This is a genomic window from Rhizobium leguminosarum, assembly GCF_019798305.1.
GTDB classification, from domain to species: Bacteria; Pseudomonadota; Alphaproteobacteria; order Rhizobiales; family Rhizobiaceae; genus Rhizobium; species Rhizobium leguminosarum_U.
In genome coordinates, this window is record NZ_JAAXDD010000014.1 from 1 (window position 1) to 57,671 (window position 57,671).

Here is a 57,671-nt window from a genome sequence, read left to right on the forward strand (position 1 = left end):
ACGGTCTTGTTCAGCGATAGCTCGGCGACAGTCCGCCTCAGCTTGACGTTCGCCCTTCCAAAATGGCGTAGACGCTTCACTTGCGAGAGCATCAGACCGGTATATTTTGTTCTAATTTAGAAAGTGGCGTTTAGAAGCTTCTGCTTTGCGTCAGACATCGGCGATCGGACCCCCCTCCACCAAAATTGAGGACAGTGCGATCTCCGTAATTTCATCCTGCATGGGTCGCAAGTCGACAAATGCAGTCCAGATGACCCGACTGACCGAAATTCTCCACATCCAATTTACGACATCGTCGTCACCTTTGTCAGCTTCGCGACATGCATTCCTCTTCGCCCGATCCCGTATTTTCCGCCCACATCCCTGAAATAGCAGCGAAATAATTTTTCGTCAGCTCAATCGGCCGGCTTGGCACGAATCTTGAGAGCTATTGCGAGGCAGCGGAACGGCCGCCGCATCCGCGTTGCGGGATAGCCGCATTGGGCCGAACACGTGAAGGAGTACAAACTATGGCGGGAAAGTGCGGAAGTGGCAAATCGCCGAGAATGTCGGCAAGTGCCACAAGGGGACGGACGTGCTCGCCGGGATCCGCGGTGAGGATGTCGATGTTGGAGAGACGCCGAAGACGTATCATGCGTCACGCACGGCCAAGGCTTTCTGAGCTCGAGGCGATCTGGAGATTAAAGATCTCCAAAACTGAACTTAAGGGTTCCGTTGGCGATCTGGGGAAAGACGTCACCCTACAGGAATACGTGAAGGAGATTAAAGATGTCCAAAGCTGAGCTTGAGCGTTCGTTGGCGATCTGGAGAAAGACGGTAGCCTGCTGGAATACGTGAAAACGAATGCTACCGGTCTCGCATCACTGGTGGCAAGCGGAAAGACGCACGGCTACTGATTTCACGATCGATGAGGCCAAAAGTTTCACAAAAGCCAGAAGCCCCGGTGGCATGACCGACAAGCAGACCGATCGAGCTGCCGGCAAGCGCCATTCGGACGTTGTGACCTCTATCAAGGCAGTCCAAACATTGTGGCCGCCACCAGCGCTGTTGAGGCGGCGCAAGCGGCAACGACAGTCTTTGAAGCTGCCGAAGCGATTGTCGTGGTCGCTGCGGTCCTCATTTAACAAACGGTCACGGGGCGTGCGCATTCACCCCCCGTGACCAATGCGAAAGTGGAAATGGGAGGTAACCTCGTGACCCACTCTGCTAAGGAACACTATCGCCAGATCTTTGACTGGCGGACACCTGGAGATGTCCGCACGTTGGCCCATATAAAGCGCATCATGGAATGCCTCACGGCGACGCGGCATTCAAGAGCGCGCTTTCGGAGAACGTCGGCAACCCTCGTAGCGTAACTGCCCGCTACGGGATTGAAGTCGACCCGATGGAGATGCTACCACTCAGGCATTCTGGCGTAAATTCTATCGCAAGCCGGAGTGTGCGTCGTGGCCATTGGCTGTAACTTGGCGTGAGTATATGGATGAGATGGTGCGCCATCGCGACATCCTGCGCGACCAAGGCAGTATGTCGGTGACCTACCCTCGTTTCCATGCGTGGCGCGAGCGCCAAATACGCCGCTGCGACGACGTGTTGGGCACATCGGCAAAGTCGATTACACACCCCGTCATTGCCTTCGAGCTGAGCGAAGGCTGCACCGGGGGTTGCTGGTTTTGCGGCCTCTCGGCGGGGCAGTTCAAGGGTTCTTATGAATATAGCAAAGAGCATGCAGGCCTCTGGCGCGGCGTGGTCGGCGTCGCGAGGGAAATATTTGGTTCGGCAGCGAACACTGGCTTCTGTTATTGCGCCACAGACCCGATGGATAATCCCGACTACGACCGCTTTCTCTTCGACTACTATCAAATTACCGGCACATTGCCTCAAACAACGACGGCAATGCCTCTCAAGGATCTGGCACTCACCAAGCGCGTGCTCGAGCTGTTCGAATGCTACCGTTGCGTGACCAATCGCTTTTCCGTGCTGAGCACGGACCAACTCAATCAGATCCACGCGGCATTTTCGCCTGAGGACCTGATGGGCGTTGAACTCGTCCTGCAGGGCAAGGGGATGGGTCGAAAGCTTTCGCCGGCCGCGCGCGAAAGGAGAAATTCAGCGCAGTCAAAAACGGCGATCCAATCGTGGAATCTGAGAGCGATCACACGACGATCGCCTGCGTTTCCGGCTTTCTCGTAAACATGCTGCGGCGGCGTGTGCAATTGGTGACGCCGGTACCGGCGAGCGGACGTTGGCCTCTCGGTTACCGCATCGTGGATGAGCGTTTCTTCGCAACGCCAGATGAGTTCCGGGACGAAGTCCAAAACATGATTGATGAGCACATGCACGAGAGCCCACCTCCCAACCGGCCGATCCGCTTCCGCGGCGACTTGCAGTACGAGGCCAAGCGCCATCACTTCCTCCTCCGATCTTGCCACTTTGAGTATCAGGTGCCCGACAACGCCGCCTCCTCCGTTGGAAATCTGATCGCAGCTGGCCATTGTACTGCGTCGGAATTGGTTGCGCAGGTCGTAACGGATGGAGCGAGCGCCATAGCAGCTGCCGATGAGCTCGACCAGTTGCACATGAGAGGATTGCTCGAAGAGGACCTCGACGAGCGCTTTGCCTGGCGGAATGGCGAGGGCACGACATGAGCGCCGATATGCCGATCGTTCTGGTGAACATGCCTATGTCAGCAGTTGAACGACCGTCGCTGGCGCTTGGTCTGCTGCAGTCGGCGCTGACGCGGGCCGGCCTGAAATCGAGGACAGTTTATGCCAATATCTCGTTTCTGGAATACGCTGGCCTCGCCCACTATAATTTACTTGAGACTTCCCCTCCGGAGGAGGCGCTTGTTGACTGGCTGTTCGCCGGCGTCGCATTTCCCGACTTCGAAACCAACCACCCCCTGTTCCTCGACCGGTATTTCCGGCGCAATCCGTGCCCACATAAAAATGAGGCCGAGCTTCGTGCTAATTTCCTCAAGTTGCGTTCGCTCATCGGCGGCTTCATCGATTGGACATGCGGCAAGATACTCAAGGCACGCCCGGCTATCGTCGGCTGCTCCTCAACATTCAATCAGCATGTTCCCTCGCTCGCGTTGCTGCGGCGCTTGAGCGAGCTCGCGCCAGGCTTAATCACCCTTATGGGAGGTGCAAATTGTGAATCCGTGATGGGACGTACTACTCATGCGCGGTTCTCGTGGGTCGACTACGTCGTGTCGGGGGAGGCCGACACGCTGATCGGAGGGCTTTGTCGCGACATCCTCACTCATGGTCGCGACATCCCACCCGCCGACCTGCCGTTCGGCGTTTTCGGCCCAGCTCATCGCCAGGCCGGCTATCCCGCCACGCTGACAGGCGACTTGGTGCCCCGCGCGGTAGTCGAGGATATACATGCCCTGCCGCTGCCTGATTTCTCGGATTATTTTGTCGAGCTTGAGCGATCGCTCTATGCCGACCGCGTTTATCCTGGGCTGCCGATGGAGTTCTCTCGCGGCTGCTGGTGGCGGCGCAGCAGCCCCTGCACGTTCTGCGGCCTGAACGGCGCATTGATGACCTACCGCCAGAAACCGGCTGCGCAAGTCCCAGAGGAGATGATCGAGATGTCTGCGCGCTACGGCACGTCGCGCATCGAGGCGGTGGATAACATTCTGGCGACTGACTACGTTGAAAAGGCCTTGCCACGCCTCATAGCCTTACCCGAAAAGCTCGCCATCCTCTTTGAAGTCAAAGCCAATTTGAAGCGCCACGAAGTCGAGAAGTTGGCCGCAGGCGGCGTTCGCTGGATCCAACCAGGTATTGAAAGCCTGGATAGCCGTGCTTTGAAGCTTATGGGTAAGGGAACGACGGCAGCGCAAAATGTTCAGCTCCTGAAATGGTGTCGCCAGTTTGGCGTGCGGGTCATCTGGAGCGTCCTATGGGGCTCCCCCCGCGAGAGCGACGCTTGGTACTCTCAAATGGGTCGCCTGTTGCCGTTGCTGCATCATTTGCAGCCGGGACACGCTGTTAGATTGCGCTACCAGCGCTTCAGTCTCTATTATCGCGCAGCCGACCAATATGGGCTGGCGCTCAGCCCGGCGGCTTCCTATCGCTACGTCTATCCGCTCTCTGAGCGCGATCTTGCGGATCAGGTTTACTACTTCGAAGACAGTGAAGACGATGATGCCCGCCGCGATTTCCGCGCACTTGACGCAAACCGCCGCCCCGGCGTTCAAGCGGTTATTCAAGGTATGGATGCCTGGGGGGACGCATGGCGCGGCCTGACGCCACCCATGCTAGCGATGCACGATAGCGGTGACGAGATTATAGTCGAGGACACACGTAACGTCGCAGTGGAGCGTGAACAGCGAGTCAAAGGCTTGGCGCGTGAAATCCTGCTGGCTGCTGATCAAGGCATGCCAGAGGCTCGCCTGGGTGGACAGCTGAAGGGGGCGAGCCTGATGGAGATTGAGGAGGCGACTGCGGACCTTATTGCTCGCAAGCTGATTGTCCGGCTGGACGCCCGCCTGGTCGGGCTTCCGCTTTGGGACCCCTGTATGTCAATGCCCGCTCTGACCGCGTTTCCAGGAGGTTATTTAGACCGACATGTCGGTGGCTAAGGTTGCGTGCATATGCTCTTGGAACTCGAGGGCTGGGGCACAAATATCAAAGCTTAGGCGTGTAGCGCATTGCTGGATTTGGAACGAAATCAAATGGCGACGACATGATGAGGCAGCGACTGTTCAGTATTGCGGACGCGCGTTTTCGAAGAACTCGTCTACACTCTTTGGCCCATCCCGCGAGCTGCTTCGTCGCAACCGAACTTCAGACCCGATGATTGTTCCGGTCGAAAGGGGTGCATCCTCGATCGACTAAAATTCATAAAGCGCAAACATCACCCAGCATCAACTCGTCCAGCTGGCGCATCAACTCAAGTTAGCTCTCATAATGTCTGGGATTCAAGATGCTGGCCGAAGTCTTCGTCGCCCATGCGCTCGAAAATGGTTGATCAACAATTCTGACAACGTCAATGATACACTCGGGTCGCCTTTTCCATGCTCTTCTATTTTCTCACAAAATTCGCGTCCGTGACAATCGGTGCCAAGGTGGGGATATACTCGATCCGCCAAACGTGTTGGCTTTGCCCAGATAGACGGGAACTATTCGGTCTGCTTGAGTGACTCGTAACCGACCATACCAGCTAGAGCTTTTTCGATCCGCCAACCGGAATCGCCAACTCGGAAATCCGCGCAAACCTTTCACCGGGCCGGATAATGCTTCACAAATTATACGCTGCCTGAGTTCTTTGCCAACAGCAGAAAAAACAAAACGTTAAGCTAGCGCGAAAGGCCAAAATATATCAAAAAAAATATCAATGTTATGTGTTGATATATCGCGGAGCGCCGTCTAGATCTGGTCAACACGCGGCACGGGGGTCTACCCCGGTCAGCGACGGGAGGCTTAGGTGAACCGACGTGACAACATGCACCCAGACAAAATCAGATCTGACAGGCCAGAGATGAAGATCGCCCGACAGCGATCTCTTGCCCATTCCGTTGAACTCAGCGGCGAGAGAGTGCGATAGCAGCCAACTGCGGCCGCGGCTGTTATAAAGGTCCCCGAATCTCGCCTGGGTTAAAACGCGTGCCGATATGGTGAGGCCAATTATTCGGCCTTGAATCGGAACGCCGCCCGATATCAATGAATAAGCTCCTGTAGGGTCCCCGAAGGACATCGACAGAGGAAAACCATCAAATGCGGTGTTGCAAGAACGCGCCCCCACAGCGTGGGGCTGACACAAACTTTTCTACTGAACCAGAACCTGCAAAGGCCGATATTGCCTACGATGCTATTCGACGAATTCTCCACAATAACGGCCGTGTGCCGGGGCAACATCTCAGGGAACAGGATCTGGCGTCTAATCTTGATCTTGGTCGAACACCAATTCGCGAAGCACTTCAGCGACTAGCAGCTGAAGGGAAGATCCAATACATCCCTCAGAAGGGCTTTTTCACCAGGCCAATGTTGGAGGGTACTCTGTTAGATTTTTATGTTGTTGGAAGTGAGACGCTAATCTCGGCGTTAAATCGAAAGCGGCCGCAGATCCCAGAGAGCTGGGCCGTGGCAGATAAATTGTCCCCCGACGAACTCGCCCTAACGGCAGAAGCGATATTTACTAGAATCGCCGAAGAAGCATCGAATTGCGAGGCATGTAAAATCGTTCAACGATTCTGTTTTTGCACTCATCCTCTACGAATGGAAATAACCGCATCGGAACTTAGGCCCGCATTTGTCGAAAGCCTCGAGAAATTAATTGCCGCAATGTCCGAACTAGGCGCCGCAACGAACTTGGTGGAGTCCGCGTTGATGAACCACCTTGACCTAGAACGGGGTGCCGTCCCAAGGGTCGTACAAGAGGTGAACGAACGTGGGTTAACAGGGCTTCCTGGGCACGCGAAAAGCTTGTGATATCGTCGTAATCTGAAGCACTAGTGTCGCGAATGTCTTCGGCTCGAGCATTCGATGCCTATGTCGGCATAAATGCCCGCATCATTGCATCACTAATAGGATAGACACTATTGGGCTAGTCGGAATCTTCCGGCTCCCCGCACTGCGCGACAGATAATGAAATGAGTGGCACGCGCTGGATGTTTAAACCTGGCATTCGATAGAGCGAATCGAAGGTGAAGCGCTCGGTTGTGAAGCCCATGCTTTGCAAATGAACTCGTAGTGTGTGGAGGCCTTGAGAGGCTTGAGTCTGCTGCGAACAGGTACGCCGTTGAAAAGAGCTTCATGTACTTAATACGGCAGGAACAGCGCCGCGAACCTCGACAGTTGGCCCGGTGATCCAATGGTCAGCATGCCTTGCGAAGCTGGCTGACACTATCGACCAGAACGACATTGCCTCTGACTTCGACACCCGACGCCGCGAGCGTCGCAAATGCGCGCGAGAGGGCTTCGGGTGCAAGCCCAAGTTTGCCGGCCAGAATTCTCTTCCGGTAAGGCAGGCGAAACGTGACCTGCGAGGCAGAAGCCGGGCAGCGGCTCATAAGGTAGTTTGCCACCCGTTGGGCGGCTGTAAGCAATCGGTCTCCCGCAATACATTCCATCGCGCCGAGCAGGTGCCTGACCATGATTCGCATGACGTTGCGGTGTACGACCGGATGTTGGTCGGCAAACGCCTGCAAATCCGCAAGCGCAAACAGCGCGACCTTAGCCCCGTCGGCGGACCGGGCGCTATAAGCGTAGGAGCCGCCTCCCGCGAGTAGATACTCTCCAAAGGTGTCGCCCGGCTCGCACACGCAGATATCCGCCTCGCGCCCGGCGGATTCCGATTTTGAAAGTCGCACAAACCCATTCATGACGCAGTAGACGAACGATGCCTGCTGGCCCTCGGCTATGATCATCTCGTCAGGGGCGAAGCTTCGAAGCTCAGCCGTTGCGGTGAATTGCTCCACAGCCGCCTGATCCAAACCAGCAAACAGCTCAGACTGCAGAAGTACGGAATTGTTCGCAAGCATCCATCTTCCTTTCGTGTTTGGATCCAGCGTGCGGTTAGGGTTCTCGTTGATCGACTTCGTCGTCGGCGAGGATTCGCCAGGCGGCGCCTTGAAGGTCGTCATACTGGCCGCTCTTCAGCGACCATAGGAATGCCAGGAGGCCCATTCCTCCCATCAGCAGCGCGATCGGTATGAGGTAGATCAACATGTTCACGCGGATTTGACCTCCGCATTCCTGCCAATCGCCCCTCGAATTTGCATATCCCGACGCTTGCCGAACGCGTTCAGGCGCAGGGCGTTCGTAACGACGATGATCGACGATGTCGACATTGCCACCGCCGCTATGAGCGGTGTCGCCAATCCGGCGATGGCGATCGGTACCGCCAGAACGTTGTAACCGATGGCTAGAGCGAAGTTTTGTCGGATGAGGCTGGCGGATCTTCGCGCAACGGCAATTGCTTCCGGAACAGCGTCAAGGCGATCATTGAAGAAAACCAGGTCGGCCGCCTGTCTGCCGATATCGGAGGCCGTGGCCGGAGCCATCGAAACATGCGCCGCAGCAAGCGCCGGGGCGTCGTTGATACCGTCGCCAACCATGAGCACGCGACGACCTTCGCCATTCAGCCTCTGGCATTCCTCGACCTTCTGTTTCGGCGTCAGAGAGCCCAAAGCCCTCTCGATACCCAGGGCATGCGCCGTATTGTCGACGACGGTCTGCCTGTCGCCCGACACGATCAGCGTTTCAAGGCCGGCTGCGTCGAGCCGGGCAATGGCCACGCAAGCACCCGGACGAAGCGTGTCATCGAAGAAGAAGCGGGCAAGATCGACGCCATTCTTCGACAGGACCACTTCCGAGAACGGACTGTCGGCGATGCGGGGCACGACGCTGGTTCCGCAGGCAAACGCCGCGTTTCCCAATCGATAGACATCCGCTCCGTGCCTGGCTTCCAGTCCCCCGCCGGGGATTTCCGTGACCCTGTCGAAGGAGGTGGGGGCGGCTTCGGTGTCCCGCACCAGAGCCCGAGAAAGAGGATGCCGTGAATGCGCGGCCAATCCGCGGGCGATTGCAGTGGCGCTCTCGTCCATGGCGTCCACTCTGACAAGGCGCGAACTGCCCATCGTCAAGGTGCCCGTCTTGTCAAAGGCCACGGTGTCGGTCTCGGCCAGCCTTTCAAGTGCTGAGCCATCCTTCACCATGATGCCCTTCCGGAAAAGCTCCCCCGCGGCGACGATCTGGACCACGGGCACAGCAAGACCCAATGCGCATGGGCAGGTGATGATCAGCACCGCTATGGCGACCAGCATGGCCTGTTTCCAGTCTCCGGCCAGGATGCCCCAGGCAAGGAAAGAGACCAGCGCCAGCAGATGCACGACCGGGGAATAGAGTGTAGCAGCGCGATCGGCGATCCTGCGATAGCGAGCTCTTCCGCCCTCGGCGGCTTCCATCAGGCCGATGATCTCCGAGAGAAGCGAATTCTTGGCAATTCTCGTCGCCCGCAACACGAGCGAGCCGGTCAGATTCATCGCCCCGGAACTCACTTCGCTGTTGTTGGTGACGGCGACGGGGCTGCTCTCGCCGGTGACGATGGAGAGGTCGACGTCGCTTTCTCCGCTGACGACTGTGCCATCGACGGGAACCCGTTCGCCTGCGGCTATCGAGATTTCATCCCCCGCCGCGATTTCTTCTACGGCAATGTAGCGTCGCGACCCGTCCGGATTGATCAGCAATGCTCCGCGCGGGGCCAGTCTTGCGAGTCCGTTGATCGCCGCCCGAGCCTTTTCCCGCATGACATGATCGAGGGTTCTGCCGATCAGCAGGAAGAAGAGCAGCGAGACCGAAGCGTCGAACCACGCATGCTCGCCGTGATGGACGGTCTCCCACAATGAAACGGCATAGGAGAGCGTCACGGCGAGTGAGATCGGAACGTCCATGTTGGTGCGCCCATGTCGCAGCGCATTCCAGGCCGATTTGAAGAAGAAGCGCCCCGCGTAAACCAGCGCGGGCGCTGCTATCATCGCCGAGATCCAATGAAACATGTCGCGTGTCGCGGCATCCGCGCCCGACCAGACCGATACCGAGAGCAACATGATGTTGGCAGCCGCAAAACCGGAAACGCCGATCGCGAGGAGAAGCTGATTTCTGGTCTTGTCGTTCTCGGGGGTTGAGAGGGTGAAGAAATGCGCTCGATAGCCGGCCGAGTTGATCGCTGTAAGGATCTTGGACGGATCGGTAGCGCCCGTCTCGATCTCCTCCTGGTAAACGCAGCTCACCCTTCGCGCCGTGAGATTGACTCGTGCTGTCTTGACGAAGGGAAGCGCCAACAACGCCCTTTCGATGGTCGAAATGCAGCCGCCGCAGTGAACGTCGGGAACACTCAGGTCCAGCTGACGCAAGCCCTCGCCGAGCGGCTGGCTTGCAAGGCGAACCTCTTCGGCACTGGATGATGTCGTGCTGAGGGCAAGTACGCTTTCCGCGTCCATGGTACAGCAGGTCATTGGCCTAACTCCGCGGTATCGATGCGTTTTGCCTCATGCATGACGACCACGCCGCCGTTTCGCGAGATGGCCTCGACGATCCAGTCACCTTCGGCTAGGCCATGCTCCGCTTCGAACCGCCCCGCGGCTGTCTTCCTGAGCGTTAGGTGCAAGTCCTCGTGGTCTCCGACCGGCCGTTTGAAATTCAGAACGACGTCGTCGACCATCGCAGGCGATCCGCTCTTGTCGTGAATGTCGTAGCGGATCTCGTGCCCCTTTATGGAGAGGGTTCCCTCGATGCCGGAAGTGGCCATCGCCTTCATCGCCGCCGCTTTGCGGTTGAACTCCTGACTGGCGACATAGGTGTTTTCCACGACGAGACCGCTCCAGCTGGAGGAGGCATAGAAGGCCATGGTGACGTTCACCGCGATAACCACGCAAAAGAATGAGGAGGTCGAAAGCATCATGTGCAGGCCTGTAAAACCTTGAGCGGAGGTCTTCATTTGATGTCTCCCGGTGCATTGAACGCCGCGCGGTAGGTTGCCCGATCGGCATGATTAGTATCTTCGATAACGAACAGAAATTCATTGATCGCGGCTCCGGTAGGCTCGCGCGTAACGAAGACCTTGAGCGTCGTGGCCGCGTCGGGTTCGGCATGGACTGTAAAGTTGCGAGCGGCTTCTTTGCCGAACGCGGGAATGCGCATCGTCGCCCCCTCCAGCCCGACCAGGCTTATGTTCAGATCCCTCGGCGTCGGCACCATGTTCAAGACACGAAGCGTGTAGCCATTCCGCAGCGAGCCGTCGCTTTCCAGAACATATTGGGGGTTTCGGTCGTGAACGACGTTGAGTTCAAGGCGCTCCCGAAAGGTGAGATGGACGAGCATGGCCAAGCCGACCGACGCCCAGGCGACTGCGTAAAAGACGGTTCGAGGACGAAAGTTGATACGCCAGTTGAAGTGCCGGATCGCCGGCACGTAGGTCCCATCCTCGTTTCGAACCCTGGATGGCTGAACGCCCGTTCGTCCTTCGTCCGTGGCAAGCGACAGGTTGCTCGCGTATTCGCTCAGCGTAGCGTAGGCGATCAGGCCGCGAGGCTTTCCGAGCTTGTCCATGACACCGTCGCAGGCGTCGATGCAGAGCGCGCATGTGATGCACCCCATCTGCTGCCCGTCGCGGATATCGATTCCCATCGGACACACCGCCACGCAAACGTTGCAATCGACGCAATCCCCGACCGGCAGGCCCCTGGCTAGAGCTTTCTTCGGGTAACGCGACCGCTGCTCGCCCCGCCAGTCATTGTAGGTGACGACTAGAGAATTTTCGTCGAGCATCGCACCCTGGATGCGTGGCCACGGGCACATGTAAGTGCACACCTGCTCTCGCATCAGACCGCCGAGCACATAGGTCGTTGCAGTAAGGATGGCGACGGTCGTGTAGGCGGCCGCAGGAGCGCGGCCGGTGAACAGGGAAACAAACAGGCTCGGCGCGTCGGCAAAATAAAAGATCCACGCTCCGCCGGTGACGACGCCGATCAGCAGCCAGATCGAATGTTTGACCACACGCTTCCTTAGCTTGGCAAAGCTCATGGGACCAGCGTCAAGCTTCATTCGCGCGTTTCGATCGCCTTCAATCGCACGTTCGACGACGAGAAAGAGATCAACCCAGACGGTTTGCGGACAAGCGTAGCCGCACCATGCGCGGCCAACCGCGGAAGTGACGAGAAACAGGCCTAACCCCGCCATGACGAGGAGACCCGCTACATAATAAAATTCCTGAGGCCAGATTTCGATGAAGAAAAGGAAAAAGCGCCGTGAAGAAAGGTCGATGAGGATTGCCTGGTCAGGCGCGTAAGGACCCCGCTCCCAGCGAATCCATGGAGCGAGATAGTAGATGCCGACCGTAATCAGCACGATGATCCACTTGAACCGACGGAATCGTCCCTCTGCACGCTTCGGGAACACCTTCTTGCGCGTTCCGTACAAAGGCTCGTGGTTCTTCCGCTCGCTCACAGGTTCTGAGCCGATCCGGGGCACCTCTTTTGCATCAGGAGTTGTGTAGAAATCCATGACCGCTTTCCGGTTTTTCTGCCCCTCCTTTTCCCGCCTTCGGATCCGGTGCTCCTTGATTCAGGTCAAGGATCCGATCGGAAAAAGAAGGGCCACGCTGGACAGGAGACGTGGCCCCCAAAAGAAGCGTCGAGGATGAACCTTCAGCCGTTCTAAGTCTTCGGGCACCAGCCGATGAAGGCACCGCGGGAAATTAACCACTCTTTGGAGAGGACTCGCTGGGACGTCGAAGCGCAATTATCGGCGGGTCGTCGACTGATCTTTGAGCGAGATCAAGCTGAACATGCAATTGCCGATCTTCTCCGAACCGTCCTCCTCGCTCTGCGGAGCCTCATGCTGGTTCCTCGCCGAGACACGAGAGTGGATGACCGCGCGCGGAACGCCGTACAGGGCTATGAGCGGATTGTGTTCATGGTCGCTCATTCTGTTCTCCTCACGTTCCCCCGCCAAGCGAATGCACGAAAATTGTCAGTTCCTTGACTGTCGTGTCGCCGAGACGCCTTGACCAAGCTGGCATGACGCCGTGCTTGGGAGCGGCTACCTGGCGGATGATCGCATCCTCGCCGCGTGACTTCAGCCAGATCGCATCGGCGAGATCCGGCGCGCCCATTTCGGCCTTGCCTTTGGCGTCGTCGCCGTGACATGCGGCACAGTTATCGACGAAGACCTGTTTTCCGGCCTCTGCGAGACCAGGATCCGACGGTGTATTGGTCAGTCCCCAGACGTAAGCCGCGACCTGCCTTGTCTGGACGGGATCCAGAACATCGGCAAAGGGCGGCATCTCCGAAGCGTGCGTCTCGGAATCGGATTCGAAACGGACCCCATGCGCAATCGTCGCCTGGATAGCATCGAGGTCCCCACCCCACAGCCAGTCATCGTCGTTGAGGTTGGGAAAGCCGAGGCCGCCGCTCGCTCCCGAGCCATGACAGTTGGCGCAGTTTACCTTGAACGAAGACGCGCCCCCGGCGATCGCGAATTCACGAAGGGCAGGATCGGAAGCAATCTCCCGCACCGTCTTTGCTGCGATCAGGTCATGCAGCTTCATCTGCGACGCCTTAACCTGGTCCAGCTCCTGCTGCAGTTCGGCGCGCGTGGAGTAGCCGAGATATCCTTTCGTGGCGGAGCTGATCATCGGGATGGCGGGATAAGCGATCGCATAGCCCACCGCCCAGACAATGGTGGCGTAAAAGGTCCACACCCACCAGCGGGGCATGGGATTGTTGAGCTCGCGGATGCCGTCCCATTCATGTCCTGTCGTTTCGACACCGCTTACTTCATCAATGTGTTTTTCCGACATCTCAATCATCCTTCAACGGAATATCGGCGGCCTCGTCGGCCATCTGCTTGCTTCCCGAGCGAAGCGTGAACAGAACCGCGCCGGTAAAGAAGGCCGCCATACCCAGGAGGCCCCAACTGTCGGCGAAGTGTCTCATTGCAGTGTAGGTTTCCATGGATCACCTCAACGGTAGCCGGTCGCGTCGTCGTAGGTCGAAAAATCGACGAGCGTTCCGAGCATCTGCAGGTAGGACACCAAGGCGTCCATTTCGGTCAGCCGGGCGGGATCGCCGTCGAAATCGCCGACCTTGGCCTTTGGATAGCGCGCGAGCAGGGCCATCGTGTCGGCGTTCGGATCGGCCTGCGCCTTCATGTCTGCCTCGGCATTGGCCAGCATGTCGTCGTTATAGGGGACGCCGACGTTCTCATTGGCCTTGAGGTCCATTCCGACACCCTTGACCGTCACTTCCCGCTCCTCGAGGAAGGCGTAGCTCGGCATGATCGATTCCGGCACGACGGCGCGCGGATTTGCCAGATGCTGGACATGCCATTCGTTCGAATAGCGTCCCCCAACACGGGCCAGGTCCGGCCCAGTACGTTTGGATCCCCACTGGAACGGATGATCGTACATCGATTCCGCGGCTAGCGAGTAATGACCGTAACGCTCCACCTCGTCGCGGAACGGCCTGATCATCTGACTGTGGCAGACATAGCAGCCTTCGCGGATGTAGATGTTGCGCCCCGTCAGCTCGAGGGGTGTGTAAGGCCGCATGCCTTCCACTTTCTCGATCGTGTTCTGCAGATAGAACAGCGGTGTGATTTCTACGATGCCGCCGATGCTGACGACGAGCAGCGAGCCGACCAGAAGAAGCGTCGCATTCTTTTCGAGGATCTTATGTTTATCCAATATCGATGCCATGTCTCACCTCATTCGGCAGGCTGTGCCTGGGGCACGAAAGTGGTCGGGATTGCAGCTTCGTCGCGCTGGTGGCCGCGGATCGTCATGAACACGTTCCAGGCCATGACGAGGCCGCCCGCCAGATAAAGAGCTCCGCCGATCGCGCGCAGCACGTAGTAGGGGATCATCGCCGCGACCGTCTCGGCGAAGGAATAGACGAGGAAGCCCTCGGAATTGTATTCGCGCCACATCAGCCCCTGCTGTATGCCGGCAACCCAGAGCACGGCCGCGTAAACGACAATCCCAAGCGTTGCGAGCCAGAAATGCCAGTTGACCATCCGCAGGCTATAGAGACGCTCGCGCCCCCACAGCTTCGGCGTCAGGTAGTAAATCGCCCCGAAGGTGATCATCCCGACCCAGCCGAGTGCGCCGGAATGCACGTGACCGATCGTCCATTCGGTATAGTGGCTGAGCGAATTGACTGTTTTCACAGACATTATCGGGCCTTCGAAGGTCGACATGCCATAAAAGGCAATGGCGACGATCATCATACGAATGATCGGATCGGTGCGGATCTTGTCCCAGGCACCCGAAAGGGTCATGAGGCCGTTGATCATGCCGCCCCAGGAGGGCATCCAGAGCATGATCGAGAAGACCATGCCGAGCGTCTGGGCCCAGTCGGGCAGTGCCGTGTAGTGCAGATGATGCGGGCCGGCCCAGATATACAAGAAGATCAGCGCCCAGAAGTGGATGATCGAAAGCCGGTATGAATAGACCGGTCGGTTGGCCTGCTTCGGCACGAAATAATACATCATTCCCAGGAAGCCGGCGGTGAGGAAGAAGCCGACGGCGTTGTGGCCGTACCACCATTGGGTCAGCGCGTCCTGGACGCCCGAGAAGGCAGAATAGCTCTTGGAGCCAAGGAATGAGGTCGGAACCGCAAGGTTGTTGACCACGTGCAGCATCGCGATGGTGACGATGAAGGCGAGATAGAACCAGTTTGCCACGTAGATATGCGGCTCTTTGCGCTTGAGGATCGTGCCGAGATAGACGGCGAGATAGGCCACCCAAACGATGGTCAGCCAGAGGTCGACGTACCACTCAGGTTCGGCATATTCACGGCCTTGAGTGATTCCAAGAACGTATCCGGTCGCAGCCATCACGATAAAAAGCTGATAGCCCCAGAATACTAACCAAGCCAGGTTGCCGCCGAAAAGACGTGCGCGACAGGTGCGTTGCACCACGTAGAACGACGTCATGATCAGCGCGTTGCCGCCAAAGGCGAAGATGACCGCCGATGTGTGGACTGGCCGCAGCCTGCCGAAATTGAGATAGGGCGCAATGTTGAGGTCGGGAAAGGCCAGCTGCAGGGCAACAACAACGCCGACGAGGAAGCCGACCACGCCCCAGAATACCGTGGCGATCAGGCCGTAGCGGATCACCTCGTCGAAATAGCCCGATATATCGACTTTTCGTCGTTGGCCTGCCGGCGCAACGTCAACCTTCCTGAGCATCAGCACAGCGCCCATAACGAGGCAGAGGCAAAGTATGCCCATATGGACCGCAAAGAGATGATCATGCGCAAATGCGGCTACTAGCAGCGCTAGAAACGCCGCGATCGCGATCACCATCGTTTCCGTTGTGTAATTCATGATGTCGTCCCCAGTACGCCGACGACCGCGTCGCGGCCGTCTTTCTCGCCAGGACTGTCACGAAGCCGCAAATTGCTCCTTGATCCACATCAACGAGAGGACAGAAAGACGGGACGACGCTGCGATTATAAATACAAGCGAGTCTTCAGTCGTTGACACATTCCGACTGTCCTACCCTCACGCAGGGTGTTTATAGGTTCGATCTCGCGTTTGGTGGATCAGTTCTTTAGATTGGCTGAACGCGCTCTGGATCACATGTTACACACGAGTGCATGAAGACAGATGCACTCCATCATACAATATCAGAGTTTGCCGACGCGCTATAGGATCAACCAGAGGAAGGTGGCGGAAGAAAAGCACGCTCTTGGCCGACTCTCCTGCAGTCCGCAGCTCAGCTAAATGCCGAGCAACTCGAGCTAATGACCACGATCTCGAAAACTGGAATCCCGCAGGCCAAAGGCCGCGTAGAAAGGGCCAATCAGACGCTGCAGGATCGGCTGGTGAAGGAACTGCGGCTTCGCGGTATCGATACGATCGAGGCGGCCAACGCCTATGCGCCGGAGTTCATGGCGGATTTCAACACCCGTTTTGGCAAGCCTCCACGCAATCCGAAGGACATGCATCGGCCGCTGGCGGATCACGAGAACCTGGATGGTGCCATGTGCCGCAAGGAGGTTCGCAAGCTGTCGCATTCCTTGACGCTGCGCTACGACAAGGTCTTGTTCATATCCGACAGAGCGCGCAACGGCGCTGGCGGGCAAGAAGGTTGTCGTTTGCGATTATCCTGACGGATGACTTGAGATCACAGACGGGGAAGCCCCCTGCCCTACAGGACGTTCGATACGTTACGGTCAGTACACCGATCCGAGGTGGTCGAGAACAAGCGCCTGGACGGCATGCTTTCGATCGTCGCTGAGCTACAGGCTGGGCGTCAGCAGCAGCGCAGCAAAAGTGGCCCGCGTCGCACCGGACAGACGGATCACATGTTCGGCATTCCCGATGGCAGCGTGAGCAACGGTTATCAGAAACGCGGCACCAAGCCTGGACGAAAGACGGATTTTACGAAGGATCCTTCCGCCATCGCCCGACGGCGGCAAGCGTTGACGAGCCAACGTGTCGCCGAGTGATGTGAGCGATCCGGTTGCGAAAGCTAAAGTATATGATTGCGCCCGAGCCATCCGCCGCCGACCGGGCTGCGCAACCCTGACCAACTCCACCCGGACGGCGAAACGGCCCTGATATCGTCACCCCGACAACAGGCCTGAGGCATTTTGTCGAGCGTCGCCTGTCCTCTCGACTGTCATATCGAAAGGCTCGCGATTTGCCATCGCCCGGCTTGATGCACCATCAATTTGCGCGAAAGCGGTCGACCCGGGCTGGACAGCGAAATCAAAGCTGTCGCCTTCGATGGCAATCTACAGGGATCGATCCCGAAATCCCCACCACGGCATTGGTCCTGCACCGTTCAGATTTACCGTACGATTTCAAACTGCTCTTGTTCCGACTCCAATTTTCAAGAACTGTTGTGTCCCGGAATAGTCACACTGGTGCGCGGCGATAGTCTTCTTATGCAAAGTGGCTCGCTACCACGTCAAAACGTGACCTTCAGGCCGATGGAGAGCGACATCGACTGAAAGTTTGCCCCGGCCGCATCCTTCTGCCAAGCGGAGCGTGTGCCCTCCTCAGTGTCCTCTTCTTGCGTTCCGCCGCGGCTGTTAAAAACGCGCTCGAATAAACCGGACAGATAGAGCGAAGCAGCTGGCGTCATCGCGTAGTCAAGGGCAACAGTTGCGCCGATTGTCGGCGCTGGGTCAATGTCATCATGAAAACGGAGATCCCTCGCCCAATGGTCGTCGATGTCCTTGATGCCGAAGCTCAAGCCGGTCTGAAGGCCCCCGCTGATGGTGAGACCGCCAAAGTTGTATTCGCCGCTCAGGCTGACGAAGCCAATCGGAATTTGTTGCCGGTAACTAATGCCTCTTTCCCAGTCTGGCCATGCCACAGGTGTATCCCGAAACTTATCCTCCGTATAGATGCCGTACCCGCCATAGGCGCTCCACTTGACGTCGGTATACCGGACACCGGCGCCGACCGCGATACTGCCGGTCTCGTTTCCATAGATCATCCGGTCCAATTGGATCGCTCCGGCAACATAGTGATCGAGTTCGGTAAGGGGATGGATTGAGCGGTCGCTCCAGTCATCATGCCCTGCACTTTCCCAGTCGTAGTCAACCATGTGACCGTTGCCGCCCGTGCCGATTTCAACGCTGCTCTTCAAGCTCCAGTCGTTGCCAATGTGCGCGTCCACACCAACAGTGAAAAGGGTCATCCCCTTGCTTTCCCAGTTCAGCTGGCTAACCTTGTGGTCGCCGTCATAGACAAATTCCTGGGCCTTTATGTTGGCGAGGCCGAGTCCGCCGAAAACGACGAAATTGCCGTCGTCGGAGGAAAACAGAGCGTTGTCTGCGGCGGCCAATGATGGGGTGGCCACCAGTAGACAGGAAGTGACTGCGATTCCGGTAATGACGCGCTTCATCAACTGACCGCGTGTTTCGTCTGGCGCCTCCGTCTTGGTCCTGAGCTTTTTCGCCTCAGATCGCCTTTTTGTTGCGTCAGAGTTGTCCGCTGCGCAAGCCGTTGGTGTTGCTGGGTCAGTGTCGCCGTGCCGTTGCGAGGCTGGCTGCGTCGACCCCGTCAGGGAATGGAAGTATTCGCGGACCATCCGTTGTCCTTTCCTGGAGTTGATCAAATTTCGGGACAGGGGAGCGTCTGCAGCAGATATGATAAAGCCTTCTCGTTCAGACGGCCCGCCCCAGGCATTGCCCGCTCAGCGACTTCAGCGGGAGCTCGAGCAAGTCGAGTGCGCGGTCTTTGTTGCTGATAAGATCGCAGGAGTGTTCCACCTCCAGAAAGCAGGAACGCAGGACGATTGCGTTGCGCTAGATCAAGAACCAGGATGTTTTCAGATGCGGTCAACTTGCCCGAGCGGCGCTTCGTCTTCACCGGTCGCCCGGCTGTTTGGGCACTAAGGACGGCGCCACAACAATGCAATCATGCCCCAATTCGGCAATTTGCCGGTAGAGACCGTGACCAGTGGGACCGGCCTTCTAGCAAAAGTGGAGCTTGGTTCCACGCTTGGAAAGCTTGTTTACCATCGACGCCACCGACGCCGGCTCGGAAGAGATATCGCCGAAAAACCGCACCTCGCCGTTCCGCGCTCCATTTCCAACTGCAACTGAAATCCTCAGCTTGGACATATCCAAACCAATGAAAATTAAGCTATCCCGTTTCGTGGTTCGCCTCGCTTGACATAGGGCTCCGCTCTGGCCTTTGGAGAGCAACCCCCGATTTAGCCTACCGGGGGGCGGGCCCGCTCACCTACGAATGTCCCGCCCCCCGCATAGGCAACTAGTCGAGTGGAATTACCTTCACATTCGTGGGAGCTGTTGCACCGTTCGCACCAGCAGTCCCCTTGTTCGCCAGAACACGATATTCGACCACGTTCTTGTCTGAACTGATCTTTCCCTCAATCGTATAGACCTTGATCTCGCCGGACACTGAATAGTCGTTGCCGGTATTGTCGATGTAAAGGTCGAGGGACACCGTCGACATTTTTTTCACCGTATCTGAGATCATCGTAACGAGCTCTTTAATGTTATCATCCGTTAGGCCTGAGCTCTTTAGAAGGTGGCGCGTTTTATTATAATCTGCTTCAATGCCGGCGAAAAGAAATCGGAAAAAATTCAGGTTACCCGTTCCATGGAGGTTTTCGAAAGATTCGAATTTTTCACGAGCTGATCCTGAAAGAAGGGATTTGAACAACGCGTCGATATTCTGAGCTTGCTGGCTCGTGAGTGCTGCGACTGCGAGATTTGCTTTCACTGAACCCTTTGAATGCGCTGGGATTACATAGTCGAGGCCCGAAACTGTTCCTTCGCCATTAGCATCGACCGATAGTGAATCTTCCGCGTACGGAGTTTGAGCGCCACCAGAAGTTTGCGCCGCAAAAGCGAAAAGTGGGGATCTGTGGTCCTTGCACGATCTTACTCCTTGGCTGGAATCATCGCGGGTTTGGGCTCTTTATCCGGCCCTCCCTGGCAAATGCGGTTCCCCAAAAAAAATGTGGCTGCGGTGTTGGTGACATACGTCATGGTAGTGCCGATAACCACCGATCACATGGGCGTCGTCCTTCCAAGTGCCTTGGCCTTGGCTGAGCTCCTTCGCTAGAGTATGAGCCTTTGACTTGGTCGTATATACATCCGTGCCATGCTTCAGCCGCTGTATTGCTTGCGCCTTATCGATCCCATGAAGACGATCGATCTTTACGCCTTTAGCTGTTATCTGAGCTGGATAGTAGCCCATGCCCGTATACTTCCTTTCTGACGAAGTTTAATGGCTTTGGTCCTTCCGTAGTTTGTGTCCTCCAGGGGGATTTTGTACTTACGTGCAGCAGTCGATTTGCAAGAGCAATGCCAAGCGCCACATGCCGACCAGATACCCATAACGCTGGATAAAAAGCGATTTGTGAGATACTCCCGGCTGGTCGGCGTGGCATGTTTTTGTTCCTGTTGTTTTGATCTGCGACACGTTTTAGGTGCTGCGGGGTATTAAAATGCCGCACCCGATCCTCCTTGATTTATTTTCCTCCACGTGTTCGAACCGATGCGGTTGTCCCGCAACGCGGATGCGAAGACCGTTCCGCTGCCTCGCAATAGCTCTCAAGATTCGTGCCAAGCAGGCCGATTGAGCTCACGAACAATAATTCGCTGCGATTCCAGTTATGTGGGCGTAAAATACGGGTTTGAGAACAACGACGCCTATCACATAACCGTCAAAGGTGACGACAATGTCGAAAATCGTTGTCATGCGTTTGAAGCACCACAGCTGGCGCTGCTTCGCGCAGCAAGTCGCGTCAGATAAAGTGCCTTCGGCTTGTTCATTTGGTCATTTGGTAGCTCACTCAACCGAACAGACGGCGTGGGTGTAACGATTGAGGCGGAGAAAGAGCTCGACAGGCTGCAGCAGCGTTTAAGGACGGCTTTCGATTAATACTTCCAGCAAGGGTTTCTCCACGCTTCTGGCAATGATCCTGCTCACGCCCCAACATCAGCTAAACCGCTTGTCCAACCTCACTAGGCGCCCGCAGCGTTATTTTCTCGATCGCTGTGCTTCTGACCGCGCATACGGTGTCGCTAGTCAGATTGTCAACGGCAAACTGAAGCTCGATACATGCCCACCGCACCAGAACTTCAGTCCCCGTGCTATCTCCAGGCGTATTATCCGGCGTTGAAATCTTCCGGCTCGTGGCGCAGCTATCATGGACTTATCCGACCTGAAGCCTATCGAACCGCCCCTCCGTTCGCGGTGGTGATCGGGCCGGATTGCGACACGACATGTCGGCAACCCTACAAAACCCCTCCGCATAGCGACAACGAAACATGTGCAATCTCGAAGGCTTACCGGCGCAACCTGATTGGCACGAGTAGTGCTCAGAGTAAGCCGGGTCCCTAATGGGAAGACGGCGCTCTCCGCCATTGAGGAGGGCATCAACCTGAACCCCGACAGCATCTGCTTGCGGCGCAACTTTATTGGCACGAGCAGTGCTCAGAGTTAGCAGGGTCCCTAAAGCCCGAATCCGATTAGGAGCTTAAACGACTATGCACATCGTGGTCTGTATCAAACAAGTGCCGGACTCTGCGCAGATACGCGTCCACCCGGTGACAAATACGATCATGCGCCAAGGCGTACCGACCATCATTAACCCTTACGACCTGTTTGCTCTCGAAGAGGCACTACAAGTTCGTGACCGCTACGGGGGCGAGGTGACCGTTCTCACGATGGGACCGCCCATGGCTGAGCAAGCGCTACGCAAAGCCCTCACCCACGGCGCAGATCGCGCACTGCTTCTGACCGACCGCCACTTTGCTGGATCTGACACGCTGGCGACCTCGTATGCACTTTCTCAAGCAGTAGCGAAGATTGGCGAGAGCTATGGGGCGCCTGATATCGTCTTTACGGGAAAGCAGACAATTGACGGCGACACGGCCCAGGTCGGACCCGGAATTGCAAAGAGGCTCAACCTCCAGCAACTGACCTACGTAACGAAGATTGTCTCCATTGATCCCACGTCGCGCGAGCTCATGGTTGAACGGCACGCGGAGAGCGGCACGCAGATGCTGAAGAGCACGTTGCCATGTCTCATCACCGTGCTGGAAGGTGTCAATGCTATCCGCCGGGGCTCTCTCGATGACGCCTTCCGTGCCGCGCGAAGCACGGTTCTTAAATGGGGTGCCGCTGACGCCGGCATTGGGGAGTTGACCAAATGCGGCCTAAGGGGATCGCCGACGGTCGTGAAGCGAGTATTCGCCCCTGGTCCGCGCGCCGAAAAAGCTATGCAAATGGACATTAACGACAAAACGTTGGCCGAGGTCGCCGCGGACACGGTCACTGCAATTTTTGCCCGCCAGCCTTTTTTTGGAACGCAAGCTCACGTCCCATGGCAATCGGTGAGCAGCGAGGAGTAGATTTTGGTCGCTAGAAAAAATGAAACGCCGGCAAACGCGGTCGGCCGCGCCAGCTCAGGGAAAAAGCTGATAAAGTGTTTCGAAGATCACCGGCACGTCTGGGTCTTCATGGAACTTGAGCGCGGCAATGTTCATCCCGTATCGATTGAACTCCTCGGCGAAGGCCGCAGACTAGCTGACAAACTGGGCGTCCAACTGGCCGGGGTAATCCTCGGTTCGTCTCAAGGCGTGGGCACCAAGCCTGCGATCGAAGAGGCCTTCGCTTACGGAGCTGATGTCGCCTATCTAGTAGAGTCGCCACTCCTCGCCAACTATCGAAACGAACCCTTCACCAAGGCTTTGACGGATTTGGTCACTACTCACAAACCAGAAATTCTCCTTCTCGGCGCGACCACGCTCGGCCGCGACCTCGCCGGTGCTGTAGCAACTACCTTACAAACAGGGCTTACGGCTGATTGCACCGAGCTGGATGTTGATGGAGATGGTTCGCTCGCAGCGACGCGGCCAACTTTCGGCGGGTCCTTGTTGTGCACGATCTACACGCTGACTAGCCGGCCGCAAATGGCAACGGTGCGGTCCAGGGTCATGGCGACGCCGCGACGTGCGGATAAGCCAATTGGGCGCGTTATCCAACATCAACTCCTGATGGTTGAGGAGGAGATCGTCACCAAAGTCCTCGCGTTCCTTTGTAACAGCGGGTCTGAGCAATCCGATCTGGCCAACTCCGACATTGTGGTCGGGGGCGGACTCGGCCTCGGCGCTGCAGGAAACCTGCAATACTTGAGAAACCTGGCAACGACGATCGGCGGGGGAGTCGGGTGCTCGCGCCCACTGGTCCAAAAAGGCTGGATGCCTGCGGATCGACAAATTGGTCAGTCCGGCCATACCATTAGACCCAAGCTCTACATCGCGGCGGGAATATCTGGCGCGGTCCAGCATCGCGTTGGAGTCGAAGGAGCCGATCTGATTGTCGCTATCAACCTCGACCAGAACGCTCCGATCTTTGACTTCGCTCACATCGGCGTTGTCGCTTGCGCGCTGGAGTTCTTGCCGGCGTTGACAGACGCTTTCGCCAAGCGAATGGCACCGCACAACTCTATCAAGGTTATGGACCGAGGAAGCTAGATGACCAAGAGTAAGTTCGACGCGATAGTCGTTGGAGCCGGTATGTCCGGCAACGCCGCAGCGTATTCGATGGCTAGGCGCGGTCTAAAAGTGCTGCAGCTGGAGCGCGGAGAACATTCGGGCTCTAAGAATGTTCAAGGGGCTATATTGTACGCCGACATGTTGGAGGCGATTATCCCAAACTTTCGCGATGACGCTCCTCTTGAACGGCATCTGGTCGAGCAACGATTCTGGCTAATGGATGACTCGTCGCACACGGGCGTGCACTATCGCTCTGGTGACTTCAATGAACTGAAGCCAAACCGGTATACGATCATCCGCGCCCAGTTTGACAAATGGTTCTCACACAAGGTGCGCGAGGCGGGCGGCACAGTCCTTTGTGAAACGACAGCGACCAGACTCGCTTGGGACCTGAGCGGTAAAGTAATAGGCGTTCACACGGACCGAGAGGGCGGGGTGATCCTCGCGGACATAGTCGTCCTTGCTGAGGGCGTGAACGGACTGCTTGGAACACGAGCCGGCTTACGCGATATGCCGAAGCCGGAAAATGTGGCCCTCGCTGTCAAGGAAATGCATTTCATGCCGGAAGACGTCATCGCAGAGCGCTTCGGCCTCAGCGGTAGCGAAGGTTGTGTGATCGAAGCCGGCGGCACGATCTCACGCGGAATGGCCGGACTGGGCTTCCTTTATACCAACAAGGAGTCGATCTCGGTGGGGATCGGCTGCCTCGTCTCCGGTTTAGCGGAAGGCATGGAAAATCCGTACCGCCTTCTTGACGCCTTCAAGCAACATCCCTCGATCCGACCATTACTGGCCGGATCAGAGATCAAAGAATACGCCGCGCATCTTATTCCTGAGGGTGGCTTCAAGGCAATCCCACAGCTCTTTGGCAACGGGTGGGTCGTCGTGGGCGACGCGGCGCAACTAAACAATGCCGTGCATAGGGAGGGATCGAACCTTGCGATGACATCCGGCCTCATGGCGGGTGAAGCGATCTTCCAGATAAAGAGCCGTGGCGGTCTGATGACGAAACGCAATCTCTCTCTCTATAAGGGCATACTGGACAAGTCGTTCGTCATGAAAGACCTGATCAAACACAAAGATCTTCCAAGCCTCCTCCACACCGACAGCCACAATTTTTTCATGACGTATCCAACGCTTATATCTCAGGCGGCGCAAAATTTTGTGCGCGTCGACGGTGTACCTAAAATCAACAGGGAGCAGGCTACAGCTGCCTCCTTTATCAAGGCACGATCCCGTTGGGGGTTGATCAGCGACGCGGTCCGCTCCGCCGTATCTTGGCGTTAAAGGAAAATTCGATGAACGCAACCATCATTGAGCGCATTGAGGATAAGCTGTACCAAAACCGGTATCTCGTCGATACTGGACGTCCGCACATTACGGTGCGACCGCATCTGTCACCAAGCCAAAACCTCCTCGCCTTGACGCGAATCTGTCCGGCCAAATGCTATGAGCTGAACGAAATTGGTCAGGTAGCGATTGTTTCGGATGGCTGCTTGGAATGCGGCACATGCAGAGTGTTATGCGAAGCTAGTGGCGACATAAAGTGGAATTATCCCCGGGGCGGGTTCGGGGTCCTCTTCAAATTCGGATGAAGAGTTCCTACCTCCGGCGGAGCAGCGATCGGTGCAGCTGCATTAGCGGCGGCGATTGAATGTGCATCCACTCAACCTTTTTGAAAGGATAATTTACGCCGTCGATAACACGTATCGTTAACTTAGGAATATGCGGTGACATATTTCGCGCACCAGGGTAAAAAACAGTGCACCCTTCCCTGTTTGTAGGCCCGATGAAACCTGAGACGCGGCTCAGTGTACTCTACGCCGTATCCAAAGAACTTATCTCTTCTTTTCCTCTAGACAACGTGCTGAAGGCTGCCATGAATGCTCTCGCCGAGCATCTGCTATTGAGCGATGGCGGAATCGTGATTCACGGCGCCGGAGGAGAGCCCTGGATAAACGTGCGGGCTCTCATTGGGCACGACGTTCGCTCACGTCCACTTACGATTGAACAGGCGGACGCAATAGATCGTGTCCTCGCTGGCGGTGAGAAGCACTTTAGGAAAAATTCTATCGTTCTCCCCGTTAAAGCAAACCGGAAAGCAATCGGCGCATTGTGGATTGATTTCGCACAGCAAAGCGTAGCTCAGGACGAAGGCCTTCTGACAAAGATTGCCGTCCTGATCGGTTTAACCTGCCAGCGATATCGCGAATTGTGCAGCGATGGCGGCTCGGTCACCGAGGAACAACAAGCAGGACAGATTCCGAAAATCAAGCCGAGGCCTCACACCCAGCACGATAAGATCGACTGGATCGTCGGGGACAGCCCCGCGATCAAGAAGGTTCTCGAAACCACCAAAATCGCGGCCGCGACAAACTCTGCGGTGCTTTTGAGAGGTGAGACCGGTACTGGCAAGGAGGGCTTTGCCAGAGCAATACACGCGCTGTCGATACGGAAAAGCAAGCCATTTATTAAGTTGAATTGCGCCGCGCTGTCGGAAACCGTTCTTGAATCCGAACTGTTTGGCCATGAGAAAGGCGCTTTCACTGGCGCTCTTCTTCAACGAGCTGGACGTTTCGAACTGGCCAATGGCGGAACGCTGTTGCTTGATGAAATTGGCGATGTATCACCACACTTTCAGGCGAAGTTATTGCGCGTGTTACAGGAAGGCGAATTCGAACGTCTCGGCGGAACGAAGACATTAAAAGTTGACGTTCGAGTTATATGCGCCACCAACAAAAACCTTGAAGTGGCCGTCCGTCGAGGGGAATTCAGAGCCGACCTCTATTACCGGATCAATGTGGTGCCCATCATTTTGCCGCCACTTCGGCAGCGCGACGGAGACATTTCGCTTCTAGCGCAAGTGTTCCTCGAGCAATTCAACAAGGCAAATGATCGAAATTTTGAGTTCGCGCCGTCGGCACTAGACATTTTGTCGAAATGCGCATTCCCCGGCAATGTTCGCGAGCTGGACAACTGCGTACAAAAGACCGCCACTCTCGCCAGTTCAAATACCATCGGTTCATCAGATTTTGCTTGTCAGCAAAACCAATGTTTTTCGGCGCTCCTTTGGAAAACCGACGTCGCCGGTATTGGCAACGAAACGATGCACACTCTCAACCCGCGAGACATAATGTCGAGCGGACTGGGCCCCTACGCAGGCACTCCCAGCGGTGCCACAGCCACAATGGAGGCACCGGGTCTCACTGAGCGTGATCGACTGATCAATGCAATGACGAAGGCCGGTGGGGTACAGGCCAAAGCGGCTCGTATCCTAGGGAAAACGCCGCGACAGGTCGGCTATGCGTTGCGCCGGTTTGGTATCGATGTGATGAAAGAGTGAAGGTGAGCGAGATCAAGAGCGTCGTCAGTTTTGGTTGGTTGCCAGCGAAGCGACTTTGGGCGCGACCCTGTCTTGATTTCTACAAAACATCTCCGACAGCAAGCGGGGAATCGGGTGTTAAAGGCGACATAAACGCTGAAACCATAATGTCTCGTCGACGGGAATCTCGCTTGCTTATGAAGCTGTAATCTTTCCTCACCAGTGGAACAGTGCAATGTCGGAACCGGAAATAAAGGTCGGGACGAGCAGCAGTGCCTCCTTCCACCGAGCGCCGATGGCTCCCGCTATGCCCGGTGGCCGCGCATCTTCGTCCTATGGCCTTTCGGTGACGGATGACATAGATGCGCGGATCTGGGAGAGAATCAAAGACCATCCCTGCTTTTCAGAGCAAGCGCATCACTATTTCGCTCGCATGCATGTCGCGGTCGCACCTGCTTGCAACATCCAGTGCAACTACTGCAATCGCAAATATGATTGCACCAACGAAAGCCGCCCGGGCGTCGCATCGGTGACGTTGACTCCCGACCAGGCAGTACGCAAGGTGCTTGCCGTCGCCAGTAAAGTGCCGGAGCTTTCCGTAGTCGGCGTTGCCGGACCGGGCGACGCTTGTTACGACTGGAGGAAGACAGTAGCGACGTTTGAAGGAGTTGCGAGAGAAATACCTGACATCAGACTATGCATTTCTACTAATGGATTGGCGCTTCCCGACCATGTCGATGAGCTAGCTGACATGAACGTCGATCACGTGACGATCACTATCAACATGGTGGATCCGGAAGTCGGGGCGAAGATCTATCCATGGATACTCCACGGGCATCGTCGATACACCGGGATAGAAGGTGCCAGGATCCTTCACGAGCGCCAAATGCTGGGTTTGGAAATGCTGACCAAACGCGGCATTCTCACCAAGATCAATTCGGTGATGATTCCAGGCGTCAATGACACGCACCTCGTGGAAGTTAACCGATGGATCAGAGACCGCGAGGCATTCATGCACAATGTGGTGCCCCTGATTTCCAAGCCTTCGCATGGCACTTATTACGGTCTCACGGGTCAGCGTTGCCCGGAGCCGTTCGAACTGAAGGCACTTCAAGACTGTCTCGATGGCAACGTTAGGCTTATGCGCCACTGCCAACAATGCCGGGCCGACGCCATCGGTTTGCTGGGCGATGATCGCGAGCGAGAGTTTGCCCTCGACCAGATCTCTACCAAAGTTGAATTCGACACCAGCAAGCGCGAGGCCTATCGCAAGCTGGTCCAGCATGAGCGAGGGGATCAGCTGGCAGCAAAATTGGACGCGAACAAAGCAGTCAAGTCACTGGGTTCTTCGGGAATCCTCGCTGTTGCCGTGGCGACTAAAGGTGGCGGCCGGATCAACGAACATTTCGGTCAGGCAAGGGAACTCCAAGTCTATGCAGTCTCACGAAAGGGGATCAACTTGGTGGGACACCGCAAGGTCGGGCAGTATTGCCTCGGTGGTTTAGGCGAGAAGGCCACTCTCGATCACACTATCGTTGCACTCGACGGCATCGACATTCTGCTTTCCTCCAAAATCGGCGATTGCCCAAAGAAGCGGTTGGCAGAAGCTGGCGTGCGAGCCAGTGACGCATTTGCCTATGATTACATCGATACGGCGATTGGCGCGCTATACGCCGCAGAGTTTGGCGTCAAACCGGCGATGCCGACGGCTTTAGACCCCTCTAATTGAACCAGGAGCTAAGACATGGCCTTCAAGATCATTGTATCCCAATGCACCCAGTGCGGCGCTTGCGAATTTGAATGTCCCTCAGATGCGATCAGTTTCAAAGGTGAGGGATATGTCGTGGATTCAAAAAAATGTACCGAGTGCAGGGGTGAGTTTGACACGCAACAATGCGCTTCTGTGTGTCCGATGCCGAAGACCTGCGTCCCTGCCTGATCGCCACCGGACTACATCGCAAAGAATGAGACAAACGGCCAATGGTCTCCTAGGCGAACATGAGGTCAAAAATTCACCTACCACTAATATCCCATCCAGTGAGCGATGCACGCAACCTGAGTAGTCGGCGTTGGCCCCGGCACGGATGTCGTCCAAATCTCAGACAGAGCCATAAGGGAGATATCGGCCTGGGCATATGTCGTACTGAACTAACAGGCTTTGATAACGCTCGACTTCCGGAGTTCAAAAGCCGCCGTAACGAGAAGGGACATGCATGAGAGTGACAATCAGCAGAACTGACGTCGGCTTATCGGTCTATATTCACAAGAAAGACCTTGAGGAACCGATCATTTCGGTTGAGCACAAAAACCTATGGGGAGGCTTTATTTTGCTGAAAAATGGATGGCGGATAGCCCTCCCCGACCTGTCGCAGAACAGGCGCCTGCCCGTTACTGTCGACGCGAGGAGGCTATCCAGTTAGCGTGTGCGCAGGTTGGCATCGAGTTCCCGATCCCTTGAAGGCGGCCATCGGCAAGAGGCCGCCCGCAAATCAGGAGGAATCCGACATGACGCAACTCGACGAAGCAACACAAGGGCCTCGTTGGCCGCATCGGAAGGGCGAGCAATCCAGGCGGAAGCACTAAGCATCAGCTTGTAACGGCATCCATCCCATTGGATCTCCCATGACTTGCCTCGCGGCAACGTTCAGATCTCACGCAAGGAGAGAAAGACATGGCCCGTATCCAGGAACATGGACAGAGCTATTCAAACAAGGACTACGAGATCGCACGAGCTTTTTTTCACGCCAAACCGCTATCGCTGGCTCAGATCGATGCGGCCGCCCCAAGCGACGACCAGGTAGCCAACGATCAGGGCACGGTTCAGTTCCACCTCATCGGCCAGAAGAGCGATGATCCGAAATACAGCGGCATCATGAATGAAAATCAGGACAATCTGCTGGCAATCGGCGGTCTCGTCCATGATTTCATGCACACCAATTATCCTGATATTGGCTCGAAAAAGCTCGACATCAATACCTGGACGAACATCGTCGGCCACATTCCCAACCTTTCGGTCGGACCGCAGAAACAGAGGAGCTTCTCCTACAAAGTTGCCGGCACATCCGTCTCCGGCATTTTCCTCTCGCTAATCGCAAAGGCCATCGTCACCGAGGGGGCATCTCTGATGACGGACTTTCAGTCGTTCATGACCGCGATGGGCAACCTGACCTTCAGTGCCAACCGCAACACGCCACATTACAAGGCGGTGACATGCACCTATCAGAGCTACCTTCTCGACAACGGCGAAGGGGGATACTTCGACTACGGCGCCATCGTCTTGCGGGAGATCGAGTTCAAGGAACATTTCCTTGAGCTGAAATCCTGCTGCTCGTCGACGAAATTCGTCAACATTGACATGAGTTACACCGAGGTAACCAACCTCCTTCAGACCCGGCGCATCCGAGAGGGCGGTCCCGATTACAAAAACTTCCAAGGACTGGTGAACAAGAATTCTACCGAGCAGTTCAAGAAAGCCCAAAACTTCTTCAACGGCGGCTCGACGCCGCAAAACGAGATCAAGCCTCAAGTCTGAGACCGTGTCGGCGCAATGCAGCCCACCCGACAAAAGTGCTGCTCAAGACTAATGCATCAACTCCACGGAAGCGACGCGGGGATACGTGATGTCCGTGCCGCTTCGAAAGGAACTGACATGAACCCATTCGCGAAAACAGTTGCGGGTCTTTTCATCGTGGTCGGCCCTAGGAGCAATGGGCCCCTCGACGCAGAGAGGATTTGTTCAGCTTTGATCCACACAGTGTCGGAAGATGCGTCCCGCAATCTGGATGGTCGAACCTGGCAGAACGCCGTGCAGATGGTCCCTGATCAGGTAGAAAGCGCGACCACGTCGCAAACGGTGAACTGCACAACACCGCTCGCGGGTTTGCCGGGCATTCTTGCTATGTTCTGCACCGGAGCCGGCAGTGGAAGCCATCCCACACTGGCGAAATCCATTGGCTCCTACCTGGAAAAATTTGGAAAACCGACAGCGTTCAACTGCCTCATCCTGGATCAATCCGAACCGGCTGAGATCCACCTCTATCTCACGTGCCTAAATGTAACGGAGGGCCGAAATCCGGAGAAATTTAGCATCTCGTCGACCCAACTTTCGGCGACGCTGAACCTTTCGAACAAGCAAACGCAGGCCACTATCACCAAGGTCTTCGGCTCCTTCCAGGCGACGAGCGACCTGCCCTTCTACCTCCGCATGCTGAATTGATTCAGATGCCCACCAAGTCAAGCTCAATGGAGGATATCCCGTACCCGATGCTCTGGCCGCACGTAGTCATGACTATTTTGATCCGCGACCATGGACTAGCGCGTCTCCTCCGCCAAAAGCGCCCGGCTGCCGGGCATTGGTCCACTTTCACCTGGAACGACTTGCGGCCCCTGTGGTCCTTCTGGCCCAACCGGGCCTGGGATGTGGTCACCTTCACCCACGCCGATTCATCCCAGACACCACAGTCCAATGTGGCAGCTTCCATTGGAGTTCCGATCTTTGAACAGGAGCTTTCCGTTTAAGCGACGGAAAGCCTTCTGGCGACTAGCGATGTGCGAAATTTCATGGCCGGCTGTTCAATCAGCGCCCATGATAGAGCGGCTAGTGCCACGGTTCCGACAGGCTCGACGATCCAGAGCCACCAGTGGCCGACCCATCCGATGGCGATCAGCGTGTGCATGACGAGCATATGGTAGAGGTAGATCCCGTAAGAGAGATCCTGCCCGCGCAACAGGTTAGGGCGCGGAAGTGAGTGCGCTGCCGACAGGACTAAACCGGCAAGAACAGCGATTCGGAATGCATCGACAGGCGCCGCATTGTTGATCGAGATGAATGCAGCGGACGTTCCTGCTACCCACCACGTTATCGCGAGATGAGTTGCCAGCCACCACAAGAGCTTGCCTTCGAAGATCTTGCTGACGCGATGCCAGTAAAGCCGAGCAAGAACTCCCATCGAAAAGATCCAGAAAGTCGGGCCTGCTGTCACCGACAGGAACGGATTGTACTTATCAGTTATGTTGAAGTGCTGCGCCATGACCCAAGACCCGAGAGCGGCGACGGCAACGACTAGGGCCCCTGCTCGTTTCCACCGCCGCCAAATTTCCAACAGCATTGGCAGGGTTAGGTAGAACGTCAGCTCCACCGTCAGCGTCCACAGCACCCCGCTTGGGTCCGAGGCGCCGTAAAAGCCGCTCATCGTGTAGGGCTCGTAGGTGAAGTAGACCGCCCAGATTCGTGCAGCGGTCATGATGTAGACCGTGAAGTAAAACAGATACTGCAAGATGCCGGTAACATTTAATCCCCCAGTCACCAGCAGGGCAAGTTCCATCACGGCGATGTTGACGAACAGTGCAGGAAAGATCCGGAGCGACCGCTTGACGAAAAAAGAGGCCGCAGACGACGAGCGGATGTAAGAATCCGTTACTAGGAAGCCGCTGATTACAAAGAAGATCGCAACACCCGGCGCCGAAAACAACAGATCGAAGACCGATGTGCCGTTTAAAGGATCGCCCAGATGAAGCCAATTCCACGCGTGGCTAAACATCACCTGGCAGGCGGCAAAGAGCCTTAATAGGTCAAAGTTGTTCCGGTGACCGGATGAGTGTTCATTGGATGGTCCCATGAATGTCCATCAGCGCGGGCAGATGCCGCGCAACCTTTTGGCGTTTTATTGAGAACAGAAATCGGTGTAGGGTGGACTGCGTTGTTGTCTGCAGCTCTGCCGTCAGATCGGTTGGCCTCGCTCGGCAACAACATCAACAATTACATGCTGATCCGGACGGCGGTTCAAGGCACCGCTTACCGTGAAAGTGGCATTCATCATCGCATTAGCCGCCGCCGAAGCAATGCGGTCGACACGAGGAATGGTACGACTATGTAGATGCAGAGAACGCCGATATGCAGGCAGACATTGGCGATTGGTTGGCCCAGCATCGTCGGGCGGATAACATCTATCGAATGTGCCAGGGGCAAGAAGGCCGCTATCTGTTGGAATGCTACGGGCAATTGGTCTACGGGAAAGACAGCGCCTGACAAAAACAACATCGGTGTGATGACAAGGGTTTGGTAAAAGATAAAGTAATCGTAGCTGGGCGCGAGGGCCGTAACGACCATTCCAAGGCTCGCAAAGGCTAAGCCAGTGAGGGCGATGACCGGAAGCGCATAGAGAAGGCACAACCAGTGTGTGTATCCCAGCGTGGCGGCGACGATACCAATACCGGTGCCCGCCAGCGCCGCCTTAGTCGCTGCCCATGCCATTTCCCCAACGACGATATCCCCTAGCGTGAGCTGTGTGTACAACATTGCTTCCCAGGTGCGCTGGCCCTGCATCCGGCCGAAGGCCGCATAGATAGTCTCGAAGGTTGCAGCAGTCATCGCGCTTGTCGCGATCATTCCAGCCGCCAAAAATGCAGTGTACGATACGCCGTCAACGCGCCCTACCATCACTCCCAATCCAGCGCCGAGCCCGAACAGGTATATTATGGGATCGGCTAGATTTCCGAGAATGGATGCCAGCGCCGCTTTTTTCCAAGCCAGATAGTTTCTGCGCCAAACTGCGAGCCAGTTCAATCCGCCGGCGGGTAATGTTGCTACGCCCATCGTCTACTTCTCCATCTCGCGTCCGGTTAACCGCAAGAAGACATCCTCTAGATTTGGTGGACGCTCCAGCAAGCGCAGGCCCGAATAGCAACGCAGTTGCGCACGCACCTGCTCTGGGTCTGGCGTGTAGCAGAACAGGGTCTCTCCGCTGATCTCCAGTCGCCTAGCATTCGGCCTGATCAAAAGACTAAGCTCCTGCGGATCGCCACCATAAATTTCGATCACGGGACAGCCAATCTGCTCCTCGATCAGGGCATGCGGTCGGCCTTCGGCGATCTTTCGCCCAACTTCAAGCACGCACAGCCGGTCGCACAACCGCTCAGCCTCTTCCATGATATGGGTGGTCAGAAGAATTGTCTTGCCGCGTGCCAACAGCGATCGAAGTCGTTCCCAGATCAAGTGGCGCGCGTGTGGGTCGAGACCAGTGGTCGGCTCGTCCAGAATGAGTAGCTGCGGGTCATTAATGAGCGCACGCGCCAAAGTGAGGCGCCGCTTCATTCCTCCCGATAGGTCTGCCACACGTGTATTCGCCTTGCTCTCAAGTCTGGCAAATTCAAGCAGCGACGGGATGACGGTTTCGATTTCTCTGGTGCTCATGCGGAAGTAGCGGCCGTATACCAAAAGGTTTTCGCGGACCGTGAATTCCAGGTCAAGATTATCGAACTGAGACACGATCCCGATTTTCGCTCGTGCCAAGCGAACTTGACCCGGTTCCTGCGCTCCGAGTATAGTGATCGTGCCTCCACTTGGCGACGTCATCCCTAGGATCATACGGGTGATCGTACTTTTACCTGCGCCGTTCGGCCCTAAAAGACCAAAACATTCTCCGGCGGCGATAGTAAACGACAAGTCATTGACGACAACTTTACCACCATATGACTTCGAAACGCCGGCCAGATCGATTGCAACTGGGGACAATGCGCCAGAAGGCGAATCCACTGCCTTGCATTTCGAACCGCCCTGCCGCTCCGACGAGATGATATGATCCAGGTGCGGATCAGCGATCGTCGTCTTCAAATTCGCTAATTGCCCGTTCATTTCTTGTCCCAAATTTTGAGCTGCGGTGGCGCGATCATCACTCGCCACTATAGGCAATTTCAGATGTCGCCCGTCCTGGCATTTTGGCAGGGCCCTGCTGACCAACATTCGGCGCAACAGCTACTGATCCGCGCGACAGCCAGTCGCTATTGGATAGGGTACAAAGGGCATAGGCTTTCAAGGGAATTAAGAGAAAGATGTTCACGAGCGTGTGGAGAGCAAAACTCAGAAACCTAAGTTCGCGGGCGCGATAGGCAGCCACGCTACACCGTACAAGAGTCATGGATCCAATGACCAGGATCGTCCACCATGGCACTGTGGCGGTCAGTGCAAGCTGGCCAATACCGGTCACTACCGACAGCGCAAGAAGAAGAAGGCCGACATTTTGCCCGATTGCATCCAGCGTGAGATACCGATCGAGGCCAGGCAGTACGGGGAGCGCAAGTAAAGTATCCCGAAAAGTGCTGCGTGCCCACCGTAATTGCTGACGCAGATACACACCCATTGTGTCAGGAACGACTGTCGCCGCGATGGCGCTCGGAACATATTCAGTTCGAAAGCCTGCGCTCAGCATGAGAATCGTCAAATGGCGATCTTCGCCGAAGTCACTCGGCTTGCCGCGATAAAGCTGCGTCTCGTACTGATCGAGCAGCGAAAGCATAGCAGACCGACGGTACATCGCACATGGGCCGCAGCAACACATAACTGCACCGAAGCGAGCTTGTGCCGCGCGCTCCTCGTTGCAGGCAATCCAGTACTCCATGTCAATCAAACGAGTTAGCCAGCTGTCCGCCTGGTTACTGGCTTTCATTTGGCCCATCGCCGCACCGACTGCTGGATCCCGCATTTTGTGGGCAAGCTTCGAGACTACGTCGGGGGCGATCGTGGTGTCTGAGTCCACATTCAAGATAAGATCCCCAGAGGACTGGGTTATAGCGGCGATTTGCGCTTTGCGCTTTCCAACATTTTTAGGGAGAATTGTGAAGTTGAATCTCTCATCGTCTGCATAGACAGCGCGCTGAGCCACCACCGCGTCGCGATTTTTGGAACCGTCGTCGACTACATAAATACGCAATTTTCCGGCATAATCTTGTTCCGCAAGCGACGCGAGGCATTCCGAAAGAACGATTGGGTCCTCGTTGAAGCACGGCACAATCACATCGACGCTTGGCACGGGGCTGGTTTCGATGTCTTGTGCAGGTGTTGTTGAGATCGTTGTCCGCCTAGCATGAAAAACCTGCGCACTCTTGTAAACGGTGGAGAGCATTGCATAAAGCGAGACGGCGGCGATGCTGGTTGTTGCGAGCAGGGTCATGGTTTCTCGTTTGTCCAGTGTTTCAGGGAAGTGAACGAATTTGGAATCCGCGGCTATGCAGTGCCGGAATAATTCGAGAGAGTGCTAAAAGCGTCTGGTCACGCAGTCCGGCGAGCGAGCATTGCTCAACCTCATCGGGAGGACACCCGTCGTGCAAAAGTACGATTGCCCCAGGCCGAGCAGCAGCAAGCACCTCATCAACGATCACATCGGTGCCCGGGCAAGACCAATCTCTAGGGTCGGCCGACCAGTGAACGGCTCCAAGTCCAGCCCTCACCGATGCTGAGAGCACGTCTTCAGTCCACGCCCCGTAAGGCGCTCGTAAGTGCCGGACCCGGGCTTGGGGGCAGGCCGAGACAATAGCTTGATGCGCCTCGTCTATTTCACGTTTCACATCCTTGGGATCGCAGGTGGCGAGGTCGGGATGCGTCATGGTATGATTGGCGACATCATGACCTTCCGCCACAAGGCGTTGAATGAGTTCCGGGTGATCCTTCACGTAGGAACCGATAGCAAAAAATGTTGCCGGGACGCGGTGCTCAGCTAGAACATCAAGGATTTGCGGCGTGCAGAATGGATTGGGACCATCATCGAACGTCAAGTAAACGCAGCGATCTTCCGGTCCGTTTGTGTGATTGACCGGTACTTCGCTCATATAGGCAGGCCGCTTCATAGTTCCGACCCGTTTCGTTCAATCAACGAGCCCGCAGGCCACTCAGTCATCGGACGGTCGACGGGAACTACCAATACGAGGACATCTTCAGTGCGCGTGGCTGGCAGGTCGGAATGCGCGTCTGGAAGCGTGGAGCGCACACGCAGCCCCGTCATCATATTGGCGGTTCCGTCTCGGCAGTATCTTTCCATGTGATTCCGCATGGCGTGGCGAACTGTTCCAAAAGCAAATGGAACGCTCAACTCGCGCAGAACCGGAAACATAGCGCGGACCGAGTGAGCGATGCCTAATCCTTCTAGATCCGGTCGCACTCCGTACAGGCCTAGCTCGGCCACAAGCAAATCAGTCGTACCGACCCTTACGAAGCGGCGTAACAAGCCCATGTGGCTAGCGACACCGCGCGAGTCATATGCGATTGCGCGGCGTTCGGGCCTCGCACCACCCCAGCTTCGGCCAGTCTCGAACGGCTTGGCATTGAAAGCTCCCGTCGGCCCATAGGTCTTGCAAAAAAAATCAGCGAGCTCCGCGTGGTCTGAAGCTTCCAGCTCATTTTCCCAGCATATTTTCCATCGCACTTCAGAAGACATGCAAAAGCTCCACGTTGGTCCTTCACCCAGCCACGATCAAAGCCGCGCGAGATTGTTGCGCATGACTATTGGATTGCCGGTTAGACAATCGAGCGGTTAGGAGAAGTAAAGAATTGAAATCAGGCCCTTGCCCGGCATTTCGATTTTTCGTTCCCGGCCTTGATATTGATCAAGTTCCGGCTTTTCTATAAGTGATCCGAAAGATTGGTAAAATTGATTGTTTGGATGGCAATCATCTATGGAATGGATATACACTCATGCGTTTTAAAGGCCTTGATCTCAACCTTCTTGTAGCGCTCGACGCTCTAATGACCGAGCGCAAGCTCACAGCAGCGGCACGCAGCATCAACCTCAGCCAACCCGCCATGAGCGCTGCCATCTCCAGGTTGCGCGCCTATTTCAACGACGAGCTTTTTATCATGCAGAGACGGGAGCTAATTCCGACCCCGCGTGCGGAGGCACTCGCCCCCGCTGTTCGCGATGCTCTCTTGCATATTCAGCTCTCCGTCATCGCATGGGATCCAATAAACCCCGCGGAGTCCGACCGCCGATTCAGAATTATCCTTTCAGACTTCATGACACTGGTCTTCTTCGACAAGATCATCTTGCGCTTAGCTCGAGAGGCGCCGGGGGTCAGCTTCGAGTTGCTGCCGCTTGACGACGATCCGGAGGAGCTTCTCCGCCGTGGGGATGTTGATTTTCTGATCCTTCCGGATTTATTCATGTCTGGCGCCCATCCGAAAGCAAGGCTTTTCGAAGAGGAACTGGTGTGTGTCGGCTGCCCTACGAACGAGCAGCTGCCAGGGAAGCTCTCTCTGGAGCAATATATGTCCATGGGGCATGTTGCGGCTAAGTTCGGACGTGGTCTTAAGCCTTCTGTTGAGCAATGGTTATTGCTGGAGCACGGCTTCAAGAGGCGTATTGAACTCGTCGTGCCGGGGTTTAACTTGATCCCACCGTTGCTCGCAGGTACTAACCGAATAGCAACCATCCCGCTCCGGCTGGTCAAACATTACGAACAAATTATCCCCTTACGGATCATCGAGCATCCTTTGCCACTTCTTTCGTTCACTGAGGCTGTCCAATGGCCGGCTCTTCACAACACTGATCCTGGAAACATATGGTTGCGCAAGATTATGATCAAAGAGGCTTCGCGCATGGAATCTGAGATGGAAAGTTGTGCGTCGTAAGCGGCACCGCCGGGTTCATTTCACAGGCCCAGTAGTTAGATGGGCGCTGATCATTGGAACCGATGCATTCGGTCCCCAAACGAGGCATCACGCTACAGGCGGGCCCCACTGCCTCAGTTCATCTACCAATCGAAGCGATTGTGCCGAGAGATCGTTTGAACCTGAGAAGGTGCCATTTGTATGCTTTCCTTGGCCTCATGCAAAAGTGATTCAAAACTTTATTCCTGTCACTTATGTTCGGCTCATTGCTGAAAACCAGCATCACGCCGCGGCGAGCTCATCGACCTCCCGCACATGCTCCCTGCGCCGCACCTGACAACGCGCTGGCCCGGGAGAGCGGCCAAAGCTCAATACTTTCGATCCGCGTAATCACGCTTTTTCTGGAGGGTCTGCAACTTCGCCGGCGCATGAATTCAGCTGCGGCAATGGCCGAGCCGCAATCCATAGCGTGGATGCTTTTGATCCACACAATCAATTTTACCAATCGTTCCCTATGATCCATAGCAGGGCAACCGCGCGATGACGTTCCGGTAAGTTTATCGGTTTCTGTCGTCACTTCGCAGACGAGCCGGAACATCTTCCGATGTTAGCAGCATTTAGATCGAGCCTTCTCGCAAGGCCGTCGGCTTGTCGAAATTAGGCATGATGGAAAGGAATACAAATGGCTGATCAACTCACACTGGAAATTATCAGTGCGATCAATAAGCTCGTCAAAGCTGAAAACGGCGCGAGAACGACCGTAGCGCTCGGCGAAATAACGACTGACACTGAATTGACTTCGCTTGGCATCGACTCGCTGGGTTTGGCTGATGTCCTTTGGGATCTGGAGCAAATCTACGGCATTAAGATCGAGATGAATACGGCAGATGCCTGGTCGAACCTCAGCAATATCGGCGACGTGGTGGAAGCCGTCCGTGGCTTGCTCACTAGGGAGGTCTGAATGGACAGGCGCGTCGTTATCACCGGATTGGGCGGACTGTGCGGACTGGGCACCAATGCTTCCTCTATTTGGACGGAGATGCGCGAAGGCCGCTCCGCCATCGGCCCGATTTCAAATTCAGAGATTCATGAGCTGAAGGGGATGATCGGGACCGAGATCAAGGTGCTGCCTCAACACGACATTGATCGCAAGCAGCTCATCTCCATGGACCGCTTCAGCCTGCTTGCCGTGCTTGCAGCTAAAGAAGCCATGCTACAGGCCGGCCTTTCGTGCGATGAAGGAAATGCCCACCGTTTCGGCGCGACAGTGGGCGTTGGCTTTGGCGGATGGGACGCTACCGAGAAGGCCTACCGCACCCTCCTATTGGGCGGCGCGACCCGCACTGAGCTATTCACTGGGGTAAAGGCAATGCCTAGCGCGGCTGCCTGTCAGGTAAGCATGAACCTCGGGCTGCGGGGGCCAGTCTTCGGTGCCACCTCCGCCTGCGCCTCGGCCAACCACGCGATCGCTTCAGCGGTAGACCAGATCAAGCTCGGTAGGGCCGACGTTATGCTAGCTGGAGGAAGTGACGCGCCACTCGTGTGGATCGTGCTTAAGGCATGGGAAGCAATGCGCGTACTCGCTCCAGATACTTGTCGGCCATTCTCCGCAGACAGGAAAGGACTAGTTTTGGGCGAGGGTGCGGGCATGGCCGTGCTGGAAAGCTATGAGCATGCCGCCGCCCGCGGTGCAACGATGCTTGCCGAGGTCGCCGGCATCGGCCTTTCCGCCGATGCCTACCACATCGCTGCACCAGCTGTGCATGGGCCGGAGGCGGCGATGCGCGCCTGCCTTGTTGATGCGGGTTTAAATCCCGAAGACGTAGACTACCTCAACGCCCATGGCACCGGCACCAAGGCCAACGATCAGATCGAAACGACGGCGATTAAGCGCGTCTTTGATGACCATGCTCGATCGATGTCCATCTCTTCTACCAAATCCACTCACGCGCACTGCCTCGGGGCAGCAAGTGCGCTCGAAATGATAGCCTGCGTGATGGCGATCCAAGAAGATGTCGTGCCGCCCACCGCCAACTATCGCGAGCCAGACCCCGATTGTGATCTGGACGTCACGCCAAATGTGCCCCGGGAGCGCAGGGTGCGCGTGGCCATGAGCAACGCCTTCGCCATGGGCGGCATGAATGCTGTGCTTGCGTTCAAGCAGGTGCAATGAAGTGAAGATCGTCACGATTGACCCCTTGTAAGGCCAGCTTCAAATGCCTGAAGCAGGCGCCGCCGATTCCCGTCAGCGAGGTTTCGCTGCAATTCCCCAGATACTCGCGCATCTGAAAAATGTTGCGCAGCCACGCTATTCCGCTTTCACCACGTGTCGCGGGGAGCTGGAGCCTGACTATTTTCGTCGCCGGAGTTCTCACTCGGCTCGCCGGTCGACTAAAGTTGACGCCTCATCCTTTTCTGCCACGAACAAGGAGTGTTACTATCAATTCCACCTCCGCCTGCGTCCGATATCGTGCCAGGTGCCAGCTAGCTTGATCGCGAAGTAGTCGCACTCAAGTACCGTCCTCCCGCTAACAAGATCTGAGAAGTGACGATGACACGCAGCCAAAAAGAGAAGATGCTGGCAGGCGAAATGTACAACGCAGCGGACCCCGAGATCCAAGCCGAGCTGCTCCTCACCGGGGCTTGGCTGAAGCGCTATAATGACACGCTGGGCGACCCCGCCGAGCGGTGGCATGCGCTCCTTTTAGAACGATTGGGAGCAGTCGGGCTTGGAGCGGTTATTCGTCCTCCGTTCCACTGCGATTACGGGTTTAACATCCGGATCGGAGCTTGGGTCTACATCAATTACAACTGCGTCATTCTTGACGTGGCAGCGGTAACTATCGGTGACGGAACCGCAATAGGCCCTGCTGTGCAGATTTACACCGCGGACCATCCACATGATCCAGAGCAGCGCCAGGCTGGACTGCAGTTGGGACGGCCTGTCAGCATTGGTAGGCACGCCTGGATTGGCGGTGGAGCAATCATTCTCCCGGGCGTGACAATTGGCGATCACGCTGTCGTTGGCGCTGGTAGCGTGGTCACGCGAGATGTTCCTGCAGGAAGCACGGCCATGGGAAATCCAGCTCGGGTCAAGGCTGGGGGACGCTTGCCGAAATCATAAAAGCAGGCGTTGGGGCAATCCGGTGGTAAGGGGTCGTTTCTTTACTTGTGCGAACGGAACTTCTGGGCCGCCATGGCCCTTGCGGTTCCAACCGTCGGCACTTTCACTCTGACGCAAACCTCCTTGCAAATGCGGCTGGGCAGTCCTGCTGACCGATTCGTGATCGCGTTTGCATGCAAAGGAGCAATTACGACTTAGGGTCAACCCGCAGACACATACCGCTTCACCTGCAGAAAACGAATTGCCTTTCAGTCCGTGCGCACGATGAAAGACAATTGGTCGTGTCGAATGGACATGCGCGCGGCATGTCGTCGGCAAATACCAATTCCTGTTGGCTCGAACATTTTCAGAGGCAGGCGCCCAACACCCGGGAGCTTATCAGTCTGCACTTTGGAGAAGGCATCATTCGCTGCGTACAGCGTCAATCGACCCTACTGAGTACAAAGCATCCATGACGTGGATGATAGCTATCGCAACAATCAATTTTACTAATCTGTGTAGAGTTATTAGCACGCGCTGGAGGACACGCACCGAGCGGCGTCCGCCTTCCTGATTACGGTCGGGGGCTCTTGGGACATGGGTGACGAGCATGTGTGGGATTGTTGGCATAGTGGGACATAGGCCCGTGTCGGAGCGGCTGATCGAAGCCTTGGAGCGGCTGGAATATCGCGGCTATGATTCATCCGGCGTTGCTACGATCTTCGAGGGAGAATTGCACCGACGCCGTGCAGAAGGCAAGCTCGGGAACCTCAAGACGAGATTGAAGAAAGAGCCCCTGAGCGGCACCGTCGGCATCGCCCACACGCGCTGGGCGACGCATGGCGCACCGACAGAATGCAACGCTCACCCGCACTTTGCCGATGGCGTAGCCGTTGTTCATAACGGCATCATCGAAAATTTCTCCGAGCTGAAGGACGGATTGGCGGAGGTAGGGGCCAAGTTCCAGACCGACACGGACACCGAGGTGATTGCGCATCTCCTGACGAAATTCCGTCGGGATGGCATGGGATGCCTTGAGGCAATGCATGCCATGTTGAAGTGCGTCAAGGGCGCCTTCGCTCTTGCCATCCTGTTTGAGGATGATCCCGCGACCATTATGGTAGCGCGCAATGGGCCACCATTAGTGATAGGCCATGGCGATGGTGAGATGTTTCTAGGCTCCGACGCGATCGCTCTTGCTCCGTTCACCAATGACATCACTTATCTGCACGATGGCGATTGGGCTGTTGTAGGCAAAGTGAGTGTCCAAGTTTTCGATATCGAAGGCAAAGTCGTTACGCGCCCGCGGCACATATCGATTGCTACCGCCGACCTGGTCTGCAAGGGCAATCACCGGCACTTTATGGACAAGGAAATCCACGAGCAACCCGAGGTCGTCGCCCGTGCTCTTGGTCACTACATCGATGTCAACGAAAATCATGTCATAGCCATTGCAGCCGACATCGGATTTGCCAGGGTTGAGAGCCTCGCAATTTCTGCCTGCGGCACTGCATATCTAGCGGGGCTGGTTGGCAAATATTGGTTCGAGCGCTACGCACGGTTAATGGTTGAAATTGATGTCGCCTCTGAATTCCGCTATCGCGAAATCCCGTTGTCTCCGCGGTCGGCAGCGCTCTTCATCTCTCAATCTGGTGAAACGGCTGACACGCTTGCATCGCTGCGCTATTGCAAAGCACAAGGTCTGAGAATAGGCGCTGTCGTCAATACCCCAGAATCTACTATTGCCCGCGAGGCAGATGCCATCTTTCCGATCCTCGCCGGGCCAGAGATCGGCGTTGCTTCTACCAAGGCATTTACCTGCCAGCTTGCTGTTCTCGCTGCACTTGCCATCGGCGCAGGCAAGGCGCGGGGCACAATCGCGGACGACGAGGAACAAGCGCTCGTCCAAAGCCTGGCGACGTTACCAGGCGTTATGCGACGGGTGCTGAACGACATCAAGCCGAAGATCGAGCTCTTGTCACGGGAATTGTCGCATTATCGCGACGTGCTCTATCTCGGCCGCGGCACGAATTTCCCATTGGCCATGGAAGGTGCGCTGAAGCTCAAGGAGGTTTCCTATATCCATGCTGAAGGCTATGCGGCAGGAGAATTAAAACATGGTCCGATCGCCCTGATCGACGAAAATATGCCAGTCATCGTCATCGCGCCACATGATCGGTTCTTCGACAAGACTGTCTCCAATATGCAGGAAGTGGCCGCCCGCGGCGGCCGCATCATTCTGATCACAGATGAGACGGGAGCTTCGATGTCGAAACTCCCCACCATGCACACTATCGTATTACCCAATGTCGAGGAGATTATCGCGCCAATGATCTTTTCTCTGCCGCTGCAGCTTCTTGCGTATCACACGGCGGTGGTCATGGGGGCAGATGTGGACCAGCCGCGGAATCTAGCTAAGTCAGTCACAGTCGAATGATTGTGACGATTGATTAGATCGCAACTCGCCTCCGGGAAAATCCACGACTTGATCAGACATCAAATAAGTGAGGTCGAATGCACGAACTTTCGCTCGCCGACGTGCCGTCGCGAATTGGCCAGGAACTCGGCAAATCCGAATGGATCACCGTCGATCAAACTACAATCGATCTCTTTGCCGATGCGACACACGATCATCAATTCATCCACGTGCACCCGGAACGCGCTGCAGTCGAAAGCCCGTTTGGTGGCACTATCGCTCATGGCTTCTTGACACTCTCGCTTCTGTCGGCGATGAACTTCAGCGGCATGCCAAGGATCCGCGAGCAGACCCTGGGCCTTAACTACGGCTTAGACCGGGTGCGTTTCATGTCACCGGTTAGGACCGGCAGCCGTGTGCGCGGCCGCTTCGTTCTCTCTGAATGTCAATTTCGCGGCGCAAGCATGCTGGTGACCACCTATGAGGTGACGGTCGAGATCGAGAACGAAAACCGACCGGCACTCACTGCCAATTGGATCACGATCATTCAGTTTGACCCGAACGACAGGCCTAAAGGGATTTGACGCCAGCCTGCCCCAGTGGTCTACGGATACACCGCCATGGACCTACGCGCTGTTTTGCATTAAGCGTCTGTTTTCCTTTACAGTCGTGCCTTGCGAATGCCTATTGCTTTCGGCCGGTTGATTAGACTTGCGCCGCAAGCAAAGCGGCAGACTGCATGATGCGCAACATCTTGGAAAGCGTTATCAGCGAGATCACCAGGCTCGTTCAACGTAAATGATTGTTGAAGTAACGGCGGTTACTCATTTCCGGCCGAGCAGATCACCGAAGCCTGTCGCCAACACCAGTATGTTGACGACAGCACTGTCAAGCGCAATGTAAACCTTCCTCGACGGAAGACGCACCGCCAGCAAAAGGATGTGACCGCGTGGACCCCTCGCCAAGCAGCCATGAAACGGGACGTAATCCTGCTAAGGCCCTCAACGCAGACTTTCACTAAGATGGAATTGCTTCGCGGGCCTGTACAGAAAACGGATGCTACGCAGGCGCCGCTCCTGATACACCACGCGGGTCATCAGCAGCAGGGCCAACTCCGCCAGCATCTCACGATCCTCTCGACCAGGGTCACGTCTTTGCGGTTTAAAAACGCCGACACTGGACAGCACGCGACCGGCCATTGGACCTTGTTCACGTGCCGGTGCATTCGATCAAAAAAATTTCGTCGTTTCCATTTTTCCGTACTGCGCCACGTTGGAAAAGAGAAGCGCCCCAAGGGTGGAACGCTCCTCGGGTCTTCGAATTAAATGAAGCCGAAATTTTCCCCCGTAAACGAGGTAAGATCTGACATGTCGTGCAGATTGTCGACATGAGCGAAGGCATGCGCGTGGTTCGCGGAATCGACATAGGCTAGTGTCGCACCGTGAGTTTTGCCATCCTGACCGAGAGTTTTTTCATCATAGTAGACAATGATGTCACCGCGGGCTTCCCCGTGAATAGCGGTCGCGGCGGCGGAGCTAGACGTGAACCCACGATCTGTGATTACCACAACGTGCTCACCGTGCGCGTTCGCGGCCTTGCCATTGTAGAAAGTGTCCACAAATTGGCCTGGGAAACCCTTCGAGTGGTTGATGAAATTTGCGCCAAACAGATCCCCTTTACCGAAGTGATCGGCGTCCATGACAAAACGGTCTTGCTTCGGGTCGAAATCTTTCACAGTCGTATAGCAGTGCGTTGTTCCAACCATAGGATCGTGGAACCGAAACACGAAGGCGTCAGCGTCTTCGCCGCCAGCCAAAACATCTGCGCCGTCGCCAGCCACCAGAGTATCCTTCCCGTCATCGCCGTGGAGCCAGTCGTCGCTCTCGCCGCTATGTGGTATTACGCGGTGCACTTCGAAGGGGTTGAAGGCGGCGAATGAGCCGTCGCTATACAGGAGGTCGTCACCATCACCAGCATGGATAGCGTCTGAGCCATCCCCGGCCCAGATGATGTCATGGCCGGGACCGGCCTCGATCATGTCGTGTTCGCGTTCAGCCCAAATCAGATCATCGCCGCCGCCGGCTTTGATCCAGTCATTGCGATTGAGTCCATAGATTGTGTCGTCTTCATCGGATCCATTAATAATAAAGGGGCTTTTATCAGTGCCTTTGATCATCATCACATATACTCCTTATGAGGCAGCCGAAGCTGCCAGCACCCCTTATGTTTTCTAAGAGCCTATTAGTGAAATCCATTGATTTGATCTGAAGGATTTGAATGATGGATGCCGAAGTGTTTATCTCCGGACGACTGTGCGCCCTTCGTAGATGGCCGGCAGAATATGAAAAAGACTTAGGGCTATGACAATCGGCGGCCAAGCAGTGGCAACAATGTCCGCGACACCTCGTTGACGAAGGTGAAAGCTTCCCCCTCGTATACGTTGCAGACAAATCTGCAGAGCACCTGATCTCAGGGTGCTTTGCAGATCGAAAACCTCAGCTCCAGGCATGGAGCGGTGGCTTCTCGCCATTCAGGAAATACTTACCCAAAATGGCGTACTTCCAGCGGACCGGGTCATGCAGAGTATGGGTGCGGGCGTTGCGTCAGTGGCGATCAAGCCCGTGCTCTGCAAGGGTTGAACGCGTTCCTGCCAGCTCGAACAACTTGTGGCCGCAATCGCGATTTCGGTGGAGAGTATCTTCGCTTCGGCGGTAACGATCTGGGCTTCCGCAACCGTTCAGGAAGAACAAATTGGCGATGCTGATCACCCGCAGGAACAGCGCAGAGATACTGGTCGCGACGACGCCGTCAATGTTGTGAATATCCTCAAGCCGACCCGACGCGTCCCTATGACACGCTTCTCCACCAACGGTGAGCCCAACACGGCGGGGTGGGAGTCGGACGGGGGTCTCACCCATCACTCGCGAGTTGCCCAGACGGCTGAACCGGCCTCGGGATCGGGCATCGCACCGCGGGTCGGCAGCCGCTCGGCCCCACCCATCGGCTGACCGACGATCATATCACTGCGGATTACAGGCTCCTGGACCAGGAGTTGCAGGGACGCTCTGCGGATCTGGCCGCCCGGACGAGCGTCGTGAATTTCTGTCGTGGCACAAGCTCAGCTACAGTCGCGCTTTCGTTGTACGAGCCTAAGTTTGTTGGCGCGGCAAATGCTTGTGCCACCAGCTGGAAAATAAACAATAAAATATTCGGAAATATATTTCCGTATAGTTTTCCACTAAATGGTGAGCTATCAATGCACTACCGTTCTCTGGCGTAAGATAAACAAATATATTATTAAATATATCCTCTGCGTCTCTTGTCTTTAATCGGGCAATTGTAGAGAGTCGACTTATGAAAAAGGTATGACCATGCTGAAATATTCAACAGGCGAAGGGCTGTCGCAGGGAGGAACGTCGGGGGCTATGGTCCAGGAGATAGGCTCCGGCACAGCAGGGACAACCCCTCCTATGTCCCAAAGAGCGTCGGGTCGACACAAGACCCAACGGACGCGATGCGAAACTTGATCCAGTCCAGCGATCTGGCTTTTCTCATGGAAGCTCATGATGCCCTCTTCGGGGGTCAGGCGGGGTTTGCAGACCTTTGGGCGTCCAGCCCAGCACCGGATGTTAGCTTCGCTCGTTATGGAGTTATATATGTCGCCAATTAAAAGAAAAATCTTCTCCGTAGGCGTCTCGACCCTGATGGCATGCGGCGCGTCGGCGGCCGATCTAGCTGACCACAGGGTTCCGAGCGCGCCCTCTTATGGCGCACCGGGAACCTTCTCGTGGACCGGGGCTTACGCCGGTCTTCACGGAGGTGTCGCGGCCTCCAAATTCGGCCCGTTTAACAATGATCGCGCCCCAGCAGTGGGCGCTCAGGTAGGTTACAATTTCCAGGCCGGATCGGGCGTTTTCGGCGCAGAACTCGAAGGCTCTTACATGAACAACGAAGTGCGTGTGCCCGGCGGCAAGGTGGAAAGCCGCTTCCGCGGTGCCGCGAAAGCGAAGGCTGGCCTGGGCTTTGACCGCACTTTCGTCTACGGCACCGCGGGCGTCACAACGACCGAGTTCGAGGGCCGCCACGCCGCATCCGGATCGGACATGTGGAAATCCGGACCGAGTAGCTGGAAAAAGGGCTACCTCTTCGGCGGCGGCGTCGAGCACGCGTTTTCGGGTGGCGTGTCGGCAAAGATCGAGTACAACTACGTCATTAACAACGCCGTCCCGACCACGAGCGGAGGCATCAGCTCGAAGTCCGACCTCAACGATAATGTAATTGAAGCGGGCCTAAACTTTCGCTTCTGACGAACTCGTCTGAAGCATTGAGCAAACCCAGATACAAGGCAACCGCCAGCGCGATCGGCCATGCTTTGAAAAATGCCGGCCTTGAAATCATCCATCGATTGCCGCTTCAGCTTTTCGGCAGTAGCACTCAGAATCATCGGCTCGCTCCACAACTTTCGGAGCGGCAATCTCTCTTCCCATGTCAACATACCGTTGAGCGCCAAAATTTGCGACAGGCCCTGCTTCGAAGTTGTCAGTCGTCTGCCGCACGGTTCCGGGTGAATGCGTAGCTATGGCGATCGGGCTGACGCACTCGGTTAAAATTGACGGCTCGAACTGTTTTTAGACGAGCGGCGCCAAACGGTTTGCCGAGGACGATCCCGCCTGGAAGATGCGCTTTTTGGTTGTATGCATCAAGGGTATCTAATATGGTTTTCAGAGTTTCGCTGCCCACGGAACTGGACACTCACTGCTTAGATGTGAGGAAGTTAATCTTGCGCCGAACCGGGAGGTTGTCGTGAAGGAAGAATCCTCAGCGGTCTCGAATCTGGTGTTCGATTTCCTGTCAGAGTCAGCCAGCGCAAAGAGCAAAGACGATGTGTTACTCTTACTTGGAAAAATTTCACAATATTTCGGGTTTAGTTATTTCGCGATATCCGGCATCCCCTCGCCTACTGAGCGAATTGATCCCTATTTCGTTTTGGGCAATTGGTCAGTCGGGTGGTTTGATCGCTATCGTGAAAACAATTATGTCCACGCCGACCCCATAGTGCATCTTAGCAAGACATGTGATCACGCATTTGTTTGGTCGGAAGCTCTGCGAGATCAAAAACTCAATCGGCAGAGCCGTCGTGTCATGGATGAGGCACGCGAATTCAAGTTGATTGACGGCTTCAGCGTTCCTTTACACACTGCCGCTGGGTTTCAATCGATTGTCAGTTTTGGAGCGGAAAAGGTAGAGCTCTCAACCTGCGACCGAAGCGCGCTCTATCTGATGGCGGCTTACGCGCATAGCTTGCTCCGCGCCCAAATTGGGAATGATGCCAGTCGAAAAATTCAGGCCTTACCCATGATCACAACGCGAGAGCGCGAAATCATCCATTGGTGTGCCGCAGGCAAAACAGCAATAGAGATCGCAACGATTCTCGGACGATCCCATCGAACCATTCAAAATGTCATTTTGAACATCCAGCGAAAGCTCAATGTGGTTAATACACCTCAGATGATTGCCGAAAGCTTTCGTCTCAGAATCATTCGCTGAAGCATATGGAGTTTTCGGCCACTTCAAAGATCGGGCCTGTTGGATCCCGACAGCCATCATGATCAGATAGTAGCCCCGTTGAAATGCAGAGCTAGATCTGCGTCTGAATTGATAGACAGGCGCAACACAGTCTTCGGTAGGTCGAGCAGGCAGCATCGATTGAGGTGGCTGCGAGGACGTGCTTTGAATTTGTTTCCCCAGAAGTCGTCCAACGACCGCCTACCGCCAGACGGCCCCCCCGAATTGACCAGTCGCGTCTTTTGGGGTGATCCCCGACAGATCGCAGTGGTTGGCATTTTCTGGTCGGGCAGCTTGGATTAGCCGCGCACTTTTAACCGGCGCATCTATCATGCAATACGCGTTAAAGCGTGCGGGTAGCCCTGGCGTTGTATTCGCCTGGTTGCCATTTGGCCTGCAGTTGACGCTTGCCCCCTCCAAACGCCCCGTTGGATCCACGGGCTCACCGCTGAAGTCGCATGTTTTTCCGGTTGACGTTCCCGGATTTCCAACGGGGCCGGCAAGCGTGACGCCGCGGATCACAACGCCAGTTTCTACGGGCTTCGCCGCGACCTTGCCTTTTTGATGCTCCTCAGCCGCGGCACCCTGCGGCAAGGTGAAGGTCAGAGCGAAAGCAGCTAGGCACCCGAAAGCTCTCAAAGTGGCAGTCATTAGGCTTCTCCTCTTTTGCCGGCCGGCGAGATGTCACTTCCGGACCGAGATCTCTCAATTGCATGAAAGGACCTTGCGCCCCTTTCAAGTTATCGAAACTTGATCAGGTAGTTCACGGCCACGTTCTTAGGACGAGTCTCAAGAGCTGTGCGTGCCGGATTTTCCGGTAAACCTGTCAATTTACTTGAAATGGAAGTTCCGGCGGCACCGCCCTGTTGCGAAATTCCCGCCGGCGTCGTTATCTCATAGGGATGCGCATGAACTTGCATAGCATCGCATTGGAGTGATCCAACAACATTCGCAACATTATTGCCAGTTGGATCTAGCCGTCGTTTCGCGTCAGGGTCCATACCGGCACCGGCATCGAAACCGCGCAGGAACAGCCCACGGTAGTCTGGAATTCGAAATTCCAGATCGGCCGTGGAATTCCGCTCTCCATAGAGTCCGCCGAGAACGGCATAGAGTTCTGGATAAGCGGCAGCCCTAAGATAACGTCCGTCGCAAAGCATCCATCCCTGGGCTTCGACGTAGCTGATCGGAGCTTCCGCATTTGTACCCGCAGCCACGCCAGAGCTTGCGCAGGGTGTGTTGCTCCAGATTGTATTGACCGAGCGCGAGGTAGGGGCAGCTTGCCCCGCAAAGGGACACACCGCACCGATTGGAGGCCCTGCAAACATCTTTGGTTCCTCGGTCAAATTGATGTGTGAGGGAAGGGATGCCAATTATCAGCATCAACAGGCACTCCCCTGCATCAGCTCCGTCCTGACTGGCGGAGCTGATGCCAATTCACCTTGCCATCAAGCCGGGTTGACTTCCCAGGTATTGTCCTCTTGGAGCACACCTACGAGATTGAAGACGGCAGAGGGAAACTTGGCTTCCCTGGTCTGGGTGATCGTGTCGATACTGAGCACCGAGCCGATAGTCACATTTGTTCCCGCCGCAATCCAATAACTCGGAGTCGGCGTGAACGTGTGGATCAGATTGGTGCCCGCTTGTGCCACATAGGTTCCTGTTCCGGACATGCCGATGCCCACGGAGAACCGGTTGTTTGGCACATTGGCAGCATCGTTGATGACCAGTGATCCTGCAGGATCGCCCTTGATCGGCGCGGTCAGGCCAGGTCCATCATTTAATGAAAAAGTAGTGGTGTTTCTCCCGCTGGGGCTGCAGTCCTGCACCCCGGAGGAAAGAAATTCCACGCCAGGAATCAGGTGTCCCGTGTCGCTCCAAACAAAATTATAGGCGAGCTCCCAAGTGAATTTGATTTGATTGCCAACCCGAATTTGATACGGAGAGCAGAACCATGCCAAGGAGAAGACATTGGCGACAGGTTGAGGCATCTTTTGATAGACATAGAAGGTCCAAGGTTGCGCCGATTGATTCTTCAATAGCAACGAATATTGCGTTCCTTGGGCAAGCGCCGCGCTTCCCGACTGTGATGCACGGGCATGATCCGCCATTTCCTTGTCTACGTAGCTGACATGCAAGGACATTTGATTCTCCCTTTCCGCTGATTTTCTATCTTCACGCCAGGACGATCCAAACGTTTGGACCGCTCCTTGGCCCAGCTCCAACTGAGGCGAGTGTTATTGGAGACACCAATTCAGCTATAGTCATTTCTGGGTGACGTAAATGAGTAGATATACTCCCTGACAGACCACCACGAACCCATAGGCATGCCCCCGAGACCCGGGGCGGTAAGAGCGGTCGAAGCTTATTTGGTCGGTAGCAGATAAGCACGCCCGAGATGGTTTTCTAACGTGATCCCATCAACGAAAAGCGGCCTGAGAGGCGGCTTGATCGAGTCTTAGGCGTCTTTGGTATGCTCTGCAAATTTATTCTAGCGGTACGGGATGATGGCATTCTTAAGCCCGTATTGGCCGATCTTTCCGTTAACGCCATTTCCCATCCGCGCGGATTATTTGATTTCAAACCATGTTAGCGCGACGAACGACGTTAAACATCCGCGACCTAACTCAGAAATGAGTATTTCTACTCATTTTGAAGGACAGAAAGATCGCGCATAGTGATCTCCGGGGGCAGGGAGCGATGATGAAGATTTGCATTGGGAACTCTCGGGCTAACGCCGTGCTCATGGAGAAAATCTGGCGATTTCGACACCAGCAATTTGTGGAACGACGTGGATGGCAGGCATTACGCAAGAGTGATAGACGGGAAATAGATCAGTTTGATCACGATTGCGCTATTCATTTTAGCGTTCTCAAGAACGATGCGGTGATCGGGTATTCTCGGCTCCTTCCTACGGTGCAGCCACATCTTCTTTCAAGCGTCTACCCGCAAATCATGCGGGGCCAAAAGTGGCCAAGGTCGCACGACGTTTTCGAATGGACGCGGTGGGCGGTTGCAAGCGGTGACGAAAGGATTGACGGGGTTCGCGTATCGCGGGTTTTAATGATCGGGTTGATGGAGTTTTGCCGCGTTGCCGGCATCACCTCGCTTATCGGCGAGACGCACCCAAAGTTGATAAACTCCTTGCGCGCCAACGGGTGGCAAACACACATACTCTCAGAGCCCAGCATTTTCGAAAACGAATTAGTCGTGCCACTCGAAGTCATCCCCTCGTCCGCCCCGCAGACGTTGAAGGCAACTAGCTAGCATAGGAAATTCCGCTCGATGTTTGAACCTTATGGCTCAGGAAGTATTGGTCACCAATTCGCCGCCAGTCCGGCTCATAAACGCACACAAGTCCCCGCCTGCATTTCTTTTGCACAAGCGGTGCTACATCACAATCGATGCTGGGGCCAGAGAGCCAGTCACGTAGCCGCCCGGATCGATTGCAGCCTAATGATTCCGCAGCCTATGCCACCCTAGAACGGCATAGGACAGTCAGTGCACCTCAGTCACTCGCGTCATTGGCATCCCTTTAGGGAGACGGCGAGGAAAGCAACCAACGGAGAGTCAAAACATGGAAACGACAACCACCCGCAAGCCCGTTAATCTCATCGCTAGCGAGTTGAGCGTGTTTGCCAAGGCGCCGCGCGTCGGACCGACCCCTTCGACCACAGAGATTGCTGCCATGATCAAGGGGGGCAAGCCGGGCGACATGGACAAACTGGACGTTTAAGTTTGATCCGTGTGACCGTCGCCAAGGCGGCGGTCACCGCCCCTTTAGATTTTCATCAACTAAGCGATCACCGATGTTCAAGGGAACGATTGACCGAGGTCATCTCGAGTGCGTGGCTGAGCCCCCGATGTACCCGCCGCCCTACCCCAACATCTCTATCCTAGACCATCCTTTGCTCGAAAGCTTCCGGTGGGACACCACTGATCAAATCATCCTGATCTGCCGCGAGCGTTCCGCCGAAGCGAATGGGCAGCTTGTGGCACTCAGGGATTGGTCGATAGAACGAGCGGAGGATTTCTGTGCCTTTGGGCAATGGCCATTGGACTATCAGACAATTTCGATCAACTGCCATTCTGGCACGGTGACCTTCAGCGCCGGACATGGAGGTGTTGCGCCACTTTATCTGAAGGTCAGCGGCGAGCGCATTGATCTCTCCTGGTCGATAGCGGACTTTTATTCGGGCATGACCCTCGCCGACGTCGACACCGACCGAACTGGCCTGCGTCTTGTCGGCACGCTCCCCTATGCAACAACGACGATGTTTCACGGTGTTTTCATGCTGACCGAGCGCGCGTCGCTTTGCATCAGCAGGACCGGAGCCGTCGAGACGAAATATCCCCCTCCGGCACCGTATTTCATCCCGACCCCGCTTGTGGATGAGGCCGATGTTGCAGCCGCAGCATGCCGTTTGATCGACACCCTGCTGCGTCGCTGGCCGCTCACGCCCACCCTCACGGCTAGCGAATTCAGCGGAGGATTGGATTCGGCAGTCGTTGCCGCCATTTTGGCTGGGCAGCATCCTGACGCCCTGCAAACCTATGCCTTGGAGGTCGAGGGGCCAGCTCGAAGTCAACAGACTTCGCGGCGCGAAATAGCAATCGAGCACTTTGGCTTCCACGACCAAACGCTGCGTGTTGACACGATACCAATGATTCCGTGTGGGTTCGAAGTGAGTAGCGACTACGTCCCCGCTCCCTACAATGCCGATCTGCAGCGGCCCCTCCATCAACTATTGAAGTCGCTCGCAACAGCCTCAGCCCCGCGGGCGGTCGCAACTGGTACAGGCGGTGATGAGTTGCTTATGGCCCATGCTTTCGAGCAAAGTCACGACCAAATCGCTCGTAATATTAGCGATGCATTCCTTCCTGCGATCCTTCCCTCCGCCATGACGCTGGTGCTCAAAAGCCGATTGCCCGACTATGCAGCATGCTGCGATCGGGCACCCTTTCCTATTCTGCCGATCTCGGTACTGGAGGCACACGCCGCGCGGGCTCCTTTGTTTGCGAGCCATGGCATATGGCCAATTAGCCCATTCGCCCAGCCAGAAGCCGTACGATTTTATCGGAGTTTGCCTTTAGCCTGGAGGCACGAAAAGGCGCTGCATCGCCGGATGTTGGAACGGCTTGGATATCCGAAACGGTTCTTTGGCGTTTCTATAAGAGAAAATTTCGAACACTATCTGACCGGCTCGCTGATTATCGGTGCTAGCGAGATCACTAATCAATTATCCCGTCGTTGCCTGCTGCATGAACTGGGACTGATCGATGCTGACCGGCTGATCGCCACAATAGACGACATCCGATACGATTCTCCGATTAGTGAACTCGGCTTTATCTTCCACGCAATTAACGTTGAACACATGCTTCGGCGAATTGATGGAACTTGAAGGAGATCACCCGCTAACGCAGCGGGGATTTCAACATGCCGGCAATTAGGTCCCTTACAATTCGGAAGCCAATGCAGAACGGCTATGTCGAGAGTTTCAACGGGCGCATGCGCGACGAGCTGCTCAACGATAGCCTTTTCTTCGGGCCTCGATCATGCCCGAAGCGCCATTGCTGAATGGGCGGACGATTACAACCGCTTCCGGCCACTCATCGCTCGGATACAAAACCCCAGCAGACTTTGCCGGGACCATCGCCGCAACCGGCTCCAACGCTGCGCAAGATGAAAACGTCGCGTTTCCGCCGGTTGCTCACACCGCGCCAATTGGCGTATTTCAAAACCGCCGGGGCTCTAGTCGCCGCTGGATGAAAGTTCAGTGGCAGGTCAAGGGTACACGCCGAATCGTCGCCTTCCTGCAATGTCCGCCCACGCTGCGATCGCGATACCGCTGAGTGGTCTAGCGATGACCGAGAGCAGCATCGTTGTGCCGGGGATTCCCCGGAAAAGTCTCATCAATCATCACGGTATGACGTCACAACAGGTGAAATCGAAGAACTCCAAAATATTGTCGAGGACAGCCGCTGCAAGCACATCCGGGATATGGCGCAACGATGTGTTAGAGAAGTAAGCGGTGTTCTATTCCCACGTAGGCACTGTAAAGTTATCAGCGGACTGATTCAGAGCCGGAACGGCTGTCAGGCTGCGGCGACACACGCGATTTTGTTCCAGATTTACATGGCGGCGTTACGCAGGTCTCGAGTTGAGCCGATGACAGCGTATTGCATGGAAAGTGGAACAGGTTGGCAATCGGATCATGGATGGAAACGAACCGCTGAAGCTGGCGTGCCGACTTGAAGCGTTTCATGGTCCTTTCGCGTCGTCGGGTCGGCTGGTGCGAATTTTCCGCGATTATTGAAGCCTTTGTGCGACCGGTGTTCGACACCGGGCATGAGGTCGCGCCTAGTGGCATCATAGGACCGGAGCTTGTCGGTGATCATGACCCGTGGTGTCCGCCCTTGAGCCTTCGGCAACTTACGCATCAGACGCTTTGCCGCCTTGGCATTTCGACCGCTTTGCACCAGTACGTCGAGGACGAAGCCGTCCTGATCGACGGCACGCCAGAGCCACTGCTTCTTGCCATTGATGGCCACCACACATTCGTCGAGATGCCATTTGTCGCCAGGCAGCCCATCTCCCGGGCGAAATGCCGTCCGAATTTCTCCGCCCAGCTTCGAACGGTCTGATGCGTGACGATGATACCGCGGGACGCCAGCATATCCTCAACCATGCGCAGGCTGAGCGGAAAGCGAAAGTAAAGCCACACCGCGTGCGCAGTGATCTCAGCGGGAAAGCGGTGGCGACGATAAAGCGGATCACGAGCAACTTCTGACATCGCCCATGTACGCACATCTTCATCAGCCGTCGGTTAACTTTACGGTGCCAGCAATAGTACTCGGTGATGACGTTCGCCCCCGGCGCCGTCGAATGGCCTCAATGCTCAAGAATGTTCCCCTCATTGCAAATCGCCGCTGCCCGCCAGGTCTCGTGCTTGCGCTGCCTGGCAGCGACGCGGAAAAATGGCCCTGTCTCGACTGAAACGGTCTCTCCGCGTTCCCGGCAAGAGATCGCCACGGAGGGATCGTCAACGACCTTCGAAATGCCGCCGCAGCGGTATTTTTCGGGTAATGGCTTATCGGCTTCGATGAAGCGAATGATTGCTGAGCACACAGGCGGAAAGCTCCCACCACAGGCGTCATTTTCTGATTGATGTAGATCAAGGATCAGTTGCCGTCTTCGTGACAGTACACGAAAGCCGGCCGTGAGGCGGTCATCTTTGCATTGGGAAAGGCATCATGAATCACGACGGAACGATCATGGTCGCGGTCGCGAGGGAAAATCACAGCGGAAGCATTCAAAATCGCCTGTGCCTTCTTCTGATTGATGTAGATCAAGGATCAGTTGCCGTCTTCGTGACAGTACACGAAAGCTGGCCGTGAGGCGGTCATCTTTGCATTGGGGAAGACATTATGAATCACGACGGAAACGATCATGGTCGCGGTCGCGAGGGAAAATCACCGCGGAAGCATTCAAAATCGCCTGTGCCTTCCTGGTCGTCGGGCAGCTTGCTGGCAGGGCCGGCGCATGCTGTCGACGCGTGGAAGCCGGCGACCGGGGCTCGGAGCTGCGTCGCACATCAAAGCAGCCGACATCGAAAACGGACTCTGCAATGGATTCGCAAGCGACTTTTGACGACAATGTCCGCACATTCGTAGACGCTGGCACCGCGGCCCTGAAAGGGCATCATTTTGTCTCTGAGGAGCTGAACAAAAAACGGCTGAGACCGCTTATCACGCTCCTGGCAACCGCTGATGGTGAGCCGGAAGGCGATAAGGAAAAGGGTGTCCAGTTCCGACTGAACCAGACCGGTAATATCTTCTACTCGATGTCCAGTCGCGAATTGCAGGGCGAAACAAAGAAACTCTTTGACAGCGTCACAGTACTCTTTGCGGCGATGACGAAGGCGCTAGCTTCAAAGAACAAGACGATCTTCGACTACGACGCTTGGAGTAAGATCATCGCCAAGTCGGGGTATTTTACCGAGGTGCAGAAGTTCCAGAAGACCCTGTCTATTAAGAGCGGATCGGTGACGATTGATACACAGGTAATTCAACAGCTCATCCCGGGTCTAACGTCCGGCAGCTCGTTGGAAATCGCCAAAGGGGTGCTGAATGCCCTCAACGGCGAATTCAAGACGGAAGGGGCGGTCGAGAAGACAAAGCTCGCCCATATCCTGTTTATCTGCGAAGAGCTTTTCGGCGCTCCGACTGTCACCGTACGTCTGTTCTTTGCTTCCCAGGAATCGCACAAGGCGATGACCTCCACGCCCTGCCACAAGACAACCTCGGTTTCTTTCGAGCAATTGCAGGAAGCCAATACCTTCCTGTTTGTCTCTCCTCGCACGATCGCCGAATTCGCAG

49 protein-coding genes and 5 pseudogenes (1 of these 54 running past the window's edge) are annotated in these 57,671 nt (G+C 55.8%); 29 read left to right on the forward strand and 25 right to left on the reverse strand.

The features are described from left to right. The first annotated feature begins 520 nt into the window (after positions 1–520). The 5 genes from HFO99_RS23535 (at position 521) to HFO99_RS23555 (ending at position 6,440) form a co-directional block, all read left to right on the forward strand. On the forward strand, positions 521–661 hold the full coding sequence (locus HFO99_RS23535; protein ID WP_163926343.1) for a hypothetical protein: 141 nt from the start codon (positions 521–523) through the stop codon (positions 659–661). Between the two features lie 791 nt (positions 662–1,452). Beyond that, positions 1,453–2,190, forward strand: a complete 738-nt coding sequence (locus tag HFO99_RS23540; RefSeq protein WP_222364151.1) for a hypothetical protein — start codon at positions 1,453–1,455, stop codon at positions 2,188–2,190. Further along, positions 2,136–2,645: a hypothetical protein gene (locus HFO99_RS23545; RefSeq protein ID WP_221951581.1), complete on the forward strand. Its 510-nt coding sequence runs from the start codon at positions 2,136–2,138 to the stop codon at positions 2,643–2,645. Before HFO99_RS23540 ends, HFO99_RS23545 begins: the two co-directional genes overlap by 55 nt. Beyond that, positions 2,642–4,591 carry a RiPP maturation radical SAM C-methyltransferase gene (locus HFO99_RS23550; RefSeq protein WP_222363964.1) on the forward strand — a complete coding sequence of 650 codons (1,950 nt, stop codon included), beginning with the start codon at positions 2,642–2,644 and terminating at the stop codon, positions 4,589–4,591. The genes HFO99_RS23545 and HFO99_RS23550 overlap by 4 nt, the downstream gene beginning before the upstream one ends. Before the next feature lie 1,135 nt (positions 4,592–5,726). After that, positions 5,727–6,440: a GntR family transcriptional regulator gene (locus tag HFO99_RS23555; protein ID WP_168263606.1), complete on the forward strand. Its 714-nt coding sequence runs from the start codon at positions 5,727–5,729 to the stop codon at positions 6,438–6,440. A 386-nt stretch (positions 6,441–6,826) separates the two neighbouring features. Here the strand turns inward: HFO99_RS23555 and HFO99_RS23560 are convergent, their stop codons facing one another. From HFO99_RS23560 to ccoN, 10 genes are all read right to left on the reverse strand, one after another. Further along, complete coding sequence (locus HFO99_RS23560) at positions 6,827–7,492, reverse strand: Crp/Fnr family transcriptional regulator (protein WP_222034435.1); 666 nt, start codon at positions 7,490–7,492, stop codon at positions 6,827–6,829. A 34-nt stretch (positions 7,493–7,526) separates the two neighbouring features. Continuing rightward, the gene (ccoS, locus tag HFO99_RS23565) at positions 7,527–7,685 is read right to left on the reverse strand and encodes a cbb3-type cytochrome oxidase assembly protein CcoS (RefSeq protein WP_168346206.1); all 159 of its coding nucleotides are present in this window, start codon (positions 7,683–7,685) and stop codon (positions 7,527–7,529) included. Next, the gene (locus HFO99_RS23570; protein WP_222363965.1) at positions 7,682–9,967 is read right to left on the reverse strand and encodes a cation-translocating P-type ATPase; all 2,286 of its coding nucleotides are present in this window, start codon (positions 9,965–9,967) and stop codon (positions 7,682–7,684) included. Before HFO99_RS23570 ends, ccoS begins: the two co-directional genes overlap by 4 nt. Further along, positions 9,964–10,449 (reverse strand): FixH family protein, encoded by a 486-nt coding sequence (locus HFO99_RS23575; RefSeq protein WP_221951584.1) that lies wholly within the window; start codon positions 10,447–10,449, stop codon positions 9,964–9,966. Before HFO99_RS23575 ends, HFO99_RS23570 begins: the two co-directional genes overlap by 4 nt. Beyond that, on the reverse strand, positions 10,446–12,014 hold the full coding sequence (gene ccoG, locus HFO99_RS23580) for a cytochrome c oxidase accessory protein CcoG (RefSeq protein ID WP_222363966.1): 1,569 nt from the start codon (positions 12,012–12,014) through the stop codon (positions 10,446–10,448). Before ccoG ends, HFO99_RS23575 begins: the two co-directional genes overlap by 4 nt. A 237-nt stretch (positions 12,015–12,251) precedes the next feature. After that, on the reverse strand, positions 12,252–12,437 hold the full coding sequence (locus HFO99_RS23585) for a hypothetical protein (protein WP_221951586.1): 186 nt from the start codon (positions 12,435–12,437) through the stop codon (positions 12,252–12,254). 10 nt (positions 12,438–12,447) lie between these two features. Continuing rightward, positions 12,448–13,311, reverse strand: a complete 864-nt coding sequence (gene ccoP, locus HFO99_RS23590) for a cytochrome-c oxidase, cbb3-type subunit III (RefSeq protein WP_222034432.1) — start codon at positions 13,309–13,311, stop codon at positions 12,448–12,450. A 1-nt stretch (position 13,312) separates the two neighbouring features. Beyond that, the gene (locus HFO99_RS23595; protein ID WP_221970343.1) at positions 13,313–13,465 is read right to left on the reverse strand and encodes a cbb3-type cytochrome c oxidase subunit 3; all 153 of its coding nucleotides are present in this window, start codon (positions 13,463–13,465) and stop codon (positions 13,313–13,315) included. An 8-nt stretch (positions 13,466–13,473) separates the two neighbouring features. Continuing rightward, on the reverse strand, positions 13,474–14,208 hold the full coding sequence (gene ccoO / locus HFO99_RS23600) for a cytochrome-c oxidase, cbb3-type subunit II (protein WP_221980494.1): 735 nt from the start codon (positions 14,206–14,208) through the stop codon (positions 13,474–13,476). Positions 14,209–14,216: 8 nt separating this feature from the next. Then, complete coding sequence (ccoN, locus tag HFO99_RS23605) at positions 14,217–15,839, reverse strand: cytochrome-c oxidase, cbb3-type subunit I (protein WP_222363967.1); 1,623 nt, start codon at positions 15,837–15,839, stop codon at positions 14,217–14,219. Positions 15,840–16,282: 443 nt separating this feature from the next. Here ccoN and HFO99_RS23610 point away from each other — a divergent pair. Further along, positions 16,283–16,966 (forward strand): annotated as a pseudogene (locus HFO99_RS23610) (ISNCY family transposase); the annotation flags it as partial. A gap of 464 nt (positions 16,967–17,430) precedes the next feature. Here HFO99_RS23610 and HFO99_RS23615 read toward each other — a convergent pair. The 3 genes and pseudogenes from HFO99_RS23615 to HFO99_RS23620 all read right to left on the reverse strand — a co-directional run bounded on the left by HFO99_RS23615 (position 17,431) and on the right by HFO99_RS23620 (position 19,721). Beyond that, a complete protein-coding gene (locus tag HFO99_RS23615; RefSeq protein WP_260690014.1) occupies positions 17,431–18,561 on the reverse strand; it encodes an omptin family outer membrane protease in 1,131 nt (376 codons plus the stop codon). Positions 18,562–18,841: 280 nt separating this feature from the next. After that, a pseudogene (locus tag HFO99_RS33830) lies at positions 18,842–19,096 on the reverse strand (IS110 family transposase); the annotation flags it as partial. A gap of 151 nt (positions 19,097–19,247) precedes the next feature. Then, positions 19,248–19,721, reverse strand: coding sequence for a hypothetical protein (locus HFO99_RS23620; RefSeq protein WP_222034430.1), 474 nt, complete (start codon positions 19,719–19,721; stop codon positions 19,248–19,250). Positions 19,722–21,496: 1,775 nt separating this feature from the next. Here HFO99_RS23620 and HFO99_RS23625 point away from each other — a divergent pair. The 10 genes from HFO99_RS23625 to HFO99_RS23670 all read left to right on the forward strand — a co-directional run bounded on the left by HFO99_RS23625 (position 21,497) and on the right by HFO99_RS23670 (position 31,047). Continuing rightward, positions 21,497–22,363 carry an electron transfer flavoprotein subunit beta/FixA family protein gene (locus tag HFO99_RS23625; RefSeq protein ID WP_221984222.1) on the forward strand — a complete coding sequence of 289 codons (867 nt, stop codon included), beginning with the start codon at positions 21,497–21,499 and terminating at the stop codon, positions 22,361–22,363. A 3-nt stretch (positions 22,364–22,366) separates the two neighbouring features. Beyond that, the gene (locus HFO99_RS23630; protein WP_221960877.1) at positions 22,367–23,488 is read left to right on the forward strand and encodes an electron transfer flavoprotein subunit alpha/FixB family protein; all 1,122 of its coding nucleotides are present in this window, start codon (positions 22,367–22,369) and stop codon (positions 23,486–23,488) included. Next, entirely contained in the window at positions 23,489–24,796 is a 1,308-nt protein-coding gene (locus HFO99_RS23635; RefSeq protein WP_221960876.1) for an FAD-dependent oxidoreductase, read from the forward strand. 11 nt (positions 24,797–24,807) lie between these two features. Continuing rightward, positions 24,808–25,104 (forward strand): ferredoxin family protein, encoded by a 297-nt coding sequence (locus tag HFO99_RS23640; protein WP_180695711.1) that lies wholly within the window; start codon positions 24,808–24,810, stop codon positions 25,102–25,104. Between the two features lie 194 nt (positions 25,105–25,298). Then, a complete protein-coding gene (nifA, locus tag HFO99_RS23645; RefSeq protein WP_221960875.1) occupies positions 25,299–26,852 on the forward strand; it encodes a nif-specific transcriptional activator NifA in 1,554 nt (517 codons plus the stop codon). 214 nt (positions 26,853–27,066) lie between these two features. Further along, a complete protein-coding gene (gene nifB, locus HFO99_RS23650) occupies positions 27,067–28,560 on the forward strand; it encodes a nitrogenase cofactor biosynthesis protein NifB (RefSeq protein WP_222034429.1) in 1,494 nt (497 codons plus the stop codon). A gap of 15 nt (positions 28,561–28,575) precedes the next feature. Then, the gene (locus HFO99_RS23655) at positions 28,576–28,770 is read left to right on the forward strand and encodes a 4Fe-4S binding protein (RefSeq protein ID WP_018496575.1); all 195 of its coding nucleotides are present in this window, start codon (positions 28,576–28,578) and stop codon (positions 28,768–28,770) included. Between the two features lie 274 nt (positions 28,771–29,044). Next, a complete protein-coding gene (gene nifT, locus HFO99_RS23660; RefSeq protein ID WP_017958633.1) occupies positions 29,045–29,251 on the forward strand; it encodes a putative nitrogen fixation protein NifT in 207 nt (68 codons plus the stop codon). Positions 29,252–29,502: 251 nt separating this feature from the next. Further along, positions 29,503–30,363 carry a hypothetical protein gene (locus HFO99_RS23665; protein WP_222034428.1) on the forward strand — a complete coding sequence of 287 codons (861 nt, stop codon included), beginning with the start codon at positions 29,503–29,505 and terminating at the stop codon, positions 30,361–30,363. Positions 30,364–30,480: 117 nt separating this feature from the next. Continuing rightward, the gene (locus tag HFO99_RS23670; protein ID WP_221960873.1) at positions 30,481–31,047 is read left to right on the forward strand and encodes a glutamate acetyltransferase; all 567 of its coding nucleotides are present in this window, start codon (positions 30,481–30,483) and stop codon (positions 31,045–31,047) included. A gap of 298 nt (positions 31,048–31,345) precedes the next feature. Here HFO99_RS23670 and nodX read toward each other — a convergent pair whose 3' ends face one another. The 6 genes from nodX to HFO99_RS23700 all read right to left on the reverse strand — a co-directional run bounded on the left by nodX (position 31,346) and on the right by HFO99_RS23700 (position 37,039). Next, complete coding sequence (nodX, locus tag HFO99_RS23675; protein WP_222363968.1) at positions 31,346–32,449, reverse strand: nodulation protein NodX; 1,104 nt, start codon at positions 32,447–32,449, stop codon at positions 31,346–31,348. A 197-nt stretch (positions 32,450–32,646) separates the two neighbouring features. Further along, positions 32,647–33,426 (reverse strand): ABC transporter permease, encoded by a 780-nt coding sequence (locus HFO99_RS23680; protein WP_168302427.1) that lies wholly within the window; start codon positions 33,424–33,426, stop codon positions 32,647–32,649. 3 nt (positions 33,427–33,429) lie between these two features. Continuing rightward, the gene (nodI, locus tag HFO99_RS23685; protein ID WP_222364153.1) at positions 33,430–34,464 is read right to left on the reverse strand and encodes a nodulation factor ABC transporter ATP-binding protein NodI; all 1,035 of its coding nucleotides are present in this window, start codon (positions 34,462–34,464) and stop codon (positions 33,430–33,432) included. A 37-nt stretch (positions 34,465–34,501) separates the two neighbouring features. Then, entirely contained in the window at positions 34,502–35,779 is a 1,278-nt protein-coding gene (nodC, locus tag HFO99_RS23690; RefSeq protein ID WP_222363970.1) for a chitooligosaccharide synthase NodC, read from the reverse strand. A gap of 22 nt (positions 35,780–35,801) precedes the next feature. Next, a complete protein-coding gene (gene nodB, locus HFO99_RS23695; protein ID WP_017958627.1) occupies positions 35,802–36,452 on the reverse strand; it encodes a chitooligosaccharide deacetylase NodB in 651 nt (216 codons plus the stop codon). Then, positions 36,449–37,039: a NodA family N-acyltransferase gene (locus tag HFO99_RS23700; RefSeq protein WP_017958626.1), complete on the reverse strand. Its 591-nt coding sequence runs from the start codon at positions 37,037–37,039 to the stop codon at positions 36,449–36,451. Before HFO99_RS23700 ends, nodB begins: the two co-directional genes overlap by 4 nt. 257 nt (positions 37,040–37,296) lie before the next feature. Here HFO99_RS23700 and nodD1 point away from each other — a divergent pair, with 257 nt between their 5' ends. The 6 genes from nodD1 (at position 37,297) to HFO99_RS23730 (ending at position 44,311) form a co-directional block, all read left to right on the forward strand. After that, a complete protein-coding gene (nodD1, locus tag HFO99_RS23705) occupies positions 37,297–38,229 on the forward strand; it encodes a transcriptional regulator NodD1 (RefSeq protein WP_222363972.1) in 933 nt (310 codons plus the stop codon). A gap of 661 nt (positions 38,230–38,890) precedes the next feature. After that, complete coding sequence (locus tag HFO99_RS23710) at positions 38,891–39,169, forward strand: acyl carrier protein (RefSeq protein WP_138333869.1); 279 nt, start codon at positions 38,891–38,893, stop codon at positions 39,167–39,169. Then, entirely contained in the window at positions 39,170–40,381 is a 1,212-nt protein-coding gene (locus HFO99_RS23715; protein WP_221994671.1) for a beta-ketoacyl-[acyl-carrier-protein] synthase family protein, read from the forward strand. A 378-nt stretch (positions 40,382–40,759) separates the two neighbouring features. Further along, a complete protein-coding gene (gene nodL, locus HFO99_RS23720; RefSeq protein WP_222277174.1) occupies positions 40,760–41,332 on the forward strand; it encodes a nodulation O-acetyltransferase NodL in 573 nt (190 codons plus the stop codon). A 589-nt stretch (positions 41,333–41,921) separates the two neighbouring features. Beyond that, positions 41,922–43,748 carry a glutamine--fructose-6-phosphate transaminase (isomerizing) gene (gene glmS, locus HFO99_RS23725; protein WP_222363973.1) on the forward strand — a complete coding sequence of 609 codons (1,827 nt, stop codon included), beginning with the start codon at positions 41,922–41,924 and terminating at the stop codon, positions 43,746–43,748. Between the two features lie 77 nt (positions 43,749–43,825). Then, a complete protein-coding gene (locus tag HFO99_RS23730; RefSeq protein ID WP_138386457.1) occupies positions 43,826–44,311 on the forward strand; it encodes a MaoC family dehydratase in 486 nt (161 codons plus the stop codon). Between the two features lie 737 nt (positions 44,312–45,048). On the opposite strand, the gene HFO99_RS23735 is transcribed toward HFO99_RS23730, so the two are convergent. Both HFO99_RS23735 and HFO99_RS23740 read right to left on the reverse strand, forming a co-directional pair. Beyond that, complete coding sequence (locus HFO99_RS23735) at positions 45,049–45,906, reverse strand: calcium-binding protein (protein ID WP_138386458.1); 858 nt, start codon at positions 45,904–45,906, stop codon at positions 45,049–45,051. Between the two features lie 316 nt (positions 45,907–46,222). Then, positions 46,223–46,464 (reverse strand): annotated as a pseudogene (locus HFO99_RS23740) (SfnB family sulfur acquisition oxidoreductase); the annotation flags it as partial. Positions 46,465–47,383: 919 nt separating this feature from the next. On the opposite strand from HFO99_RS23740, the gene HFO99_RS23745 reads away from it, so the two are divergent. Both HFO99_RS23745 and HFO99_RS23750 read left to right on the forward strand, forming a co-directional pair. Next, complete coding sequence (locus HFO99_RS23745; RefSeq protein ID WP_222363974.1) at positions 47,384–48,034, forward strand: outer membrane protein; 651 nt, start codon at positions 47,384–47,386, stop codon at positions 48,032–48,034. Positions 48,035–48,530: 496 nt separating this feature from the next. Continuing rightward, the gene (locus tag HFO99_RS23750; protein WP_151519972.1) at positions 48,531–49,274 is read left to right on the forward strand and encodes a helix-turn-helix transcriptional regulator; all 744 of its coding nucleotides are present in this window, start codon (positions 48,531–48,533) and stop codon (positions 49,272–49,274) included. 758 nt (positions 49,275–50,032) lie between these two features. On the opposite strand, the gene HFO99_RS23755 is transcribed toward HFO99_RS23750, so the two are convergent. Both HFO99_RS23755 and HFO99_RS23760 read right to left on the reverse strand, forming a co-directional pair. Then, positions 50,033–50,620, reverse strand: coding sequence for a phage tail protein (locus tag HFO99_RS23755; protein WP_261323298.1), 588 nt, complete (start codon positions 50,618–50,620; stop codon positions 50,033–50,035). Between the two features lie 120 nt (positions 50,621–50,740). Further along, entirely contained in the window at positions 50,741–51,436 is a 696-nt protein-coding gene (locus HFO99_RS23760) for a protein rhiA (protein ID WP_168291012.1), read from the reverse strand. A gap of 556 nt (positions 51,437–51,992) precedes the next feature. On the opposite strand from HFO99_RS23760, the gene HFO99_RS23765 reads away from it, so the two are divergent. The 4 genes and pseudogenes from HFO99_RS23765 to HFO99_RS23780 all read left to right on the forward strand — a co-directional run. Further along, positions 51,993–52,559 (forward strand): acyl-homoserine-lactone synthase, encoded by a 567-nt coding sequence (locus tag HFO99_RS23765; RefSeq protein ID WP_168291010.1) that lies wholly within the window; start codon positions 51,993–51,995, stop codon positions 52,557–52,559. Between the two features lie 310 nt (positions 52,560–52,869). Next, the gene (locus tag HFO99_RS23770) at positions 52,870–53,028 is read left to right on the forward strand and encodes a hypothetical protein (protein ID WP_168291008.1); all 159 of its coding nucleotides are present in this window, start codon (positions 52,870–52,872) and stop codon (positions 53,026–53,028) included. 73 nt (positions 53,029–53,101) lie between these two features. Next, positions 53,102–54,694 carry an asparagine synthase-related protein gene (locus tag HFO99_RS23775; protein ID WP_222363975.1) on the forward strand — a complete coding sequence of 531 codons (1,593 nt, stop codon included), beginning with the start codon at positions 53,102–53,104 and terminating at the stop codon, positions 54,692–54,694. Positions 54,695–54,759: 65 nt separating this feature from the next. Beyond that, positions 54,760–55,062, forward strand: a pseudogene (locus tag HFO99_RS23780) (integrase core domain-containing protein); the annotation flags it as partial. A 295-nt stretch (positions 55,063–55,357) separates the two neighbouring features. Here the strand turns inward: HFO99_RS23780 and HFO99_RS23785 are convergent. Both HFO99_RS23785 and HFO99_RS23790 read right to left on the reverse strand, forming a co-directional pair. Further along, positions 55,358–56,086 (reverse strand): annotated as a pseudogene (locus HFO99_RS23785) (IS6 family transposase). Positions 56,087–56,474: 388 nt separating this feature from the next. After that, positions 56,475–56,645 (reverse strand): hypothetical protein, encoded by a 171-nt coding sequence (locus HFO99_RS23790; RefSeq protein WP_221970387.1) that lies wholly within the window; start codon positions 56,643–56,645, stop codon positions 56,475–56,477. A gap of 275 nt (positions 56,646–56,920) precedes the next feature. On the opposite strand from HFO99_RS23790, the gene HFO99_RS23795 reads away from it, so the two are divergent. Beyond that, positions 56,921–57,671, forward strand: partial view of a Zygote formation protein zyg1 gene (locus HFO99_RS23795; protein ID WP_221970388.1) — the 5' portion only. It continues 71 nt past the right edge of the window; only the first 751 of its 822 coding nucleotides appear in the window; the start codon lies at positions 56,921–56,923; its stop codon lies off the right edge, out of view.

Excerpts from the sequence above, each read along its gene's own strand:
- HFO99_RS23775 (WP_222363975.1), top strand. The coding sequence starts at position 53,102 with ATGTTCAAGGGAACGATTGACCGAGGTCATCTCGAGTGCGTGGCTGAG.
- HFO99_RS23730 (WP_138386457.1), top strand. The coding sequence starts at position 43,826 with ATGCACGAACTTTCGCTCGCCGACGTGCCGTCGCGAATTGGCCAGGAA.
- HFO99_RS23755 (WP_261323298.1), bottom strand. The coding sequence starts at position 50,620 with ATGTTTGCAGGGCCTCCAATCGGTGCGGTGTGTCCCTTTGCGGGGCAA.
- nodX (WP_222363968.1), bottom strand. The coding sequence starts at position 32,449 with ATGGGACCATCCAATGAACACTCATCCGGTCACCGGAACAACTTTGAC.
- HFO99_RS23715 (WP_221994671.1), top strand. The coding sequence starts at position 39,170 with ATGGACAGGCGCGTCGTTATCACCGGATTGGGCGGACTGTGCGGACTG.
- HFO99_RS23635 (WP_221960876.1), top strand. The coding sequence starts at position 23,489 with ATGACCAAGAGTAAGTTCGACGCGATAGTCGTTGGAGCCGGTATGTCC.
- HFO99_RS23745 (WP_222363974.1), top strand. The coding sequence starts at position 47,384 with ATGTCGCCAATTAAAAGAAAAATCTTCTCCGTAGGCGTCTCGACCCTG.
- nodL (WP_222277174.1), top strand. The coding sequence starts at position 40,760 with ATGACACGCAGCCAAAAAGAGAAGATGCTGGCAGGCGAAATGTACAAC.
- glmS (WP_222363973.1), top strand. The coding sequence starts at position 41,922 with ATGTGTGGGATTGTTGGCATAGTGGGACATAGGCCCGTGTCGGAGCGG.
- HFO99_RS23760 (WP_168291012.1), bottom strand. The coding sequence starts at position 51,436 with ATGTCCTTGCATGTCAGCTACGTAGACAAGGAAATGGCGGATCATGCC.
- HFO99_RS23655 (WP_018496575.1), top strand. The coding sequence starts at position 28,576 with ATGGCCTTCAAGATCATTGTATCCCAATGCACCCAGTGCGGCGCTTGC.
- HFO99_RS23670 (WP_221960873.1), top strand. The coding sequence starts at position 30,481 with ATGAACCCATTCGCGAAAACAGTTGCGGGTCTTTTCATCGTGGTCGGC.
- HFO99_RS23570 (WP_222363965.1), bottom strand. The coding sequence starts at position 9,967 with ATGACCTGCTGTACCATGGACGCGGAAAGCGTACTTGCCCTCAGCACG.
- HFO99_RS23680 (WP_168302427.1), bottom strand. The coding sequence starts at position 33,426 with ATGGGCGTAGCAACATTACCCGCCGGCGGATTGAACTGGCTCGCAGTT.
- nifA (WP_221960875.1), top strand. The coding sequence starts at position 25,299 with ATGAAACCTGAGACGCGGCTCAGTGTACTCTACGCCGTATCCAAAGAA.
- HFO99_RS23665 (WP_222034428.1), top strand. The coding sequence starts at position 29,503 with ATGGCCCGTATCCAGGAACATGGACAGAGCTATTCAAACAAGGACTAC.
- ccoG (WP_222363966.1), bottom strand. The coding sequence starts at position 12,014 with ATGGATTTCTACACAACTCCTGATGCAAAAGAGGTGCCCCGGATCGGC.
- ccoN (WP_222363967.1), bottom strand. The coding sequence starts at position 15,839 with ATGAATTACACAACGGAAACGATGGTGATCGCGATCGCGGCGTTTCTA.
- HFO99_RS23595 (WP_221970343.1), bottom strand. The coding sequence starts at position 13,465 with ATGGAAACCTACACTGCAATGAGACACTTCGCCGACAGTTGGGGCCTC.
- HFO99_RS23765 (WP_168291010.1), top strand. The coding sequence starts at position 51,993 with ATGATGAAGATTTGCATTGGGAACTCTCGGGCTAACGCCGTGCTCATG.
- nodC (WP_222363970.1), bottom strand. The coding sequence starts at position 35,779 with ATGACCCTGCTCGCAACAACCAGCATCGCCGCCGTCTCGCTTTATGCA.
- HFO99_RS23585 (WP_221951586.1), bottom strand. The coding sequence starts at position 12,437 with ATGAGCGACCATGAACACAATCCGCTCATAGCCCTGTACGGCGTTCCG.
- HFO99_RS23735 (WP_138386458.1), bottom strand. The coding sequence starts at position 45,906 with ATGATGATCAAAGGCACTGATAAAAGCCCCTTTATTATTAATGGATCC.
- nifB (WP_222034429.1), top strand. The coding sequence starts at position 27,067 with ATGTCGGAACCGGAAATAAAGGTCGGGACGAGCAGCAGTGCCTCCTTC.
- HFO99_RS23770 (WP_168291008.1), top strand. The coding sequence starts at position 52,870 with ATGGAAACGACAACCACCCGCAAGCCCGTTAATCTCATCGCTAGCGAG.
- HFO99_RS23575 (WP_221951584.1), bottom strand. The coding sequence starts at position 10,449 with ATGAAGACCTCCGCTCAAGGTTTTACAGGCCTGCACATGATGCTTTCG.
- HFO99_RS23700 (WP_017958626.1), bottom strand. The coding sequence starts at position 37,039 with ATGTCTTCTGAAGTGCGATGGAAAATATGCTGGGAAAATGAGCTGGAA.
- HFO99_RS23560 (WP_222034435.1), bottom strand. The coding sequence starts at position 7,492 with ATGCTTGCGAACAATTCCGTACTTCTGCAGTCTGAGCTGTTTGCTGGT.
- nodB (WP_017958627.1), bottom strand. The coding sequence starts at position 36,452 with ATGAAGCGGCCTGCCTATATGAGCGAAGTACCGGTCAATCACACAAAC.
- HFO99_RS23710 (WP_138333869.1), top strand. The coding sequence starts at position 38,891 with ATGGCTGATCAACTCACACTGGAAATTATCAGTGCGATCAATAAGCTC.
- ccoO (WP_221980494.1), bottom strand. The coding sequence starts at position 14,208 with ATGGCATCGATATTGGATAAACATAAGATCCTCGAAAAGAATGCGACG.
- HFO99_RS23615 (WP_260690014.1), bottom strand. The coding sequence starts at position 18,561 with ATGGTCCGCGAATACTTCCATTCCCTGACGGGGTCGACGCAGCCAGCC.
- HFO99_RS23625 (WP_221984222.1), top strand. The coding sequence starts at position 21,497 with ATGCACATCGTGGTCTGTATCAAACAAGTGCCGGACTCTGCGCAGATA.
- HFO99_RS23640 (WP_180695711.1), top strand. The coding sequence starts at position 24,808 with ATGAACGCAACCATCATTGAGCGCATTGAGGATAAGCTGTACCAAAAC.
- ccoP (WP_222034432.1), bottom strand. The coding sequence starts at position 13,311 with ATGTCGGAAAAACACATTGATGAAGTAAGCGGTGTCGAAACGACAGGA.
- HFO99_RS23555 (WP_168263606.1), top strand. The coding sequence starts at position 5,727 with ATGCGGTGTTGCAAGAACGCGCCCCCACAGCGTGGGGCTGACACAAAC.
- nodD1 (WP_222363972.1), top strand. The coding sequence starts at position 37,297 with ATGCGTTTTAAAGGCCTTGATCTCAACCTTCTTGTAGCGCTCGACGCT.
- nifT (WP_017958633.1), top strand. The coding sequence starts at position 29,045 with ATGAGAGTGACAATCAGCAGAACTGACGTCGGCTTATCGGTCTATATT.
- HFO99_RS23550 (WP_222363964.1), top strand. The coding sequence starts at position 2,642 with ATGAGCGCCGATATGCCGATCGTTCTGGTGAACATGCCTATGTCAGCA.
- nodI (WP_222364153.1), bottom strand. The coding sequence starts at position 34,464 with ATGAACGGGCAATTAGCGAATTTGAAGACGACGATCGCTGATCCGCAC.